The sequence below is a fragment of the Achromobacter colocynthidis genome, from assembly GCF_057334535.1.
Window position 1 is genome coordinate 1 of the sequence record NZ_JBHFIZ010000001.1, and the last position, 46870, is coordinate 46870.

A 46870-nucleotide genomic window follows, 5' to 3' on the forward strand; every position below is an offset into this window, starting at 1 on the left:
TTCTTCTTTTTGTCTTTTGATAGTTTCTTTTGGAGTTGTCTTTTGTGGTTGTAAGTCTGACAACCCCAAAGTTGTAGGTTCTACAACAGTAGAGTTGTAGGACTTACAACCCTGATCCTCATTTGCTGTTGTAGGAGTTACAACAGTAGAAAGAGATGAAACGCCTCTCCAATGCGTCCGCACCAGTTCTGCACGGCCGTTCTTCAGCCCCCACTGCGAATAGTCTTTGTTAAGCCCCAGGGTGAAGCTGTGGCGCCCTTTGGCGCGGTTCAGAATGCGCCGCTCAACCAGGCTATTGATCACCCGGCTATGGTTGCCACGGTCGCCGTCAGTCATCGTAGACAGCTGCGACAAGGCAATGTCGTCCTCCGTCTTGTTGAACCCGTATGTCTTACGGATGATGGCCATCAACACCTCCCACTGTTGCTTGGTCAAGTCAGCCAGTACCAGCGCCCCCAGCAGTTCATTGGAGATACGGGTATAGCCGTCCTCCACTTGGGGCGAGGCGGCAGGTACGTTCGGCATAGGAAGAATGACGGCTGACATGGCGGGAATCATGCGTAGGCCTCAAGGGTGCACAGGTCAGCGGTTGGCCTGGCCGCGTACTTGCGCTGCAACCAGACCTGCCCTTTCCCTGTCACAAGCGTCTTGAACGAAACATGGACGCATCCGTCCTCATCGCGCCAGGGCATCTCAACCAGGCGGAAGTAGCCCCTGTCCAAGTACCCTTGATAAGGTTTGTTGTCCGGCAGCAAGACGTGGTCTGCGCGAAGCTGGCGGAATAGGCGGTTCTGGCCTGTTCCCAGCAGCTTCGCCATGTCAGCGATGCTGATCGAATCCACTGTCTTGCGGATTGCTTCGGCAAATTCGACCTTCGGCTGCTGCTCCAGCAGTTGGCGGCGCTGGCTTTGAATCTCTTCCTGCTGGTCCGCCGCCAGACGAAGCGCTGCGGCGAAATCTTGAGGAACGTCCTGCGCCCCCGCGCTCAGTGAATCGAAAGCCCGGATGACCCGCAGTTGGAATGCAGGACTGATCCACATGGCATAGGCATAAACCAGTTCCTTGCAGACGAACGTGCCAAGCCCTTGTTTTGATTGGATAGACGGAATTCCGTCTATCTCGATCTCGGCGGCCAAGTCCTTGGTCTGTTGGTTCTGGACCCAGATACCAGGGCGGTGGCGGACTTCCTCGCCCGCAGCGCGATGCAAGTCATTCAGGCTGTAGCGGCCTTCATGGTCTTGGCGGATAGCCGTGGTGGAAATGATGAGTGCGTTCATCGTTGCTCCAGCGGTTGAGCGGTCACCCGCCAGCGGTAATGGTGGTGTTCGGTTCGGAATGCGCTGCGACGAACCAAATCAAGCTCTGTACGCATTTCGCGCATCAGGCGGTGGGCAGCATCCAGGCAGACCGTGCGGTAGCCCTCAGAGCTCATGGCGCCCTTCTGGAATTCAAAATGGCGTCCAATCACCTTCCCCAGCTTCTTGCAGTCGAAGGTCACGCCAGTGCGCATGAACTCGGTGGCTGCATCGATAGCTGCATCGGGAATGGTGTATCCGTGCACGTTCATGGCTTCGCGCCCCCGGATTGGCGAAGCGCGGCCAGACGATAGACAGCATCGGCATCCACCTCGGCGGCAGTAAGCGCAAGTTCAGGGACGTTCGGGCCGGAAGCCAGAAGGAACAGGACGCATAGGCGAAGAAGATGTTCCTGCGTTCCGTAGCGTTCTTCGAACCGGGCTTTATCAGGGTGAACGGCGGTCATCCAGCCGGCGCCTGTTCCTACCTGGTGATGGCCCGCGCAGAGAGGCAGGACGAAGTAATGCGCCAAGGGTCGAACGCGCCCCCTTTGGTGATGGACGCTCACGTGGTGAGTGACCATGTTGTGACCAAATCGGCATGCCGCGCACCCAACGACGCTGCAGAGCATGTCGTGGAACTTCTTTTCGGTGGCGGTGGGGGCGCGTCCCTTCATCACCCGGCCATCCCTTCCATACGCTGCGTGACAGTGGCAGCAGACGTCTGCAGCTCACGTTCAGCGCGCCGGATAACGTTGATCTCGCTGTGGTCGACACGTCCGTCTGCGAGCGCGGTGTGAATGGTCTGCATGAACTGGCCGTGTGCCACGCCAACTTCCACGACACCTTCCAGCACGGACATATCCGAGTCACAACCCTTGGGGGCCTTGATCAGAAGGAAGCCTGCTTGATGAGCCCAAGCGCGCAACATGCGGAAGTCGCCCGTCAGACCGGCGATGCGCTGCGCTTCTTCAAAGCTCAGGTGGTGGGTCTCGTTGTTCGGATTGACCTTGTTGCGCAGCACAGCGGCCGAAATGCCAACTCGGGGACCCAATGATTCACTTCCGCCTTCATAGTCGTGGACGGTGTGGTACGCGGCATCTTTAGTGTTCATGGGGACAGACTCCGAACATATTCTTTATGGCGGTGCACAATTAAGATTCACCGCATGGAACAACTCAACTTTCTCTACGAAGCAACAACCGAAGATTCCTGCTTGGCTTTCTTCGCCCTGGCGGATTTACGGAGCACGTCCCAGCGAAAGCTCGGAAGAAGTTCCTCGCACATCACCTGACGACTCGTCGCCTCTTCGATATCGGGGCACCGTTCAGATGGAATTGGCCGCTGTAGATGGACCCACTGGTTTACGGTCACAGGGGTGACCTCCAGAATCCTGGCCAATGCCGCTTGACCACCTACGATCTGGCAGGCGCGATAAAGCGCTTCATGACGGTTTTTCGTATCCATGCCACATTATTAGGCGTCGCCTAATGTTTGTCAATAGGAATTGCCTAATGTGGCACCACAAGGCGAAAGTTAGGCAATGCTTAATGGAACTGACCTAGGAGCTGCGATTAAGGCAGCCATTGAAAAGAAGATTGCTAGCGGGGCTGTGCCCTCGCAGGCGGCGATTGCACGCCACTTCAATGTCAAACCCCCTTCTATCCATGACTGGATAAAAAAGGGCTCCATATCAAAAGACAAATTGCCCGAGCTATGGCGCTACTTCTCGGACGTCGCGGGGCCGGAGCACTGGGGATTAAAGGCGTGGCCCGACATGGGCACGCCCACGGACGTCACAAGAAATGAGGCACGCGAAGCTTGGCCCTTTGCCTCGATCCCGGAGACCGATGTGCGAGCGTTGCCAGCTAGCCAGTTGAGCGCGTTAGAAGGCGCAATGGCGCTGGCTATTGCGCAACTGAAGCTTGGCATTACGGTTTCTCGCCCCGTTCCTTCCCCGTCTCCAGACGTCGCCGTGCGCCTTCGCGAGCACAAGCCAGGCGGTTTGGTCGACATGGACCACGCTGACGACGCTTTCCCCATGCGTATCCCCGGGTTGCCGGCTCCTTGGGAGGGCGGACGCACTACGCATCAAGCAGAGCGCGAACCCAAGCTTCGGATCAGCACGCAGGAGGGCGTGGTGGCTAATGTAGGACCGGGCGAGCCGCACGCCGCAAACGACAAGTTCGAGAAGGTTCCGGAACTATCAGATGTTCGATTGGCCGCGGGGGATGGAATTGAGAACGACGACGAGACTCAAACCGGCGTGATCCAGTTCCGTAGATCGTTCCTACGGTCTGTGGGCGCCGACGCCGGTAAGGCTCGCGTGGTGTATGCAAAAGGCGACAGTATGGAACCCGTCATAAAAGATGGCGCCGCCCTGCTCGTTGTCCCGAACGAAGACTTGACGCTGCGCGACTTGGCTGGCGGTGGCGTCTATGCCATCAACTATGACGGCAAGATGATCGTGAAGACAGTGGCCAAGGATAAGCTGACGGGGCGGTGGGTAGCTCGGTCGTTCAACCCAGCCTACCCCGATATCCCACTGGAAAATGGGCATCCTGCCCGTGTGCTTGGTCAGGTTGTATGGGCTGGGGCCCGACTTCGAGATGACGAATCTGGACAATGGGCGCGGTACTGAGTTTGAGCGCTTCAGCAGGAACAACCCTCTTTTAAATTGGATGTGACCAGATGAGAAAACTGCTTCTTTGTACTGCGTTGATCAGCCTTGGGGGCTGTGCGTTCGGCATCTCGCACGATGGAACCGATCCAACCCAGACGTTTGAAGTGGCCGGCACATACCAAGAGACATATCGTAGGGCGGACGCCTATCCTCGCCATTGCCTCCAGATACCTGACCAGATCGTCACAGGCAATCTATATCACGATACCAAGACAGGGATCGTTAGGGTTAACAGTCCCGCTTCTGGAAAGCCTCTAGAGCTCATCGACATCAAACAACTAGCAGAGGGCCGCTCGCAGGTAACTATTACCGTCTGGGGCGTTGGCATTTGGGACGACGGAGAATTGCAGGCAGCTCGGACCTCTATTGAGACGGGGCAGAACACGTGCCGCAGCCCTTCATATCGGAAGTACCAATAGTCGACCGCCTGCCGGATGCTTTTTTATTGTCATATCGAACCATAGTCTTACAATCAGCAATCATTCAACAGGAGCTGCACAGTGATACCTGCAATCGGCCTGATGATGGGCGCCTACATCCTCACCCGCATGGTCGACATGCTCGGAAAGGGTGACGTTTCGGTGATTGCCAAGCTCTTTTCGGTCGCCACCATCCTAGTAGTTCTATTCGGCTGTTTCGTCCTGATCTTCGGTGGGGCCGTCCCGGCACTGCCGCCAAGGCTCAGGTAAACCGCCGCGCCCAGCAACCCGCCGTGTGCGGGTTTTTTTATGCCCAAATTATTAGGCGTCGCCTATTGACATACGATTAGGCGTCGCCTAATATCCTCTTAACGACTCACGGGTTAGGCCGCAGGCCAGCAGCGAGTCGGATGCAGCAGTACTCAGGCAGGTTTATGGCGCCACCTGACGCCCGTTAGCCCGAATGACCGCAGTGCGGGTCGCGTGAGAAGGGAATTGCCTAGCCAGGGCTGCAACCTGGTGGACCGGATCGCCACGACGAGTACCCCCTTGGGAGACGTGGACGCTGCGAGCAAGGGAAGAGGATATGGCCTCGGTTGAGGCCACATTCACCAGCCCGTTCTATGAGCGCTGGCTGATGCATGAAAAAGGAGATTGCCGATGGAAGACGCCTTACTAATGATTCTCTGGGTGTTGGGCGGATTCGTCTGGGGTGTGACGTACGGCCGGATGAAGGTCCAGAAAGCAGAGGACGAATTGCGAATCAAGATCGCCGACCTCACGCAACAAGTCCGCATCCTCAAGAAGCGCATTGATGCTGAATGAACACTGGAGACAGCACATGGCCCTCAATTCACGCTCTACCGAACGCCGATTGTTCCGTGATCGGAAGTTCCGGCGGCGGCAGCACCGGGATCTGAAGTTCTGGCACGCCATTGCCAAACACTGCAATAGGCCGAACGAAAGCGGTAAGCGGATTGTTCGCCTACTGCGGCATTAACTAACCCTGTGCCGGGTGATGGAGCAGGGCTATCAAGAGAACCCGTTGCGCCCGCAAGGGTCGGCTAGAAGTGCGCGCACTGTGCGAGGCAGTCTTACTCCGCTGTAGCGGGTTCTTTTGATGGCAGCAGCCCATGAGGCACCTGAAACATGGAACCACTCCCCGGCGCATTGGTGTCCGCAAGGGGTGGCAGAGAAGCCGAAACTGTAAGCCGTCACGTCCGTCCCGGCGACGTTAAAGGCCGGGGCTCCCTCCAGACGGCACCACGGCAGCGTCTTAGCCGCGCTGCGCCACCGTCAACTTTCAACACGCGAAAACGGGTACGACAAACCGGTGCTTTATCCGGGGCGTGGTGCCGTCTGGCGGGAGTGAGAATGACCTTTAACACCATGGCCCTAACTGGGCGACTAGGAGATATTTCAATGAAAGAGCAATTTGTAGTCGGCCAGTACGCCGAAGGCCAGGGTGGCATTTACATCGGCCAGACGGCGCAAGGCCGCCACCTGTTTGCGGCGGCCTCCCTTCTGGAGGGTGATTTCGAGTTTGGCGGCTACGGGGATGACCTGGAAGGCTATTCCGACATCGATGGCGCTGAGAACACTCGCAAGCTTCTGGAACGCGGCCAGCACCGCGCCGCGCTGGTCGCCTCCGAACACTCGGCTGACGGTCGCAAGGATTTCTACCTGCCGTCCCATCGCGAACTCTTGCAGATCGTGGCAGTGGAAGGATTCAACGAAGACGCCGGCTATGTATGGACTTCGACGCCCTACGGCTCCTACAGCGCCTGGGCGGTGCTTTTCGAGTACGGCAACGTCTACCGCTGGGACCGCGGCGGCGAGTTCCGGGTTCGTCCCGTCCGCAGCATCATCGCTTAACCGCTTCATCCCTTTTGGGGGCGCGGCTGCGCCCCCCCGCAGTTATATCGGAGAAATTCCTATGAAATCGACCACTTTGGCCACATTGGTGGCCCTGGGTTTCTCGATAGTGATCGGAACTTCGTTCGCTCTTGGTCAGAAGTTGGGCGCAAAGGATGCACGTCTCTTCGCCGAAGACGACAGCCGGAGAACTAAGCTCATCGCCAGAAGTTGCGGCAAGACCGGTGAACTCTTGCAAGCGCCTGAAACGAAAAAGTACTCCTGCCTATGGAGAAACGCAGACGGCCAAATCCTGGTGGCAGATGTTCCCGACTCCCCTTATGCCGAGTACCTGGCCCAACGATGAGGTTGAACAAATGCGCCACATCCCGCCCCCAGCCCCGCTCCCGCAGTACCGCATTGTTGGACTCGTCGGGCGCGCCGGCGCCGGAAAAGACACTTGCGCCGCAATTTTGGCCGAAACGCGTGGCTTTGCCCGTGTGGCCTTCGCGGATGCATTGCGTGATGAAGTCATTCAGGCGTTCTCGGTAGACCCGTTCGTTCTTTCAGATCGAATGCTAAAAGAGTCCCCGTCTGACCAAATGCGGATCTCAAAGTGCAGTGACAGCGGCTTCATCTCTCGTATGAAGAGTATGGGCGAAGACATATCAAAGCGCCGGTCTCCGCGGGAGATTATGAGGCTATGGGGTACGGAGTATCGCAGAGCGCTGCACGGTGATACGTATTGGACAGACCGCACGAATGACCGTGTCAACGCCCTATTCAGGGCAGGTTTTTGCCGAATCTGCATAACCGACGTCCGTTACCCGAATGAAGGGGCTTACGTTCTGGCATCACTCGGCGGGGAGCTTTGGCGCATTCGCCGGCGGTCCTCGGATGCCCTTTTACCTACGCATAGCAGTGAGTCAGAGATCGAATCGATACCCTGCGGCGTCACCATATTCAACGATTTGACGTTGGACTACCTGGCTCGGGAAGTGCATTCCGCCCTCGCGCCCCCCATAGAGGATTAGGCATGGCATCGGTTAACAAAGTCATTCTCGTGGGCAACCTGGGCCGCGACCCGGAAGTCCGCTACAGCCCGGAAGGGGCTGCAATCTGCAACATGTCCATCGCCACCACCTCCACCTGGAAGGACAAGGCATCGGGCGAGAGCCGCGAAGAAACCGAATGGCACCGCGTCGTCATGTACAACCGCTTGGCTGAAATCGCCGGCGAGTACCTGAAGAAAGGCCGTTCGGTCTACATCGAAGGCCGTCTGAAGACGCGCAAGTGGCAAGACAAGGACACCGGCGCTGACCGTTTCAGCACCGAAGTGGTGGCTGATCAGATGCAAATGTTGGGAGGCCGGGACTCTAACGACCACGGAGGCCATGCGGCGGATGCCCCCGATGGGACCGATAGTAAGCCTCGCCGCCGTTCGTCTGCGGCCCCTTCCCCTTCCTCGTCGTCCGGTGGCGGTGCCGCCGATATGGACGATGACATCCCCTTCGCTGCTTTTGGTGGTCGCAAGGCCCACTATTTGTAAAGCAGTCCCCACGCGCCCTGTCCGGGCAATTACCAAGGAAGGCAATGAACAACATGATCCCGCTGGATCCGGGCGGTTTGCGCCTGGAAATTCCCGCCTCCACTTTGCTCGGCGCGTTGAGCAGCTACCTTGCGTCTCGCCCCGCTCAACCCGTCCTTCAGGCGAAGATCGGTGAATACCTGCCCGGTCAGGGCGGTATCTACGCCGGCGACATCCTTGGTGATGACGGCGTGGTGTACGGCCTCGTTGCTGCCGCCGAAGATCTGAGCGGCGTTTATGCCTGGGGGCCGGACGACGGCGAACGCCAGGCGAGCGACTGGGATGGCTCGGTCAACACTACGGCGCTTCTTCGCCACGACAAGTCGCATCCGGCAGCGAGAGCGGCCAAGGCATACAGCGCTGATAACCACGCCGACTTCTATCTGCCGGCCAAGCGTGAGATGCAGATCATTGCGGCCAATCTGCCGCACCTGTTCCAGCCCAAGCCTTACTGGACCTCGACGCCCTACGGCTCCTACTCCGCCTGGGCGGTGGATTTCGAGCACGGCCGCGTCAACCGCTGGCGCCGCTACTACGAGTTCCGGGTTCGTCCCGTCCGCAGATTCACCTATTGATCCATTTACCCCTTTAAGCGGGCGCAGCCCGCAGGAGACTTGCATGACCGCTACCGCAACGACCGCGCCCGCTATCGGGCAAGAATGGCCCGAACAGGGCGGCGTCTTCATCGGATCCCGCTTGATAGACGGTGTCGCACATCACATCGTAATTCCGGGCGGCATGGAATTCGATCTGGTCGACGTTGACTTCGACAAGCAGGCCTCGGCCATCGCCGAACGGGGTGAAATGAACGGCCATTCTGACTGGCGCGCCCCCGATCAGGAAGACATGATGCTGGCCTTTATCAACGTGCCGGAACTGTTCGACAAGGACGACTGGTACTGGACGGCCAAGCCCTACGGCTCCTACCGCGCCTGGGCGGTGGATTTCGAGAACGGCTACGTCTACCGCTGGGGCCGCAGCGGCGAGTTCCGGGTTCGTCCCGTCCGCAGCATCATCGCTTAATCGCTTCATCCCTTTGCGGGCGTAGCCCGCCGATGCCATGGCCCTACACACAGACACCAAGATATTCAAGGTTACCTATGACCTGAGCCTGTTGGTCACGAAGCTGGTGGCCAACATGCCCAGGAACTACAAGGCCGACTTTGGGGCCGGCCTGCGTCAGCAGTGCTTTGATCTGGTCATGCTGGTGTATCGGGCCAATTCGGCATCAGACAGGCCGCCCATCATCCGAATTCTTCGGGAAGGTGTTGAAGCGGCGAACCTGTCTTTAAGGCTGGCGGCAGATCTCCGGCTGATCTCTCGCGGGCAGTACGGCGAGGCGATCGGACTTACCGAGAGCATTGGCCGCCAAGCTACAGGATGGCTGAAACACTCCGAGAACGCGCTTGCTGCCCCGTCGTCACGGCGGCAGGGTCAACGCGCTTAATGATCTGGTCACGCCGCTGGCCCACAAGGCCACCGATATGCGCATTAGAGGAAACCAGCGGCTCAGGCCGATCAGGTCCCGCGCAGTTTCCCCGCTGATCCGGCAAGCCTTCGGCGGGGCGACGTGGATAGCGTGATGTCTCGCCCTACGGCTCCTACAACGCCTGGGCGGTGAATTTCGAGAACGGCAACGTCAACAACTGGAACCGCAACAACGAGTTCCGGGTTCGTCCCGTCCGCAAATCATGCTCGGAGTTTCTATGGATTCAAGCCATTCGTTCGCGGAGCTGGTGCAGGCTTACTTCGACTGCCGCCGGCTCAAAAGGAATACGGCCAGCGCCCTGCGCTTTGAAATGAACCTGGAGCGCAACCTGGTCGAGTTAGACGAAGAGCTCCGGAGCGGCGAGTACCGCCCCGGCCGCTCTATCTGCTTCGTGATCACCCATCCCAAGCCGCGCGAAGTCTGGGCGGCTGATTTCCGGGATCGGGTGGTTCATCACCTTCTCTATAACAAGATCGCCCCGCGCTTCATGGCGGGGTTCATCGCCGATTCATGCGCCTGCATACCTGGCCGAGGCACCCTTTACGCCGCCCAACGACTAGAGGCAAAAGTCCGCAGCGCAACACAGAACTGGTCGCGGCCCGCAATGTACCTAAAGGCGGACCTGGCTAACTTCTTCGTGAGCATCGACAAGCGCAGTCTCTGGCTTCGGGTGGGCGGAAAGATTCCAGAACATTGGTGGCGCCGGCTGGCAGCCCAGATCCTGTTCCACGATCCAAGGCCTGACGTGGAGGTGCGCGGTAACCGCTCCACCCTGGCGCTGGTACCCAAGCACAAGCGGCTCGGTGAAGCGCCGGACCATTGCGGCTTGCCAATCGGCAATCTGTCATCGCAGTTCTTCGCCAACATCCTGCTGGATGGACTGGATAAGCACGTCAAGCACGGTCTTCGCGGGCGCCATTACGTCAGATACGTGGATGACTTTGTTCTGCTGCACCCCTCGGCGCAGTGGTTGACGCAGGCCCTGGCTTCGGTCAACGCCTATCTGCCGAAGTTGGGTCTCGCACTGAACCCTCGCAAAACCATCATCCAGCCGGTTAGCCGCGGCGTCGACTTCGCCGGATACGTCATCAAGCCGTGGAGACGAGAAGTTCGCCGCCGGTCTGTGCGCACGGCGCTACAGCGGATCGAGACTCTGCCCCAAGAAAAAGTCTTCGAGACAGGAAACAGCTATCTCGGACTCTTGCGCCACGCCGACGGACGGCACGACAGCGCGCTTATAGCCAACGCATTGAGAAAGCGTGGCCACTGCGTAAGCGCCGATCTATCCAAAGCCTATCGGTAGCCCTCTCGGGCGCCCCCTATCCACCCCCTGGAGATCCAGATGGAACCCAAAGACGCGTCTGAGCCTGATGACCCTGTAGTCAATCTCGTGATGGCCCTGGGTCTACCGGGCGCCTTTATCGGGCTGCTGCTGTGTAACGCCGCCATCTTCTACATCTGCCACCGAGCGGTGGAGTTTTTCTTCCCCGGGATTTGAGAGCATGAACACGAACCAAAGTAGCCGAGGCATAGACGCCCGCTGGTACGCCGTTGACGCGCATGGCGCGGCCACGCTTTGCACCTGCGAAGAGGATGCGCGCGAGACCGCCGCAGAGTCGGCGCAACTGTTCCCGAACTGCGCACCGTACACCGCCGTGCAACTCGTCCCGGTTCCCGCCCCTACCTCGCACCCTATACCCACCGGAGCGACGGGGGAGGAACAGGACGATTCCGGCATGTCGCCCTACTGCCCGGAATGCGACGGCGGCGGTCGCATAAGCGTTCTGAGCGACAACAGCCCCGATGCCCATGACGTGGACATCGACTGCACGCATTGCGGTGGCTCCGGTAGCGCAGCAGATGCCGCCAAGAACCTCGCCAGAGCATTGCAGAGCGAGCGGATGCAGCATTTGCAGATCTACGGCGAGTACAAGAATTTCCATCGCAGCCTGTGCGCGCGCTTCGGCTATGTCCATGACCCGGTGCATTTCCGCCGCGACCTGGTGTCGCTGGAAGAGGCCATTGCCGCCAAGGTGGGCGCGCTCGATGCGGCGCGGTATCGGCTGGCGGTGTCCGACTGCATCCTGGTTCTGCGGGGCGATGCCGCGCTCGGCCGGGCCGAATGGGATAGCAAGCTGGACAAGCTGGCCAAGACCAAAGGAGCTGAGCGATGACTAAAGCGTACCCCCTGGATATCGAGAACGTGGGCGACGACAGATACATCCTCATGTCTCGAGGTCACCACGACCCGCACGAATTCATGCGGCAAGCGCGTGCAGACGGCTATGACTGGCCACTCGGCATGCCGAAGCACTACTGGACCAAGCGCATCCCAGCCCATCCGGAATCCGGATACTCGTGCCATTACGTGATGGTGCCGGAAGGTACCCGGGGGGCCTTCCCAACGACCTACGCACACGAAGCGTACGGCAAGGACCAGTACGCCGCCATTGCCCAGCAGAAGGGAGAGGCGTGATGCTGACCATCAAGGACAAGCCAGGGTGCATCACTGTAGCTGACATGCGCGACTACTTCGAACGCGCGGTCAACGACACGCCGTCGCTCAAGGCGAATACGCCGCTGGGAGTCATGGAAATCAACGAACAGTTTGCCTATTACATGGACCGCGACACCGACACGATGTGGATCGGCTTCGCAATCGGCATGCGCTGCGCGGAACGCATCACCGCCGCCCAGCCCACCACCAAGGAAAGGACATGACTGAGAACAACGCCGCCCAGCCTGGGCTGACGGATGACGACATCCTGCAAGTTTTTTCCGATGTCGTTGGGAACCAGGAAGACGATGCACGATTCATCGACGTTGACCGGGATCAGGCAATCCGCATCGCTCGTGCCCTGCTGTCCAAGCTGCGCGCGGAGGGCGTGCAGGCGGGCGAGCTTCCCGAATGGGCACAGATTTCCGCCAAGAGAGGTCGCGACGAAACACTAACCCCGCTGGAGTTGTTCATCTACGACAACGAACCGGCAGGCGATGACGGCGACACTTGGCGCGATCAATTGTCCGCTGCCCTAGCAAGCGCCCCTGTAGCCGGGGAGGCGCAAAAGCCGGTGCGGTGGCTGCATACCTTGCACGATGAACACGGTGAACCGCTGAGCGAAAAGGTCACCGCCTCGTCGAATAACCCGTTCGGCATCCCCGGCAAGGCCTACAGCATCGATTTCCAGGTAACGAGCGAGCCGCTCTATGCCGCTCCCAATCGCAACGCCACTATGGACGATAAGGAGCGGCCATGAACGGTGATCAGAAACTGAAGCCGGGCTACGCGCTGATGGAAGTCGTCAGCGGCGTCGAAGGCCCATCCCTCTACATCGGCGATAACGACAGCGGCTACCGCTTGGCAGGCCCTAAGCCTTGGGGCGGCGGCACGACCGTTCACCGCTTCGTTGTGAAAGTCGCAGAGTTGACCCGCGAAGCTTCCGGATATGCCGCGCCCCAGGCCAGCGAGGCGGTGCGCATCCTGTTCCCCACCCACCTGCGCAAGATGTGGTCAGGCGGCCAGGTGCAAGATTGGCTGGACGAGCATCAGGGCATCACCGCGCCAAAGCCCAGCGCGAAGGGAAGTTTGGAACGCTACAGGAAGTGGCAGGCCGAACAGACCGAGGCACGCAATTCCGGTATCGAACAGGCGGCCGCGTGGGTCGACAAACGCCGGCATGACTTCGATCATGCGCACGGCCACATGGAATCCGACACGGGCGCATGGAGCTTTGGCCGTGGCGATGGTGCTACCGCCAAAGAGGAATACAGCGCCGAGCTGGCCGAAATCGCGGAGGGTCTGCGCGCCCTCAAGACCCAGGCTGACAAGGACGGCGGGGATTGCGCGAAGGGTGCGGAGTACGCGGGCGTGACGGTTTGGGTCGGATCTCGGCAAGCAACGCAGGTCGTCACAAAGGCGATTTTGGATTTGTCCAATGCTGATGAGCTCCTGTGCCGTTTTGAGGCGGCCCGCGCCGCCCTGGCCGGGCAGTCATCCGGAAATTCCGGAGAACTGGCCGCGCAGAAGCAAGGGGATAGCGATGCGCACTGATCGCGAACTGTTGGAGCTGGCGGCGCAGGCCGCTGGATACGATTTCCACTGGCGCGGGCTGAATGGCGTTCTGCCTTCTATCGGAACCGGCGCGGACCAGGAATGGTGGAATCCGCTGAACGCAAACGCAGACGCGCTCCGCCTGGCAGTGCGCCTGCGCCTGGATATGTCCTTCCTGGACTCGATGATCGAGGTCTGCTGGTTCGACGAGGCGGCATCCGCTAACCGCTCCATTGAAGAGCGAATCAACGATGCCCAGGGCGAATGCGAGGCCACCCGGCGTGCCATCGTGCGGGCCGCTGCCGAGATTGCCGCCCAGCACCCCCGCACGGACGGAGGCGGACATGGCTCATAAAGCACGCACAAGTCGGAACTTTGATCGATTAATGGAGCGAAGATGACCCAAGACGAAATTGAAGCAATCGCGCAGCGGCCTACGTACTGCAAGGCGGATGGCGAAGCGGTCACCCTGTCGCGAGCCGAGCGGGATGCGCTGGTGGCGATGGCGCGGGATGGGCTGCGCGCACCAGACCTTCGCATCGCCTTGCAACGTATCGCCGCCATCGAAGACAAGGTATACGGTGCCGACTGGGCCGAAATCGATGAAGCTCGCGACATAGCGAATGATGCTCTGGCAACCGATCTAGACGCCGCCATGGCAAAGGAGCGGACATGACCATGCTGCCCGAAATCGACCCTGAAACCGACGACTGGTCCAAGCGTGACCCCGCCATCGCATTCCACCTGATCGACCGATACGCTGATAACTGGTCGCATGCGGGCGTACTGATGGAGCGCTGGGCGAGACAGTGGGTGAAGGCTAATCCGGAGAAGGAAGATGACAGATCGTGAATTGCTGGAACTGGCGGCGAAGGCTGCTGGACTCGAATACCACTGGGTCAAGGTTGACGGGGGCAGTCTGATGCAAGCGTCCGAGCCGGGCAGCAGAAGCGAGGAATCGTGGAACCCGCTCACCGACGACGGCGACGCGCTGCGGCTGTCGGTGAAGCTACAGATAGATATCCGCCAGTTCCTTCAATATCGTGGCGTCGTGGACGCTCTGGTCGACCGCCTGGGGAAAGGGTGCGGAGAAAAGATCGGCGACGATCCCTACGCTGCCACCCGCCGCGCCGTCGTCCGAGCAGCAGCAGAAATAGGAAAGACCCGCAGTGACTGACGTTATTGAGCAGATGCTCAGAACCACCCGCAAGAATTGGATGAAACAGCCCGCCTAGCGCGGGCTTCGTTTTGGAGGCGATATGAACAGCGAATTCCTGCTGCTCGCGAAGTACCAGAAGCCCCGACTAAGCCTGGCCGAGTTGGCCGACTTCATGGGGGTCAGTTTGCACCGGGCGCAGAACATGAAGTCTGCCGGTGAACTGCCGGTCCCTGTATATAAGGAGGGTCGAAACGTCTACGCCGACCTGCGGGACGTGGCCGCATACCTTGACGCTATGCGCGAGTCCGCCAAGCTGGAGTACGAGGCAACCCGTGTTTAGCAGTGCTACGGCAGTGCTACGCGGTTTGCTACAACCCAGGCTTTATGCGGCTCTCCGACCAATGAACTTACCATCAATCATCGGGGCGACGCACAGCCGCCAGTCGTTAGAAATCAAGCACTTACCTTAAAATTCAAGGACATACGTAGGTTTGTCGTTCCCATTGCTTCCCGCCCAATACCTGCTTTACACTCCGTTTCCTGCTATCAGTGCTACGAGATCGCTACGGAATGGCTTCGATAATTCAGATAGGCGGCAAGTGGCGCGCCCAGGTGCGGAAGAAGGGGCACCCCACCCAAACCAAGACCTTCACCACGAAGGCACTGGCCAATAGATGGGCCACGGCCATAGAGGCTGAGATAGAACGGGGTGACTTCAAGGATACCAAACCTCTGGGCGTCACGACCGTGGGCGACCTCCTGGACCGATACGAACGTGAAGTTCACCGGATGGGCGACGCTAAGAAGGAATCCTTCAAGGTGCTACGGGCTGAGCTTGGGGCTGTCACCCTGTCCGGGCTGACTGGCGCAAGAATAATCGAATACACCAAGAAGCGCGGAGTCGCGCCTCCCACATGGTCCATGGAGCTTTCCTACCTGAACACAGTGCTACGTGTAGCACGCAGCCTCTGGGACTTCTCGTTCCTTGGCGACCCGATAAGGGACGCCCGCGAAGCGTTCAAGATGCTGGGGGTCGTAACGACCCCACGGGAACGAACCAGGCGACCCACCGCCGAGGAACTCAAGACGCTGAAGGACCACTTCAACACGTCCGAGCGCTATAAGCTACCCATGGCGGACATTGTCGACTTCGCCATAGCTACCGCCATGCGGGCGGGCGAGATCTTCTCGATTACCTGGGAAGACGTGGACACCAAGAAGAAGACGGTGATCATCCGCGACCGCAAAGACCCCAAGCGCAAGGCCGGCAACCATCAGGTTGTCCCGCTGCTACCGGCTGCCTGGGAAATCATCCAGCGTCAGCCGAAGCCCCACAAGGGCCGAATTTTCCCTTACAAAGCAGCAACCATCTCTTCGACGTTTCCCCGCGCCTGCGCACACCTGGGAATTAAGGATCTGCGGTTCCACGACCTGCGCCACGAAGGCACTAGCCGTCTGTTCGAAATGGGCTATGGTATCCAGGAGGTCGCGATCTTTACCGGGCACCGTAGCTGGAATCAACTACGCCGCTATACCCAGATCCGGCCCGAATCTCTGCACAGATAGCAATGTCCTACTTCAAGCCCATGCCCCCAAAGCTCGGCGGGTGCTGGACCTGTACCCACTGGCACGGCGAAACCACCGACCAGGGACGCAGGCCGTACTGCCGCCTCGATCCTGCCCACCGCATCGCCCCTGTCTACCCAGACGAGGGCTGCGGCGCATGGGTGCGGGAGATAGGGGCGGACGATGAAATCAAGCTGGTGAAGGATCGAGGGCCGCAGGAGACTTAACGTTTGGCCTTGGCTACCGCACTTGCCCAGGCGTGCCCGTCCCTCAGTCCGTCGACGGTTCGGTCAGCATCTGCTGCCAGCGCTGCATATTCGTCCGTGCACGTTTTGAGAACATCCCAGGCTCGGGTAGCTGCTTGCTCAGAGAGGCCGGCGCGGGCGGCAGCTTGGGCGGCTCGGGCACGCTGGGCTGCGATGGCGTCCCGCAGGCTGCCAGCAGTGCCAGCAGCAAGATCGCGCTCAGCATTCGATAGGCGGGTGGCTTCATGGGCTTTCTCCAGGCGGCTCGTGTAGTCGGCCACCACTTCCTGTTCCTGGCGCCGGTACTGCGCCTCGATCTGGCGGGCATTGGCTGCCGCCTCCAGTTGCGTGCGCGTGACACCTTCTGCTTCCCGATGCGACCCGTACCAAGCCACACCGAGGCCCAAGGCCAGCAGCGCCCCGGCACCGATCAGATAGGGAAGCGCGGCACGCAGCAGCGGATTCATGGCGTATTCAACCAGTCAGGAACGCGGGCGGGCGGCGTGGGCGCAGTGGGCGTAAGCGCTTCCTCCACTTTTTTTACTGCGGTGCTTGCCGACTTGGCTGCTGACCTTGCATGAGTAGCGGCATTCTTCGCCGTGCTCGTGGCAGTCTTGGCTTGCTGAGACGCTTTTTCCAGCATTCCAGTGTTCTCTTTCACCTGTTCCGCAGCCTCGTCAAGCTTGCTGACAGCCGATGGAATCTTCTGCTCTACAAGCGTTATGAGCCTGTCGATCTTGACGGTCGACTGGAGCTTCTCGTACACCAGCCCCGCGCCGAAACCGAACGCGATCAAGCACAAGAACAACGTCCAAAACTTGGTCATGCTCGCGATGTACGAAAGACGCTGGCGATTTCCAGTGCACCACCCCCTAATTCCAAAGTTCATTTGCTACGCTCCTTGAGGGCCGCAACCTCTGTACGCAGAGATGCAACCTCGCTGATGAGATCCGCATTCCGTTGGTTCGAAATTTCCAGTTGGTACTTGACCAGTTCGAACTGAGCTTTCATCTCCATGAGCTGGTCGGCACGCTCCCGCTCCTGCTGGGCAATATCCTTCCAGTGGTCACGCTCCTGTTGAAGCAGTGAAATCGTGTCACGAGTTGAAGTGCTGCTGCCCAGCGCGGCTTCTAGATTGCTCTTGAGAATTGGGACGACCCAGCGACCCAAAATGGCAAGACCCCCAGCCCCCAAGACGCCATAGGCATACGTCTGCCAACTTTCCATCCTTACCCCGCGATGGTTCCGCCCGCGCGCACGTATGCGTCGCGTAGGCGCTCGATTTTCTGTTCGTGCTGTCCGTACCCGGCCCCGGGCAACGAGGCCCATATGTTGCGGACCTTGGCCACGGCCTCGTCGAACCGCCCGGCCTGAATATCTGCGATGGCGCGGCGCTCCTTGATCTGCTGAATGGCGTAGCGGTCCTGCGATAGAGGGCTGAAGTCAGGCAGCTTCAACATCGCCTTGTAGTGCGGCCAATACCGATACAGGATCTGGTAGCGCCCCGCTGCGGTGGACGAAAGCGTCGGGCTCAACTTGACCAGCACGTTGGGGTGATCGTCGTAGCCGGTGAACAGATTGCCGCCCACCAGCACGTCGTAGCCGTCATCCTTCGTCGGCTGCCGACCATCGTCGGTCCCCTCGGACACGGCTAGCATGTCAAGGAACGCCAGCACATTCCGGCCGCCTGCCTCTTTCTCGCTCACCCTTGCCATGATTCCTCCAGACGTAAAAAAGCCCGCGCGGGGCGGGCGTTAGGGATTTCCTTAGTACGGGATAGCTCCCCATATAATCGGCCATCGCTTATGCCATGGGTCACCAATGACTAACCGCAACGCAAGTGCGACTCAACTTGTTTGGGCAGCCTTTTTCTCTATGTTCATTGCGTACATGGGCGCTGCGGTGATAAGTCCACGCCTTGCTCCTGAGTTCTTTGGGGGCTCCGTCTCGTCTGTTGTCATAACCCCAACTACTAGTCGCAACCCAGCCGGGAAATCGGAGGTCTGGCTCCTAAAGGAGCGTCACCAGATAAGCGCGAATCCCACTAAATGGCTCGACAAAGGCGACCGCCTGATTTCCACTGGCGACCCTTCCGCACCGCTAACCATAACGTTCCCGCCAGGCCAACCTCGAGCTATCACAATGATTCGTAGCCCTTGGTCGGGGGGGGCTTTGGTCACGGCTGGCGATAACACTTCGTACTACGACCTCTACGCGTCCCTTGATATCCCCATCACGATAAAGGCGGACGACCTGCTGATTGGCACTACGTCCGCAAAAGCCGTATGGGGCTGGTCCCTGATGGCATCGATCTTCTTGACCTCATTCCTTGTCTTGGCTGCGTTGTTCCGCCACGGCGGCCTTATTGGGGCTGTCCAAGGGCATGCCTTTGAATCGAAGAACATTGCCTACTCTTCACGCCTTGACCATCTTCGCTTTATCGCAGCCGCTCTCGTTGTCTACTACCACATGCACACAGGAGCCTTCGGCCTGGGGCGGGCATCCTACAATCCTTTCAGAGCATTCATTGAGCAAGGGCACACTGGGGTTGCTCTATTCATGGTTTTAAGCGGCTACCTGCTTACAAGCATCGGCTGGGGCAAGCATCTGAACTATTTCGAGTTCTTGAGAAGCAGGCTTTTGCGGATCTACCCGCTTTACCTGCTCTGTGTGATCTACATGCTGTCCGGCTGGAAGAACGCCTACACCTTTGAGCAGTCGCTTTCCCTGATTTTCCCTTTCGTGAGCGGCCTGGCCAACGTTCCTATGCAGAATTTCGGCCATCTTTGGACCGTCGCCGTTGAGCTACAGTTCTATCTAATCTTCCCGTTCCTTTTGCTCTTCGCCACTAAGTACGGGGTCCGCTATCTATTTGGCGTGCTGGCGATCTTCTTGTTTTTCAAGTACGCGTATTGGGCTGGGAATGGGTCGGTGACAAATGTTGGATACCTGACCCTGCTGGGACGAATGGATCAATTCTTGGTGGGCATGATGCTGGCCATCTTAGCCAAGAAATTCATCAAACCGGGCCTTTCCCTTTCTCCACTCTATCTGATCGCCGCAATAGTGGTTGCGGCAGCCGGGATGTCATGGTTCGGTGGAAACGCCGGATTGGCCGGAAAGCTAAACACCAGCTTCATGGTTTTCTGGTTCGCCATCGAGGCGGTAGTGTGGGGCGCGGTTATCGTGGCCTACGGGCATGCGAATCTGGCAATCCCGCCATCAATCGACATGCCGCTCGCCAGGCTTGGACAGCTCAGTTTCTCCATTTACTGCCTGCACTACGTCGTCATCGAAATCACACAGAATATTTGGGCACCTACCGGGCTCACTCAAGGCTCATTGAGTGAGCTTCTCGTCCATGCGACGATGTTGACAATGCCAGCCACTGTTCTGGTGTGCATGGTCACCTACGGGGTGATAGAGGAACCTTTCCTTAAACTCCGCAAGAAGTATACGGATGCGTCGGAAAAGCCCAGCGCGGCCTAGGCTCTTCTATTGACTGCGTTCACACAAACTCGTTGGCCCGGATGAAGAGCGCGTCCAGTTGCTCGCCCGTGATGCCTAGCGCGGCTGCAGCGCTAGATACCGCATCACTGGTCCGCAGCACTGTGGGCGCCTCCTTCCATGCCAACTTCATCAAGCTGCTATCGGGCAACGCGGCGAAATGGTCTTCAACATCATTGAGTAGCCCAGCCTCGAGCAGCGCAGCACGGGCCTGATAACGAGAGGCAGACTGCGGGACATGTGGCCCGGTGGGCTCAGCGGGCTGGGGGACGCCTCCTCCCTCCAGCCATTCGAGATATCGCTGGTAATCCGTGTTATCCGTATTTACCGGGATGATTGCTTCGTCGCTCACACGGCGAATGCGCATTTCGTCAAGGACTTGGTACATGTCAAAGCTCCGCAGACCAGAAAAGAATTGGGAAAGTGACTATATGCAGGATGGTGGAGAAGCCTTGGGTAAGCGGGGAGCCAATGGTAGCGGTCACGCGGCACGAAGTAGACCCAAGAAAATCCGCCGACAAGGCCGTGCACGCGATATCTCCACCACCACTGCCGATAACAGCCAGCGAGTTAGCGTTTCCGTTCACGAAGCTAAATGTAGGGGAAGCTCGCATTTCAGTGGGGTACTTAACGGTTCCCATCGCAATGGTGTTTGCCGTGACGAACGCCACATTACATATCGCCGGTGTCGACGTCGGGATGGTGTTGGCCAGTGCAAACCCGTACCGCTGGCATAGCAACAGCTCTACCGCCACCGGCCGGGTTTCAAACCGGGTGCGATTCGATCCCTCTTCCAACTGAGGTAGGGACAATGTTCCCGTTCCGAACTCGATACTTAGGTTCGTACCACCGGTTGCCGTACCGGTTACGGGACTTGCCGCATACCCGCCCGTGGCGATGCGACCCGTAGCAGTTCCGTCCCAGCCCAACACATGAGTGCCAGATCGAAGGTTGTTCCCCTCGATGACCTGAACTAGCGTCCCTGCCGTGATAGTGAGCGTGGTGATGCCTGCCGACGTGGAAAACGTATACGTACATCCGCCACTACCGGCCTTCCAACGGTCATGTCCGTAAGCACCGGCAGCGAGCGTGACAGCCCCCGAGACATTCCGTTGGTTGACGCCAAATTTGCTGTTGATCAAGAGGTTCTTGAAACCGCCGGTGGGGATCAACCCGCTAGCCGCATCGCTTTGATAGAAGGGGCGCTCAAACACCCGGCCCACTTCAACCCAGGCAGAACCGGCAGCGTTCCGGCGGAACACCTGCCCCGTGGAAGTGTTGGCCCACGTCATGAACGGAGCAGCGAGCGCGGCAGGGTCTGACGACCCCGCGAAATCTGTCGCCACAGTTGCGATTGCAGCATTAGCTTGCTGCACCAGTTGAAGGCCGGGTAGCGGCGGTGTCTGCGAAATTGCGATAGGTTCTTGCATGTCAGTACCCTTGTGCTAGCCAATTGACTACGCGCTCGACAGGAGTCGCATTGTTGAACATCTGAATATCGAAGCCCGTTTCTGGGTCCACATCCTGCTGGATGGCAGACCGATCACCCTCCAAGGCATCGATGATCGTGACCTGAAGATTGGGCTTCATATGAAAGTGCTTGAGGAACTCGATGCGCAAGCCCCCCGACGGAACGGTGATTGCCGTCCCTGACTGCACCAAATCCGGGACATCGATGGACCATGAGAAGTGCCGGACAAACGGAACGATCAGTGGATCATCCGTTTCGAGCACTAAGCGAACGTTGAAGTACCTGGCGTTAATGGTCCCGGGTATGTAGTCTTGCCAATCCCCAAAAACCCCGTCATCACCAGCAAACTGGATCTGCGGGCTAACTTTGTAATGCTGGAGATTTGATGCGTTGAGGATGTCGGTCTCTGACAGCACGTCGACGATGGCAAGGAAGTTCTCTCCGAAGTTCAGCGCATAGGCATCGATCTCGAAATCCACCCTAACGGGCGCCACATAGCCGATGTCGACGATGTTTGACGTGGCGGTCTCGTACGTCCCTCGGCTCGCAACCCCGCCGTACCAAAGCACGTCGTCTAGGGCAAGGATGTCCGGGCTTTCAAGAAGATCCCCAAGCGGAGCAAGCGTGAGCTCGCCATCAAAAACAAATGCCCGTTGGACCTGCCTTGTTCCCGTTCCGGTCCAGGTCAGGGATGCGCCGCTTACTGGTACCTGGCCCATGGTGATCAGGCCGGTGGGCGACGCGGAGTAGTCGGTGACGGAAACTGCAACGCCATTTGTGGGAATGTACGGAGTTGCGGCGGTCCCCGCCTCCAATTGAGCGCCCCAAAACTGCACTCCCTGGCCTGGAAGTACATTATCCAAGTACCAGATCAGAGGGGGGAATGTGGAGATAGTAGTGGCGGCTGTATGGGTGACCCAAACTCTGAACCATCCACCTCCGATCGGTTCAGAACCATACGACTGAGGCGTTGAACTCCCTCCGGAAGTTGAAATAGCGCCAGAGGAAATGTCAAAATTTACCCACCGGTTAGATCCGAAAGCATTACCGCTCAGTACCACGCGGACACGTCTACTCGGCATAGCCGCATCTGGTTTGAAATACACTGACGCGGTATATGTTTGCCCTGCTACATAAGCAGAGTCCACAGATGTCGATGGGAACGTATATGACCCCCCCCCACCGGGGACTGTCGTTGTGAAAAATCCGGAAGCGCTTCCCCCATCCGGGGAAGGCAGGCCCAACGGACTAACGACCATACCAGCGACGATCGTCCATTTCGCCGCGTCATATGCGCTTGCCTTAATGGCATTCGTTCGCTCGGTCGGATAAAGCCGCTGATTCCCTTGCCAGTCCTGCCGCCAGATAGAGGGGTTTCCGATGAGATCGTCCACCGGCAATTGGAACTGTGTCTGGACACCATCCCCGATTCCGAACACTTCCGGCGTGGTGACATCAACGTCCTCAGTCACCGACTCCAGAATTCCAGTCCACTCCGGGTCTTCTTGCACGGTCACAAGCACGTTTCGAACCAATACCGCACCAGCAATCTGCACGCTATCTGCCGGCCCGTAAATCGTCACCCCTTGGGCCTGGAACCGTGCCGCAACAAAGTACGTACCATTTCCAACAGCCAACATGTCCAGGTTGCGCGTCGTTCCGACGGTTCGGGAATTTGCCCACGAACTGCCCAGCCGAACCTCATAGTCCGGCTGACGGATATCAACGACAGGGTTCCAGACGAGTGTGGTAAGCCCATCTCTGAAGACGCTTGTCAGCCCAGTCAGCGCAGGCAGCGGAGAAAGCAGACCTTGAACCGTATAAGTCGCGGTGAACGGCTGCCCCGTTCCGACGGCGTTGATAGGCCGAATAGTCGCGACAATGACATCACCGGTCTTCGCCGAAATGGTCGCCTGTCGTGCTTCAGTCGTGAACGGCTGCTGCGCAATGCCATTGATCGAATAGTTGATCTGGACCCGGCTTGAAATGGAGATGGTCCAGTCAATTTGCACATCAATGGAGTCGTTCTGTACGCTGCGAATTGCTTCGTTGAAACGTACGGAGAAGATCACTCCACCGAGCAAAGCCCCATCCCTGGGCGGCGTGTAGATGTAGGGATTGTTCTCGCTTGCGTAGTACCCAGGGTCATCGTCTATGGCCGAGAACTTCACCCCTTCCGCTGACGGCTCAACGCTGGTGATCTTGAACCGCCTTCCGGGCATCTCTAGCGGCCCGAACTGCCACACCCAATCCAGGGCAGTCACGTCCTCGTAAGGCGCGTCGCCGGGCATCTTGAAGCCGCCCAAATCGGTGACTATCTGAAACTCTGTCACCTCTCCCACGGCAGACGTCACAGACACCACTTTCATATTCCCTGCCGGATCTCGCAACAGGGCGATCCCATTGCCATCGGACGGAACCTGGCTGTCGAGCACAACCTTGGGCAGAACGGAGCCGGAGCCACTTGAGCTTCCAGGCATCATGCGGCCGGAGTAACCCCACACGGTTAGATCGTGGGTAAGACGGATGACGTCGCCTTTAGTCGCAACGAAGCCTTCGATGTCTGTCTCAAAAGTCGCACGTCTACGGTGCCAGACCTGAGAAGCGGCAATGAGATTTGCCTCTCGGCCCGCCATGTCAACGTTGGTGCACCCGTCAAGATCTAACTGCAAAGGGTTGTTGGTTGCCGCCGCACCAGGCACTGTTACCCGAACTTCATTGAGAGTCCAATTTCTCGCTTCGTCCACAAAGCTGAGGACGATTTCGTCCACAGTCGATTCGTTGGTGTATGCCAACTGGAACGAACCAGCCCTGATATTGAAGGGGCCAAACGTGGCCACTTCTGGCAAATTCTCAGCGTTCCATACCACCCCAAGCTTGCCCGTCTGCTGCGTCTTCGCTGCGCGACCCGCTCTGGCGATGGTGTCGAGAGCATCGGCCGAACTGACCTTGCGGTCCAGCACATAGTTAAACGTCAAACGGTTCGCATCACACCATGCGGCCCACGCTTTGATACCCTCGATGTCGATGTCGGAATCCGCTAGGCCAACTCCATACATGCGGCGTCCGGAAGGGTCTCGACGGCCCCTGGCAAACCATAGAAACCACCACGCCGGATTGGACGTCTCCTGATTCACCCAACTGCTGCCATTCCAAACGGGGCATATTGCGCTACCGATCGCGCTAAATTCGTCTACGGCGCCGTTCAACTGCCCGGTCGCCTTTATTCGAAGAGCGATCCGAGCTTGGCCAGTGTAGTCAGCGGGGTCTCCTTGATATGCGAGGATTTGACTCACCGCAGTCTCGTTTGACTCGCGACTATCGTTGACATCCGGAGTCACCTTCATCACTCGGACTTCGAACTGCCGTCCTTGCGCACCTGGGACATCCCAGTTTATTTGGGCGCGTGTAGGCTCTTGCCGATTCCCCCATAGGCGATAGCCAGGGCTACCAGGGATCACCATAGGATCAGGTGCGATACCCTGCCAAGGCTGACCCAGTTGGAAAGGATGAGGGACCCATTGCCATCTAGCTACGATGGTCTGCCCGGTAATAGGGTCTTCTTGCACATATAGTTCCCCCTCCGTGTGGTCTCCGAAGTTCGTCGTGCCCATGACGACCTGGGTACCCCACCCGGGGGACAGGCGCGCAGACCAGTAATGCGTGGCATACACCGCATCGATATAACCGAGTTCTAACCAATCGGTCGCGCCTACCTGGCGATACTGGATCCGGAAGTCCACGCGCCGGCTTTCCATCGAACCGTCATCCGCTACTCTGAATAGGCGAGATGCCAATTCGACGGTGATGGAGTAAACGGAAGGAGGCGTTGTGCGACTCTGCCAGCCGTCAGCAGAATTTAGAGAAAAGCCTTGAAGCGTATCCACATTCCCAGGGAACATGGACAAAACTCCATCGGGCCCGGCCCGCTGCATTTGAACCCCGTCGTACGACTCAATCGGCGTGTTTCCAATCTTGAAATCACGAAGATTCAGATCCATCCCTTGCAGGCCAAAATTGAAGACCTGATTCAGGAACTGATCATCGCCTAGCTGGTTCGTCCACGTATTCGCGCCTAGGTCGGGAACAATCCTATGGCGCCCCATGATTATTGGTAGCGGCTCCCAAGGGCGGGGTCGGTTGCGTCCTCCCTGGATCGCGTACGTCGGACTCGACTCGTATTTCTGGCCAGCGCCCAACTTGGCGGCGGTAGGCAGGGGCATCGGAAGAAGCGCATTGATCAAGACCGTTCCAGCCAACATGATCACGCTACTTCCAATCGCTCCCGCTGTAGCACCCGTAAACCCAAGCGCCCCTCCTAAAGCCGCGCCATAACCAGCGCTGACGATGACCAGAGCGACGAGCGCCACCGTGCGCAAGATCTTGCCACCACCGCCGCCGCCTTCCATCTTGGCGCGAACAATGATCTGGTCGCCCTGCCGAGGGATGAGTCGGCGCCAGAGAGCAGAGGGCACTCGCCTTCCGTTCTGCCAGACATCCATCGGAGCTTCGACCACCCTCAGCCCGATACGGTCTAAGTAAGCTCCCAAAGTCTCGCCGGGCAGAAACGCCGCGTAGCAGAGGCTCTTTCCATTGGCAGTCACCGGATGCGGAAGGTGGACAAGCGACGGGGTAGACTTTACGACTTCCACCGGTAATACCCCTCAAGCTTGAAGTGAATGCGCGTCATATCTCGTAAACGCTGACGGATGACTGAGCCGGCCGACTTGTCCGCGTGGAGAACCCACCATTCGTGAGCAATCCAACACATGACGCCGATGTGGCAGAGCCGTCCTCGACCGATAAACAATGCCGGGCATCCGTCAGTCGCGTTTTCGACGCGCTCGGCCAGATCCTCCCTGCATTCGATAATTTGCGCCGACTGATCGCGCAGAGTTTGAGCATGCGAAACCGGGAGAAGAGGTCGAATGCCGAATACTTCGGCCGACACTCTGGCAGCAAGGGCCGCACAATCTCCAGTTTCCGGAACGTAAGGCAAGCCGACGTACTTATCCGACCAGTGCATCACCACAGACCCGGCGCCGTCTTAGGGTCGTAGCGCACGGCCACAGCGCTTTGCCCCAATGTGTTCTGGTACCCCAGGACTCCGCTGACCACCAAGTTGTTCACGACCAGGCCCGTAAGGTCCATCGTCATGTCGAATTCGATAAGGTTGGGGTCACTGCGGAGTACCTGAATGATTCTGCAACGCGCACCTTTCCCGCCCCTGCTGAACTCAAGCCATTGCGTCAGTTCGCGCCCAACGTTGTCCACCTCAAGACGCGCTTGAGGTAGCTGCTGCTCTTTGTCATCCGGCAGCGCTACGCGGAATGCGGTGGCGAAATACTCGTCGCCTTGAATAGTTATGTTCTGGCTGTCGTTGACAAATCGAGCAGGGACTACCAGATCAGGGTGCAGGATCTCTACGGCAACAAGGAACGGCTCGTCCGCGCTCGTAGCAAGTAAGTTTTGCTGGGCGGCATCCGAATAGTTGACCGGCATATCAACCCACCGTCTCTATCTGGCCGGACGCGCGCCAGACCTTTCCGGGGCTCGACCACTGGAGCGTTCCGTCAACAATCCGCGCTTGCTTGGTTATGCCGTCCAAAGGATCGACCCAATCAAACCAGCCAGTACTGCCAGCAAGATCCACCCTCCGCCACTGGTCAAATGCAATCTTTTCGGCAACCGAATCGACGTGAATGGTCACCGTGCGGCGAACGATCGCCAATGACCGTGTTGGGCGTTGCTTAGCGATGCCGCTATCCATCTCGGTCCGCAGAACTCCGTAATCAGCCTCTTCAGTAAAGCCGGACAGAAGGATCTTTGCGTACGCGGGGAACACGCTCATGCTGGCATCCCCTTGATAGCCTTAGCCGTATCACCGTTGCGTTGGATATCACGCACTACGATGCGGATCACTTCGCCTTGCGCGTCGAAGGATCGGTTAGCACTGGACACTTGCTGCGGAGTTCCGTTGTTCACGATCTCAACGCGGGTGTTGGAGCCCGCCACGGACGGCATCGAACCGGCGCCCACATAGCCGCCATCCGCATATCCCTTGAGGCGGTCCAGAAACCCGACACCGAGCCTACGGGTGGCATCAGCTGGGATCACATATTCGCCAGCGTGCACGATGCCTGCTGGGTCGTACTTGCCGCCTGCGCCGGTATATCCGCCATCTGCGAATGCGAGCGGCAATCCGGCATTGACTCCTTGGGTTGAAGAGGCCAACTGGCCAGCGGTCGGAGCAGATCCGCCGCCTACGAAAAGGCCCGCAAAGGCTGTACCAAGAAGGCCGCCGATCTGACCAGACTTACCGAAGTCGCCAAACAGCGCCTGAGCCAAGTTGGCGGCAGCAGCATTCGCAGCCATCTTCACGATCATGTCGGCGAACTTCGATCCGATGTTGTCGAAGTTGCCGCTCAAGACGTCTTCCAGGGTGTCGCCCATCGCGTCTTGAATATTGCGCGCCGCCTGTACAGCAAACTCAGACATACCGTCGGTGGTCTCGCCGAACTTCTCTTCGAGCTTGTCAACGGCTTCGTAGTACTGCTCGACGGACAACGTGCCGTTGTTCAGTCCTTCGGTCAGCAGCGTCAGCTTCGACAAGTAGTCGTTGGTTGCCGCTTGATCCGGATAAAGCTCGTCCAGCACCTTGGACAACGCGGCGGCTTGCTTTTGAGATTCTTCGTAAGCCTTCGTTTGTTCGTTGATGAAGTCCAACGTTTGAGCCGATGCGAGCGCCTCGTTCTTCTGGGCCTCCGTCTTGAACGTCACCGAGCCGATGCGGACCTGCTCCAGCAACTTTTCGTACTCGGTTTCCTTCCCGATCAGGGCGATGCGCTGGTTCATCTGATCGATCAGCTTCTGACCCTGGTCAACGCTGCTCTTGCCCGACTTAGCAGCAGCGGCGGGCGAGCTTCCCGTGACTACAATGGGGTCGACCGTCGTTAACGGTGATCCTCCGGTTTCGCCCACGCTCGCATATGGATTCGGGGCGCTGCGCATATAAACCATGAGGGCCTCGCGCTTCTTCTCAGCTGCGGCGATTTGCCGATCAAGGTCCCCAACGTCTCCGTAAAGAATGTCATTCACTCGGTTCGTGAACGACGCCTCGGGATCGAGGTTCTTTCTCATGTCCCGAAGACGTCCCAGCTTCTCGTCAAGGTCAGCAATTGCCTTGTCGGCATTGTCTTGCTCCGCGCCAGAGACCTGAAGCCACCCGACAAATGACGTCGAGTTTATGACGTTGGCAGTCGTTACTACCTGCCTGGCCATCTCCGCCAGTAGACCCACAAAAGCAGCAAAAGACGCTTTTGTTTCGTCTGAAGCGAGAGTGTCCGTGAGGGCGTTTACGCTGTTGGTCAACCCATTGACGCTTCCATCGTCGCCGGTCATCAGATCATCGATCTGATTTTGAAGGGCCTGAAGGGCACCTCCCAGGGTGCCCCGTGCGGCTTCAGCGGCGCCTCCGTAGGAAGACTCCAACGCCTTCAACACTACGTCTTGAGCCTCCGCAACACGGCCGGTGGACTCCAGAGATTCGACCAACTTCTTCTGTTCTTCCGTAAACCGGAAACCCTGCTTAGAAAGAGCGTCCAAGCCCTTGCTTGGCACATCAAGGGCCTTGCCCACGGTTTCTGCCGACTGCTCAACCGTCATGCCCAAACGAACGGACATATCGATGGCGGCCTGGAGCGCCCTCGGGAATTCTTCCCCTACCACTCCCGTATAGGAAAGCAAACGGGTTTGAGCACGGTTGATGTCGCCTTCGCTAACAAAGCCGGCCATACCACTGGCCATCTTGTTCAGTTCAGATGCGGTAAAGCCGGCCGCATTGCCCGTGGATTTGAGAACAGCCGCCAACTGGGCCTGTTCATTCTGGGCGTTCTTCGTCTCCTCGATGAACTTGCGAAAGACGCTCCCAGCACTGATGCCGAGAATAGCCCCGCTCACTACGCCAGTGAAGGCGCCGCTAACAGACGACGCTGCGTCTTTCGCCTGCTTCTCAATTTCTTTAAAGCGTTTCTCGGCCGCCTTCGACGCACGTTGGGCGTCCGTCTCGAACGACCCAGTGTTCATTTTCAGGTCGACGACGATACTGCCTGCTGTTGCCATCAAGGTGTCCTTAGGGTTTCAGGCCAAATGCCTTAAGAGTGCGCAAGTCCGCGTCCGAGTAGTCTTTGATGAACGGGTTCGATAGCAAGTCGACCTTCTGGCTGAAGTCGCCGCCACCCATGCTCTGGGCGATCAGCGCCGCAGGTCGGTGATACACGTGCAGGTCGTCGAATGGATGCCGTTCATAGAAGGCCTTCCAGTACCGAAACTCGTGCTGAGTCATGGCCGACATCAACTCCTGGATCGTTCTGCCCCCAAGCCTCATTGCGAGGACAGCCCATAACCAGTCGTCGGAGCCGGCCTCTACGTGTTTCCCGGATCTGCCTGCTCTTCCTCTTCTTCAGTAGGCTTCTTGTCGACGGTGAAACCGTTGACCTCAAGCACCGCGACGAAAAGTGCCTTCATCGGCAGTGGGTTCAGCGCACACGCCTGTGAGAGCGTTAGTTCACGGTTACCCTCTTCGTCGCACAGGCAGTCCGCGATCAGAATGGCGTTGGCCTTGCCATGCACTACGGAGTCAGTCGACTGGATGGCGTGACCATAGGCGCTGAATGCCGCCCCGCTGTACTTTCGAAAGTGCAATTTCTGAAGCTTGCCGTCGCCCAGGTCAATTTCCTTCTCGAACACCGTCTCAGGCGTGAAGTACGACTTGTTGAGCATGCTTAGGCCTTCTTGGTGAAGACGACCGAGCCGGAGCGCTGGATCGACAGCGTGCCCTTCACGACGTCATTGCCGGCGAAGTCCAGCGCCCAGTCGGCGATGTAGCCAGTGAACTGGATGCTCGAGCGGCCCACGGGCGGATCGATGTCGCCGTTAGAGTCCAGCGTCGGCAACGTCGTGCCGTCAGACATACCAATGATCCATTGCAGCGTTTCGCCCGACTGCTTCAGGTCGAACATGTCTTCGTGGCTGACCTGTTGCGGGTCGAAGTTGACGGGGGCTGAGACTTGGCCCGGGTTACCCAGGCCACGGACGTACTGTTTGTCTTCCGTGTCCGAGAGGCATGTGGTTTCAACCTGGTCCGCCGCCCCGCCGAGACCCGTAATGCCGGTCGGGCAGTGCAACTTGACCAAGACCGGCGAGGAACCGGGGCGAACGTAGAAAAGCTCGGTACCTTGAGACTTGATCGGCATCTTGATGCTCCAAATAAAAATGCCCGCTCAAGGCGGGCAGTCTGACTAAAAGGGTTCTGCTTAGCGGGACGTAATGAAATCGGCCTCAAGGCCAATTCGGAAAAGCTTGGTGTCGGGGTCGCGGAGGTTCACGACAAGGCGATTGGCGATACCAGCCGCGTCTACAGCGTCACGAACGGCCTCAGCCAGTTGCTCAACCTGCATATCGGACTTCGACCAGCAATCGATCTGCACGCTGTCAAAGTCGCCGCACGGAGTTCCGCTCAGTTGGTCATAGGGCTGACCAGCGACTTCGAACCACGTGACATACGGCTTCTCGATATCTTGGGGCGCGGCACCGTGGCGGAAGATCCGAACGGGATCGCCGCCCAAAATCGCTAGGACGGCGGGCGTCTTAAGGGTCAGAAATACGGCTGGCAGCATTACTTGTTCCGGTTCTTGGCGCCGACCTCGGACACCACCTTTTCAATGCGCTTGTTCAGATCCTGTGTGATTACGTTGATCGCGGCTTCGCCGTGCTGACGTACAGCCGGGCGCAACCAAGGCGTCGCGGGCTGGTCTTCAGTCCCGTACTCCAGAAAGCTGGCAGTAGCGCGCGTCGTCACCGGCTTGCCGGTCTTCCCCGGGTACGTCTTGCGGCGCACCCGTACCAGGTAGCGTTCGCCCTTTCCGGTGCTGGGCGGCTTGCCTCGGCTGGAAATCACGTTCTTCTCAAGCAGGCCGGTCGACTCGTCACCGTTCATGGCGATAACACGTCGCAAATTCTTCTTGGCCTCGTCGCGAATCAGCCTGGCACCTTTCGCAAGCGCTAACTTCACCGGGCCGCCACGCTTCGACACGATCTCGGCAGGCAAGCTTTTGAGCGTGGCCAAAACGCCGTCAACGCCGGTAAGCTTGACCTCGACCTTCATTTGATCCTCATGAACGCGTAGCTGCGGATCCCTTCGCGGCCGAGTTCCGTCTCAGCGTCGTTGTGTTCCATGCAGACAAAGCCCTGGGCCTTCATCCAGTCGATCAAGCCGCGATGGGAGAAGTACCAAATGTGCTCGCCGGGCTTGTAGTGGCGGCTTGCCGGAACCCCATCGCCCTCTTCGAAGATCGGGATGGCAACGAACGCCCATTCGCGAACTTGGGCCAGCAGCGCGCCCGGGTCCGGGATGTGCTCCAGGCTGTCCCAGCACGTGATCGCATCCACCGGACGGCTGTACGGGTCGCAGTAGGCGTTCCGCTGGCGCAACCAATCGTTGGCCTCTGCGTTGACGTCATAGCCTTGAGCCGCCGCGTACTCCACGAATCGACCACCACCGATACCAATGTCCACGACCTGGCCAGCGTAATGCCGACGCACCAGGCACAACCGCGATTCCGTCAGCAGTTCACCCATCGGCGACGAGTCACGCTGGCGGAACTCTTCCCAATAGCTGGTCGTGTAGTCCATCGCGGGACGGGGATGGAACCCCATGCCCAACTCAGGCCACCAGATCAGGGAGTCTTCGCAGCCAGTCGGCAAAGTCACTTGCATGGTTCTTGATTCGCTTGTCGCAGTTGTGTTGTCTCTGCCGGCACCGGCAAAGGTTGTCCGGGACCGAGAACCGAATCCGGCTCAGGTCCATGTACTTCTCGTCCGCAATTAGTTCTGGGGCGTTGAATCCGCCCTGCCCGCCGCAGATGATCCAGGCAGGCACCTTCATAGCGATGGCGGCCGGCAGAATCCAGCCGATGCCGCCTATCACCGCCGCAGCACCTTGGACCAATGCCAGGAGTTGCCGGACGCTGAACTCACCGCCGTGATAAACCTCGTCGGCCGGGGGCAACTTGCCCACCGCCCATTCCTTGCCTGGCTCCAGATCCGCCACCGAAATGACCCTGTACCCTGCCGACCGCGCAGCTTCAGCGGCCTCGGCGATGTACATGGTCAGCGGGTTACGTGCTTCCGCGACCCACTCAGCCCGCACCGTCGCCGGTCGGACTACGATGTACCGCCCTGCTATTGGTGACGCGCCGAAGTCTGGTAAGTCCAACGCCCCAGGGGTTAACCCAAAGCACCGACGCATCCCGGTAACGATGCCGGCCGTTCCGTACTGGACAGAAATGGTCGTGTCCCTCGGGGCCTTAACCCAACGCGCCTCGTCCTGTCTCGCCATGTTCTTGGATTGAGTCCGCAATGGCGTTTCAGAACGAACAAACTTCACATCGGGCAGGTCTTCGTACAACTCCGGCCAAGGCGTTTCAAGATAAACCGGGCCTTGTAGCTTCTTCACGAAGGCGCGTTGGTAAATGTTGTCGCCTAACCCCTTCATGCCACGAACGATCAAGCTGCCCCCATTGGGAAGCAATCCAGCGCCGAGCCCGGCGTACAGTTCACAACCTCAATCCCGCTGTTGGCTCGTGCCCAGTCTCGAAACTGTTGCAGATGCACAGCGCGCCGGAACGGCTTCGTATTCACCAAACCGTTTGTGTATTCACCGAAGAAATGCGACCCGTGCATATCAAAGCCATACAGTCGGATCCGACTTGCGCCGAGATTCACCGCAACCTGCAACGCTAGAACACCGCTAGCCCACTGCGTATTGCCAGGCCTACAGCGTTCCACGCCATGCATCTCGCTGCTGGAGAACCGCCGTCCGGCAAAGTTCATTGCCTCGGGGTAGGCTCTCCACCAGGCGCGATCATTCGCGGCCAGGAAGTCTGCCCAAGGGGCCAGTTCAAACACGTTGCTGACCACCCCTACACGCTTACCGCGCATGGATTCGGCCAGGTCACGGCTCATGCTCGGACCCGGTGCCAGCAACACATACTCCACGTCAGCCCTCGTTTACGCCCGTTCCTACCGGCAGCGTGATGTACTCCAGACCGCTTTCCTTATCAGGAAGCACGCCCCGAATGTTGTAGACCACGCCACGATGGGCGATGCGGTCGGTCGCCAGAATGTCTCGTGTCCGGATGGTGATGCGCGCCGTCACTTCGGACTGACCTGCGGCTGACTGCACAAACTCCCGCGCCGAAAGAGGCTCAATAGCCGCCCATACCTTGGCTACCTCGGTCCACGTCTCGGTAACTGCGCCCGTGTCTTCGTCCTGCGTTCGTACAACCCGCTCGATTGACACACGATGGCGCAGTTTTCCAGAGTCGAGCATCAGACCACCGTGGGCTTACGCAGGCTGTAGATCAACGCAGTCGCCGATTTGGGCAACGCATATCCGTATCCCCACTGGTCGCCAACCGCGAACTCCTGCGATCCGTCACGTTCTCGGTACATAGACGCCACCGTAAAAATAGTGGCCTGCTGTACCCGCGCAGGCACTCCCACCGGGTCGCCGTTCGAGTCGACTTCCACCAGCCCTGAGGAATCCGTAAAGGTGGCACCGTACTCGCCCAGATAGTCCATCACGGCGTCGCTGGCGGCTTCGATCTTCATTGCCAGATCGGCATCGTCAGCATCCGTATCCGAACGGATGTTGTCCCGGCACTGCTGTAACGTGACGAGCTTCATAGCTTCACCGGGGCTGTCTTGTCGACGCCGTTCCGGCCGTCCTTCCCATCCCGGCCCTTCTTAACGGCCAAGCGCCATCCGCTTTCGGGGCTGTCAGGCTTTGCGCCGGTATCTTTCTGGGCAATCCAGTACGACCCTGCCCACGTCACTGAATCGCCAGGCGTGTAGACGTGGCCTTCCTTGAAGATTCCACAATCGACAACGACAGGCATGGTCAGATCGAATTGCTTCGTCAGATCACCACGAACGAGCTTGAAGGTAACAGTCTTCACGCCATCGAATTCGACCTCAAGGTCTTCGAATCCAAGCCCATCACGGCCATCAGTTCCATCTTTCGGCACCGGCATCTTGTCGATAGCCTTCTGTAGCGTGTCTTGGGCCCGCCGCTCGAACTCTAACGCCCACTTGGCCACCTGCATTTCCAGAACCGGCGCTACGTCTTCGGCCGTGACGGACTTGCCGTCAGCCGGGCGAGGTAGCTTCGCCACCAATTCCGAAAGATGCTCACGTAGGGCGTCCATATCCGCCGGCGCGCCATCTTTCGGCTGGGGGAGCGCACCCACTGCCTTTGCAACCAGGTCTTCGACCTGCGCCATGTCGGCGTCTCGCCCGTCCTTGGGCTTCGGGATGCTATCCACGGCTGCCCTGGCGGCGGCTGCGATTTCCTCGGAGAGGTCGGGCCGTTCGGCAAGCTTCTCCGTCAGTTCAGCGATCTGCTTCTGCAACGGCTCCACGGCTTGGCGGATAGCCTCGCCCATCGCTTGGCCGAACTTCTCGGGGTCAAACATGGGCTGGCTCCGGTTTGGCGGCTTTTCGCATGGCTTCAATTGCCTTCTGGGTCGCGATTATGGATTTGGCTTCCAAGATCAGCGACTTGTCTTCATCCGAGACTTCCGCCGGTTCCGACACGGGCGCCGGCTCCTGGGACGGCTGAACGATCTTGTTCTGCCGCACCTGATCCAGGGGGAAGTCCTGCTGTTGCATGTAGACGGTGTCGCCGCCTTCCAACGGCGGCAGGTTGACTTGCTTTCGGCCCTCGTTCGGGGCAATGATCCCGGCATCTACGCCGATCTTCAGGGCCTCCATCTGCGTCTTGGTATCCATCCGCATAAGACCTTCAAGATCCAGTTCGACGCCATTGGTCACACCGTCCAGCCCCAACCCGTCGTCCAAGCAAGCTTCCATCTCTTCGATGGGAGATTGCAGGCACCCGGAGTAATAGCCCCGATCCATCGCCTCGATGTTGTTGTAGCCAGGGGCTGAACCTACGCCGACCTTGTAGCCAGGCACATGAAACACGGAGCAGATACGCTCGTCTGACCACCGCAGCGTTTCAATGAGTTGAGAGTCCACGGCGCTATGGCTTAGCGGTTCGAACTTCATACCGTCACCAATGACAGCAACCTTCCCGGCATTGACACCGGAATAGTTCGAATGCCACTGGTCCTTAATCATCTTCGCGTTCTCGGGCGAAATATTTCCTGGCGCCACGAGAATCCCACCCGGGTTTGCGCTGTTGTTGAAGAAGCGAAGGGTGTTGTTCTGGATCTTGATCCCAACGCCTGCCGCAATGGCAGCAGCGAAAAGGGGCGAAATGCCGACCAGCGGGTGATACAGACAATTCATCCTGTCGTGGATGATTTCGCTAGCGGGAACCGTTATTCCAAGTTCTTCAACGCCGGCCAAGTTGTCCTGGCTGAGTTGGTAGTAGACCGAACCGTCGTCACCCACTAACGGAGTGACGCGCCCAGGATCTAGAACGTACAGACTACGAACAACGCCACGGGCGTCTCGTTCTTTGAGAGCGTATGTGTTGCCGTGGCGGAGCTTTGACATCACCCACCACTGTTTGAACTGGATGTGGTTTTGAAAGTGATTGGGGTGGCGAAGAACTGGCCAGAACGGCGAGTTTCCGTCGTTCTCGGACCAAATCCCGTTTGCGTCTTTCCTTACCAAGCGTGCTCGTAGCTTCCCGATGTCGTTCGAAATGAGCGTGATGCAAGCGTAGACAATAGGCGAGCTAAGGCAGTCTTCGGGCTTGACTTCGACATTGTCCTGCCAAGCGCCCGGGAAGATCTCGCTGATCCAGGGCATCAGACCGGAGAAGCGGCTACCCCAATTCCAAGCGGAAGGAACCGGCTGGAGTTGCTTCTCGGCGCGCTGGATCTGGAGACCGAACAACTTCATTCCGTGGCCTCGGGCTTGTTCTTTCGCGGACGTCCACGCTTTTTCGCGCCTTCCTCGAAGGCGACATGGTCGCCTGTTTGCCCAGCTTCCACGCTCGGGGAGCCCGGCTGCGTTGCCGTCAAGTCGCGAGTCAAGTATTGGCCGCGCCCGATGAACACCATGGCTCGCGCATGACTGGGACTAAGCGACTTGACGCTTCCGTCCTTCATCTGAATCTCGACTTTCATAGTGTGTCCTATGCTGTCTATGTGAAAGGGGCCTGCCCTAAGACAGGCCCCTTGGGCCTAGACGCTTAGGCAGCGCCCCAATTCACGCCCGTGAGGTACGCGAAAGACGACTCGCGGCGGCGCTTCCAGTTCGCGAAGCGATGCATGCGGAATGCAGTGCTGTCGGTCTGGAACATCGACACCAGGGACGTCGCCGTGGCGCTGGCGCTGTTGTTGGTGGGGTTGTCCAGCATCTGGATCGATGCCTGGTTCGACATGTCCACCGTCGCCTGGCCGTCGTCGGCGTACCAGAGGTCAGCCGCGTTGACCATGGCCACCACACCACCCGACGAGTCATAAGGCACGTAGCCCGAGGTGATAACCGGCACGCCGCCCACATCACCGCCATTACGGCTGATGTTGGGGAATTCGCGCTGGCCCAGCGGGTTGTACATGTTGCCCAGACCGGCAGCCGTCTTCGGGTGCATCAGATACACCATCGTGGTCAGGGGGTTGTTGGCGTCATCGGCTTCAGCCTGCAAGGCCATCAAGTCCGCACGGACAGCGTCGGCGTCGGTGCCGCTGGAGACGATCGGCGTCAGGCCGTACAGAATGCCAGCGGGCGAGACGTTGGCCAGACCAGCGAAGGTCGGGTCGATGAAGTCGGCGTTCATGCGCTCGGCGCCGGCTTCCACCAAGCCATCGCGAATCAGAACTTCGATGGCCGGGTCCGAGAAACGGATCATTTCGTCCGTAGCGACGGAGATGCCCGCAACCTTGAACCAGCCGAAGTACACGTCGTTGAAGTCGAACTTCGTGACTGGTTTCGGCGCGCCCTGGCCGACCCAGTAGCCAACGCCACCGGAAGTCTGGCCCTTGATGTGGACGTTGAACGGAATGCGCTTGGCGGCGGGGATGTTGCCCAGACCGAACTGACCCAGGATAGTGCGCGGGCGCAGGAACTCAACGAAGTCTTGGGAATAGTTGTTGTAGGCCAGCAGCGGGCCTGCCCAAGTCGCATCGCTGGTCGTGGCTGCGGCCACGTTGGCCTTCAGCACAGATTCGAGCGAACGACCGCCCAAGCCCTTCAACACCTGCGCGACGGGCGATTTTTCACCGTAGTGGTCGGCGGCCAGCTGAGCAGCCATGCCGACGTTGTTCTTGGCGGCATACATGCACAGCGCATGGCGGGCGAACATAAGGCCCGGCTCTTCCTTCATCTTGATAGCCTTCGACACGATGGCCGGCGCGCGAGATGCGGTCGCGTCATCGTCGTTGTCGCCCTTGACTTGGGTGAAGGTCATGTTCTTTTCCATGCCTTCCAGGCGTTCGATGTGCTTTTTGATGTCGCCAACAGCCGACTCGTGGCTGTCGAACTCTTCGGCTTCCTCGGCGTTCAGCGTCCGGCCCTCGCCGGTGGCTTTGCCCATGATTTCCTGCATGGACTTTTCGGTTTCAGCCAGCTTCGCGCGGGCGTTCACCAGTTGGTCTTTGATGTTCATTCCCTTCTCCTTGGTCGGGGCATAAAAAAACCCGCCAGTGGCGGGCTGTTTCTTGGTTCCCGAGACGCCGGGAGATACGGGCTTTCGCCCAGCTTCTTCATCGCCCTGCGCTTCATTGCCAGACGCGGCGCGCAGAGCGGTGTCGATACTTTTGATGCTGTGAATGGAGGCGGACGCATTGGCCGGGATCGTCACGAGGCTCAGCTCGAAGATCTCCGTTTCCGAGAAGCGCACGCCGCCGTTCTCGATAAAGCTGTACTCAATCGCGCGAAAGCCGATAGACACCCCGCGCACGAGCTTGGCCTTCACCGACTGCCAGGCCATGTCGACCAGATCCTTCAGGGCGCCCGGCTCGTCAATGACTGGCAGCGAGGCCGTGAACGGGATGCCAGTCTTCGTGGGCTTGCCGAACTTGGCGGTGCCGACAGGCTTGTCATGCTGGTGCTGCCACAGAAGCGGCAACTCGGCGGCAAACTTGGCGCCCAGCGGCTCCACGACGTCGCCCACGCGATCAGGCTCGGGCGTGGTAGCAATACCGGTGATCTCGCGCTTCGATTCGTCCAGCGCCTTGATTTCCAAGAGGCTGTATGCGCGGGTATTGAGCTTGTCAGGCATGCAGGCCTCCAAATGCAAAAAGCCCGCTCTGGGCGGGCTTGGTTGTATGTATCGTCGTCAGACGAAGAAAACCTTGTACTCGGCGACGGTCGGCGCCTGCTCCGGTGGCATTGCCGCCACCGCCATTGCCAGCGATACCATGCCGTCGATCCGGCCCGACGATTTGGCCTTCGTGAACTTTCGATTTCCGGCCGGGTCCTGAACCACCGCAGCGTTCATCGCGCACATGGTCAGTACCGGATGCTCGCCATGCTTCAACTTCGCCCCCAATAAACGGGCCTCAAGTTCGCGCAAGGCCGGGCTCATTGACATGAACCCCTGGCCGAACTCAACGAACTTCGCCAGTTCATCTTCGGTGAAGCCGACCCGAACCAGCCAGGGCTTCAGGAATCGCATCATGGCCCGGTCAAACGCCAGAGCTACGACGTTGCACGTGTCGAACACCTTGCGCAGTTCATGAGCGATGAACTCGTATTCAATTGCTCGGCCTGGCGTGGTCAGCAGAAGCCCCTGCTCGGCCCACAAGTCGTATGGCACCCGGTCATTTCGGGACTTCTCGGCTAACCCTTCTTCAGGAAGCCAGAATCTCGGGTGGACATCGCCCTCTTCCGACACCAGCACTAATGAGGTCAAGTCCGAAACGCTGGACAAGTCCAGACCGCCGTATACCGTCTTTCCTGCCAGCATCTCAGGCGGCGCCCCGTTTTCTTCCCAGATAGCTCTGGACACAAACGGGTTGTGTGCCTCCACACGCTGATTCAGGATCAGGTTGCGGTACGAGTTTTCTCGGCTGGGCATGCGCTTGGCGTCTGCCGCCTGGCGCCTTACCTCATCCTTATTCATGAAGTCATCAAAGTGCGGGTTCGCGGCCCTTATCGCTTCATCCGAGAACGCTTCCAACTCCATCGGCGCCGTATGCAGAACCACCTTCTGTCGCGGATCGGCCCCTGTTAGCGCGTCATCGATCAGCAGGCTTAGCAAGTCTGCGTCCGTAGGCGCTTGGGTGCTGATCACTATCGACAGCGGCGAATCCTGCGCAGCGCTGGCCGTCTCTAGGGCTTCGTAAAGCTCAAATCGCGGGCCTCGCACTTGGCCCAGCTCGTCATGAATGGTGAAGGCGGGGCTCAGACCGTAGGCGGTGCTGGCCTCTGCCGACAGCGCCCGATAAAGCGTCCCCATCTCCGTGCAAAACAATTGCTTGGCCGTATCTCGAATCAACACGTATTCGGACAGATCCGGCGACATTCGCACTACCTTTGCCGCCAGGGCGAACAGGATTGCCGCCTGCTCCCGGGACTGCGCCGCGCTGTACAACTGGCTATTCGGCTTTGCCTCTGGCCCGCACAAGTGCAGCAGCAGCAGGAATGCAGACAGCGCCGTTTTGGCGTTCTTCCGAGCCATACTCAGGATGAACAGCCGCGTCGGACTGTCGTAAATCTGCTTGATCCAGCCGCGCTGGTGCTTCGTCAGCTTTACCGGCTTACCTACCAACTTGCCTTCGGGGATTCGGCAATACTGCTCAATCCAGGCAATGTTGCGGTCGCCCCGCGTCAGCCGTCGACGAGTTCCCAAGGCTTCTTAGACTTTGCCTGCCGACCGTTCGCACGGCCCACGGTCTTCGGGTCGGCCGTGGCCTGGCGCGTGATGCGCAGCCGCGTAGCCAACGAAGACGCAGCCCGACCTTCCCGCTCTTGCATTGAAAGCAGCCGGTCATACCGCTTAAGCCCGTCATCATCAGCAAGCCACGACCTGTCGAAGTTCATGATCTCGTCAGCCAGTAATCGAGCCTGGACAACGTGACGACAGTACTGCTCTAGCAGGGGGCTATGCGTGGGTGAGAAGGCGGACGCGGGCTGGTCGTTGACAACTTCCGCCCAGACCATGCGCTCGGCATCCGTGATGTGCACCGGAGCCCGAAGTCGCGAATCGCTGGAAACGGACGCAACTTGGACCGAAGTCATCAGTTCTGCCTGAGACTTCCTTCCCCGTTGTGCCATTTCTGCCTTTAACTGCGTCCCGCTTTTTTCTGGACGTTTATGAAAAAAGAGTTGAGCGGCCGGTCTTGGTGGCGTTGCTCATTTTTTGAGCACCCCTCCCCCCCGGCCATTTGTAACATTTCAGGGTCGGAAATGAGAATTTTCTCATCTTCCGGGGCCGCACCGGACTGGTGCATACCCTCTATGGGGTAGCCATCCACCCCGATCTGTACCTTTCGGCGCCCGGACTTCTCGAGCGCTTGCTTGTCTGAGTCGTGATGCGCTTTGCATAGTGACTGGAAGGGGCCGTTCCAGAACTTCTCTGGATCTCCCTTGTGTGGCTCGATGTGATCGCACACCCTAGCCTCTGTCACCCTTCCCTCTGCCTCGCACATCACGCATAAGGGATGCGCCCTTAGGTGACGTTCGCGCAACTTCTGCCAGCGCCAGGTCTTGTACCAAGCGCTCCAGGGTTGGCTACTCATAGCGGCTGGGTATCGTCCCGCTCGCCGCCTACTGCCTCGCCATCGAGCGTGAGCTCGGGCTGTTCCATCTCTTCGCCTTCATCTGCCAGTGCATCCAGCAGCGCGTCGAGCTTGGCTTCTATGCGGTCAAGCTGTGTAGGCTCGGAAGGCTCAAGCCACTCCCGCTTTGCCCGTCGCTCTTGATCTCGCTTCAGGCTTCCTGGGTAGCCGCGACGGTCTTGCACCATGTGGACCATATCAGCCGAACTCAATCTCAACGTTGCCGTACTGGCGGTAGCGCTTCATATCGGTGCGACGAGCGTTAACTATCGCTTTACCCTCTGCGTCTTCCTGATAGGCCAGGACAAATCCACGCTTGGTGTCCGCCGTGATAACCCGCTTTACGTGCCTGCCATTCAACAAAACACGAACGGGGCGCTTGTGGCCGCCTCTCAGCTTCCAGGCCTTGTAACCCTGGTCATCCTGATCCACGGATAAACGCATGGCAGCTCCAATGCAAAAAGCCCCGGCATCTGCCGAGGCTTCGTTTCCTATGGACGAGCGCCGTCCACTTGGAAAGGATGGTACCTACGTTGATACGCAATGCAACCCCTCACGCGATCACCTTAATCATGTCTCGCCGCCGCAACATCGGCAGCAGTATTTCCTTGGCTGCCTGGTAGCGACGCTGCTGCTCTTCCAGGCTGCAACGCGGATTGCGGAATACCTGATTCGGCACATCCTTGTTCCGTAGGCTGACCCCAACAGCGGCGCGCAGGTCAAACGGCAGCGTACTGAGGCAGACATCTACCTGTTCGGCGGTGTACCGGTTCAGCTTCGCGTCGGTGTCGTCGTCATCCCCATAGGCGTCCATGTCGGATACGCCCTGGAATCCCGGCGCCACACGGCTGTGGCCCAGATGCTCGCGGTGCGCCTTGGCCCAGTGGTACCAGGTCATGAGCAGTTCTTCCAGTTGTTCGCTTTCGTCTTTCGTCATGTGATCCTCGCTGAATAGCTGCTCTAGTTCCTTTCTTGCCAGTTCCTGCCGGCTCAATCTGGGCGGCTGCCTCGGCCGATGCTCTATCCCCTGAAGGCGCTCGCAGACCAGGGCCGGGTCACCCATCGCCCACTTAGGCAGGAGCGCGCCCATTACGCGTACTCCGGGCTGTACAGCACCTTGCTGCTCATGTTCACCGGGCTCGGCATACGCATGTCCTGCAAGCGAGCCGCAGCGAACTGCAGGCCCCTGTCCTTGCTCAACTGGTACACGCGGCCGGTATCAGTAAATAGGCGCGCCGGCACGACGTCAGAAGGCCGGAGCGCGACCCATGTGCGAATGAGCAGCATCGGATCAGCGGCATCCAGACCAGGTTCAACCTGGCGGATAGCATCGGCTACACGCGCCGAGCACCGGTCGTGTTTGGTCAAATTGACGCCGAATTCCACGCGCAGGCGCTCAATGGCCGCAATACGCATCTGTTTGTTCGAATCTTCTACGCTTCTAGGGAGGGCCATATCACACCTCTTTCACAGTAATGCCATGCCGATCCAGCATGAGCTTGCGTTTAATGACGTAGTCGGGAGTGCGGACCCCCTTTGCATCCTCAACAACACGAGACTCGCCTTCGAAATACATGAAGTCGGCGATGTAAACGACTGCGCGTTCAACCTTCCCAAAAGCGTTGCGACGGCTGTCGACCAGGGTGAAGCTTGGCTGCAACGCGAGGCTATGGATCTTTCCCGCACGCTCAAGCAGCCTGAGTTGCGTGTATCGCTCCGCCTCGCGCTTGCTATCGAACTCAATGCCGTCCCGCTCGGTTTTCCTATTTCGATACTTGGCGGCGCTCGGTCGCTTGGATTTAGGCAGCCATGCGGTCATGCGGCCCGCCTTAGCGCCGCGAACTGACGCTTAACCTCGGACTCAAGAGACATGCGACCATTCGCGCCGCGGCGCCGACCGACTAGGGCCAGATATGGCTCCCGATCCGAGAAAGGGAGCGACAGGACGTGCCTCGCCTCGCACTCCATGCGCCATTGCTCTGATGTTCGGAAATCCGTCTGTTCCATCAGAACGCCTCCGAATCATCGAAGGATTTCCGCCCCCGGGGCGATGCCGACGATTTGGAAAAGGCTGGGCCTGAGTAGTCCTCGAACCTGAGGTAATCACCCCGATACGCTGCCGGTACCATCCCGATCGAGCCATTACGGTGCTTTAGGATGTAGAGCTCCGCGTAACCCTTTCGATCCGTATCAGGGTTGTCTTGTTCTTCCCGATAAGGGGCGATAACGATGTCAGCGTCCTGCTCAATAGATCCACCGTCACGCAAGTCCGAAAGCATGGGGCGTTTATTGCTTCGCTTTTCTATGTCCCGAGAGAACTGGGACAGGGCATAAACGACGATGTCCAATTGCTTGGCCAGCCTTTTGAGGCCCTTAGTGATTGCCTCAATTTGGAGGTGACGCTTTTCCTCTGAACCTTCCATCAGTTGGATGTAGTCGACGAAAAGAACATCTAATCCGTGCTTTCGATGGACCGCGCGAGCCTTCACCGCCAAAGCTTGAAGCGTTAGCCCTGCCTCGTCGTCAACAAAGAATTTCGCGTCACCAGCGATCTGTGCGGCCCTGGTGAGCCGCGCCCAGTCATCAGTACTAAGCTCGGGCTTCACGGCGCTGATCTTCTTGGCCGATACGCGCCCCCAGTTAGCAACAGCGCGGCCCGTAACCTGTCGGGTCGGCATTTCGCCAGACCAGAACATTGCGGAATAGCCGCACTCGGCGTTGTTGCAGCCAATGGTTCCGGCAAGCGCCGACTTGCCCATCCCAGGCCTCGCCCCGATGACGATCAGGTCTCCACGACATGGGCCGCCGTTCAATGCTTCGTCTAGTTCCTTAATGCCCGTCGGAATCCCAGGGTGAGCCACCGCCCCGTGAACGCGCCCATCCAGGTCGTCCAGGAACGAAGTCATAGATTCGGAAATGGCTATCGGCTCGTTCTTGACCGTCCCCATTGCCAGCTTTCCGAACTCAGCTTGGGCTGCGTCTAGCAGTTCTGCGGCAGGCATCTGCCGGTCTGCCACTAACTCGTGGACCCGATCAGCGGTACTCGCCAACTCGCGCAGCAGAGCGGTTTCTCTGACGATATCGGCGTACCTGGAGATGTTCGCCACGCTGGGAGTCGATGCGACCAGTTCGTTAAGGTAGACGATCCCGCCGACAGCTTCCGCTCGCCCTGAAGCGGACAGGAAGTCATTGACCGTCACCACGTCCGCAGGCCGGCACCGCATCACTAGCGACGAGATCGCCTCGTAAACCAGCCTGTGAGCGTGGTGGTAGAACTGCTGCGCCCCCAGGTCTCCTAGGCGGTCTACTGCCCCGTTGTCCTGCATCAGGCCGCCCAAAATGGCCTGCTCAGCGTCGAGGTTGTGCGGGGGCTGCCCGCGTACCAGGGCGTTCATCGTTGTTCCTTTGAAAATTGGCCGCCGCGGACCTTGGTGAAGCCATCGGGCGAGATCAGCCAGTCGAATCCGGCATGGGAAGGCAGCGTGCAGTTGTCCCGAATCCAGGGGAAAAAGCGCGTCCAGAACTCGGGTTTGTCAGAAAGCCTCAGGAAAGTCCGGATAGCACCTGCTCTACGCTCGGTGAAAATCGACGGATCGATCTCCCCCATCGCCGCCCCCAAGGTCTCGTTGAACGAGTTAATGACTTCCCGCTCCCTGTCGCCGTATGCGGTTTCGATCTCGTCTTCCCACGCCCCCGCATTCAGCCAGGACGACGGATGCGGGATCTTGGTGGGGTCACTCCACTGCGCGGTCAGCTTCGATCGCTCCAACCCTGCCAGCAGGGCTTCGAGCAACGTATCGTCGGGATTCAGCTTGGCAAACGCCTTCTCCGCTGCGATTCGACTGCGCTTGCGGGGGTAGGCGCCGTAGAACCTCTCGAACCGAACAAGCTGTTCGGCAGTCAGCACAGTCACGGCCCGGCCCTTACGGCCTGCTCGTGTGCTTTCGGATGCAGTCACGGCCCGATCTTCTTGATCTGCTCGTGCATCATCGAACGACTCGCCGCGATCCGCTTGCGGAGCGCAAGTGTTTTCTTCTTTTTGTCTTTTGATAGTTTCTTTTGGAGTTGTCTTTTGTGGTTGTAAGTCTGACAACCCCAAAGTTGTAGGTTCTACAACAGTAGAGTTGTAGGACTTACAACCCTGATCCTCATTTGCTGTTGTAGGAGTTACAACAGTAGAAAGAGATGAAACGCCTCTCCAATGCGTCCGCACCAGTTCTGCACGGCCGTTCTTCAGCCCCCACTGCGAATAGTCTTTGTTAAGCCCCAGGGTGAAGCTGTGGCGCCCTTTGGCGCGGTTCAGAATGCGCCGCTCAACCAGGCTATTGATCACCCGGCTATGGTTGCCACGGTCGCCGTCAGTCATCGTAGACAGCTGCGACAAGGCAATGTCGTCCTCCGTCTTGTTGAACCCGTATGTCTTACGGATGATGGCCATCAACACCTCCCACTGTTGCTTGGTCAAGTCAGCCAGTACCAGCGCCCCCAGCAGTTCATTGGAGATACGGGTATAGCCGTCCTCCACTTGGGGCGAGGCGGCAGGTACGTTCGGCATAGGAAGAATGACGGCTGACATGGCGGGAATCATGCGTAGGCCTCAAGGGTGCACAGGTCAGCGGTTGGCCTGGCCGCGTACTTGCGCTGCAACCAGACCTGCCCTTTCCCTGTCACAAGCGTCTTGAACGAAACATGGACGCATCCGTCCTCATCGCGCCAGGGCATCTCAACCAGGCGGAAGTAGCCCCTGTCCAAGTACCCTTGATAAGGTTTGTTGTCCGGCAGCAAGACGTGGTCTGCGCGAAGCTGGCGGAATAGGCGGTTCTGGCCTGTTCCCAGCAGCTTCGCCATGTCAGCGATGCTGATCGAATCCACTGTCTTGCGGATTGCTTCGGCAAATTCGACCTTCGGCTGCTGCTCCAGCAGTTGGCGGCGCTGGCTTTGAATCTCTTCCTGCTGGTCCGCCGCCAGACGAAGCGCTGCGGCGAAATCTTGAGGAACGTCCTGCGCCCCCGCGCTCAGTGAATCGAAAGCCCGGATGACCCGCAGTTGGAATGCAGGACTGATCCACATGGCATAGGCATAAACCAGTTCCTTGCAGACGAACGTGCCAAGCCCTTGTTTTGATTGGATAGACGGAATTCCGTCTATCTCGATCTCGGCGGCCAAGTCCTTGGTCTGTTGGTTCTGGACCCAGATACCAGGGCGGTGGCGGACTTCCTCGCCCGCAGCGCGATGCAAGTCATTCAGGCTGTAGCGGCCTTCATGGTCTTGGCGGATAGCCGTGGTGGAAATGATGAGTGCGTTCATCGTTGCTCCAGCGGTTGAGCGGTCACCCGCCAGCGGTAATGGTGGTGTTCGGTTCGGAATGCGCTGCGACGAACCAAATCAAGCTCTGTACGCATTTCGCGCATCAGGCGGTGGGCAGCATCCAGGCAGACCGTGCGGTAGCCCTCAGAGCTCATGGCGCCCTTCTGGAATTCAAAATGGCGTCCAATCACCTTCCCCAGCTTCTTGCAGTCGAAGGTCACGCCAGTGCGCATGAACTCGGTGGCTGCATCGATAGCTGCATCGGGAATGGTGTATCCGTGCACGTTCATGGCTTCGCGCCCCCGGATTGGCGAAGCGCGGCCAGACGATAGACAGCATCGGCATCCACCTCGGCGGCAGTAAGCGCAAGTTCAGGGACGTTCGGGCCGGAAGCCAGAAGGAACAGGACGCATAGGCGAAGAAGATGTTCCTGCGTTCCGTAGCGTTCTTCGAACCGGGCTTTATCAGGGTGAACGGCGG

67 protein-coding genes and 1 pseudogene are annotated in these 46870 nt (G+C 58.7%); 24 read left to right on the forward strand and 44 right to left on the reverse strand.

The window, feature by feature from the left end; all coding sequences use genetic code 11:
• The 6 genes from ACE04A_RS00005 to ACE04A_RS00030 all read right to left on the reverse strand — a co-directional run.
• Positions 1-546: replication protein (locus tag ACE04A_RS00005; protein WP_485819729.1), on the reverse strand; the 546-nt coding region annotated here is incomplete at its 3' end.
• 8 nt (positions 547-554) lie between these two features.
• Positions 555-1277, reverse strand: a complete 723-nt coding sequence (locus tag ACE04A_RS00010) for a phage antirepressor KilAC domain-containing protein (protein ID WP_485819730.1) — start codon at positions 1275-1277, stop codon at positions 555-557.
• Positions 1274-1567: a hypothetical protein gene (locus tag ACE04A_RS00015; protein ID WP_485819731.1), complete on the reverse strand. Its 294-nt coding sequence runs from the start codon at positions 1565-1567 to the stop codon at positions 1274-1276. Before ACE04A_RS00015 ends, ACE04A_RS00010 begins: the two co-directional genes overlap by 4 nt.
• Complete coding sequence (locus ACE04A_RS00020; protein ID WP_485819732.1) at positions 1564-1971, reverse strand: Ref family recombination enhancement nuclease; 408 nt, start codon at positions 1969-1971, stop codon at positions 1564-1566. Before ACE04A_RS00020 ends, ACE04A_RS00015 begins: the two co-directional genes overlap by 4 nt.
• Positions 1971-2408: a phage regulatory CII family protein gene (locus tag ACE04A_RS00025; protein ID WP_485819733.1), complete on the reverse strand. Its 438-nt coding sequence runs from the start codon at positions 2406-2408 to the stop codon at positions 1971-1973. Before ACE04A_RS00025 ends, ACE04A_RS00020 begins: the two co-directional genes overlap by 1 nt.
• Before the next feature lie 74 nt (positions 2409-2482).
• The gene (locus ACE04A_RS00030) at positions 2483-2761 is read right to left on the reverse strand and encodes a helix-turn-helix domain-containing protein (RefSeq protein ID WP_485819734.1); all 279 of its coding nucleotides are present in this window, start codon (positions 2759-2761) and stop codon (positions 2483-2485) included.
• Between the two features lie 76 nt (positions 2762-2837).
• Between ACE04A_RS00030 and ACE04A_RS00035 the strand changes: the two genes are divergently transcribed.
• From ACE04A_RS00035 to ACE04A_RS00145, 23 genes are all read left to right on the forward strand, one after another.
• Positions 2838-3935: a S24 family peptidase gene (locus ACE04A_RS00035; RefSeq protein ID WP_485819735.1), complete on the forward strand. Its 1098-nt coding sequence runs from the start codon at positions 2838-2840 to the stop codon at positions 3933-3935.
• A gap of 50 nt (positions 3936-3985) precedes the next feature.
• Positions 3986-4396, forward strand: a complete 411-nt coding sequence (locus ACE04A_RS00040; RefSeq protein WP_485819736.1) for a BPTD_2524 family lipoprotein — start codon at positions 3986-3988, stop codon at positions 4394-4396.
• An 81-nt stretch (positions 4397-4477) separates the two neighbouring features.
• Positions 4478-4666 carry a hypothetical protein gene (locus ACE04A_RS00045; protein WP_485819737.1) on the forward strand — a complete coding sequence of 63 codons (189 nt, stop codon included), beginning with the start codon at positions 4478-4480 and terminating at the stop codon, positions 4664-4666.
• Between the two features lie 390 nt (positions 4667-5056).
• Positions 5057-5221, forward strand: coding sequence for a hypothetical protein (locus ACE04A_RS00050; RefSeq protein WP_448717238.1), 165 nt, complete (start codon positions 5057-5059; stop codon positions 5219-5221).
• 597 nt (positions 5222-5818) lie between these two features.
• Positions 5819-6271 carry an Lcl C-terminal domain-containing protein gene (locus ACE04A_RS00055; protein ID WP_448717237.1) on the forward strand — a complete coding sequence of 151 codons (453 nt, stop codon included), beginning with the start codon at positions 5819-5821 and terminating at the stop codon, positions 6269-6271.
• Positions 6272-6332: 61 nt separating this feature from the next.
• The gene (locus tag ACE04A_RS00060; protein WP_448717236.1) at positions 6333-6617 is read left to right on the forward strand and encodes a hypothetical protein; all 285 of its coding nucleotides are present in this window, start codon (positions 6333-6335) and stop codon (positions 6615-6617) included.
• A 669-nt stretch (positions 6618-7286) separates the two neighbouring features.
• A complete protein-coding gene (gene ssb / locus ACE04A_RS00065) occupies positions 7287-7799 on the forward strand; it encodes a single-stranded DNA-binding protein (RefSeq protein ID WP_485819738.1) in 513 nt (170 codons plus the stop codon).
• A 44-nt stretch (positions 7800-7843) separates the two neighbouring features.
• Positions 7844-8413 (forward strand): Lcl C-terminal domain-containing protein, encoded by a 570-nt coding sequence (locus ACE04A_RS00070; protein WP_485819739.1) that lies wholly within the window; start codon positions 7844-7846, stop codon positions 8411-8413.
• Positions 8414-8456: 43 nt separating this feature from the next.
• The gene (locus ACE04A_RS00075) at positions 8457-8861 is read left to right on the forward strand and encodes an Lcl C-terminal domain-containing protein (protein ID WP_448717244.1); all 405 of its coding nucleotides are present in this window, start codon (positions 8457-8459) and stop codon (positions 8859-8861) included.
• A gap of 37 nt (positions 8862-8898) precedes the next feature.
• Entirely contained in the window at positions 8899-9285 is a 387-nt protein-coding gene (locus tag ACE04A_RS00080) for a four helix bundle protein (protein WP_448717245.1), read from the forward strand.
• Between the two features lie 259 nt (positions 9286-9544).
• Positions 9545-10630: an RNA-directed DNA polymerase gene (locus tag ACE04A_RS00085; protein WP_485819740.1), complete on the forward strand. Its 1086-nt coding sequence runs from the start codon at positions 9545-9547 to the stop codon at positions 10628-10630.
• A 39-nt stretch (positions 10631-10669) separates the two neighbouring features.
• The gene (locus ACE04A_RS00090) at positions 10670-10825 is read left to right on the forward strand and encodes a hypothetical protein (RefSeq protein ID WP_454695712.1); all 156 of its coding nucleotides are present in this window, start codon (positions 10670-10672) and stop codon (positions 10823-10825) included.
• 4 nt (positions 10826-10829) lie between these two features.
• Positions 10830-11501, forward strand: a complete 672-nt coding sequence (locus ACE04A_RS00095; RefSeq protein ID WP_485819741.1) for a hypothetical protein — start codon at positions 10830-10832, stop codon at positions 11499-11501.
• Complete coding sequence (locus tag ACE04A_RS00100; RefSeq protein ID WP_485819742.1) at positions 11498-11803, forward strand: hypothetical protein; 306 nt, start codon at positions 11498-11500, stop codon at positions 11801-11803. Before ACE04A_RS00095 ends, ACE04A_RS00100 begins: the two co-directional genes overlap by 4 nt.
• Positions 11803-12048: a hypothetical protein gene (locus tag ACE04A_RS00105; protein WP_485819743.1), complete on the forward strand. Its 246-nt coding sequence runs from the start codon at positions 11803-11805 to the stop codon at positions 12046-12048. Before ACE04A_RS00100 ends, ACE04A_RS00105 begins: the two co-directional genes overlap by 1 nt.
• Positions 12045-12584, forward strand: coding sequence for a hypothetical protein (locus tag ACE04A_RS00110; protein WP_485819744.1), 540 nt, complete (start codon positions 12045-12047; stop codon positions 12582-12584). The genes ACE04A_RS00105 and ACE04A_RS00110 overlap by 4 nt, the downstream gene beginning before the upstream one ends.
• On the forward strand, positions 12581-13378 hold the full coding sequence (locus ACE04A_RS00115; protein WP_485819745.1) for a hypothetical protein: 798 nt from the start codon (positions 12581-12583) through the stop codon (positions 13376-13378). Before ACE04A_RS00110 ends, ACE04A_RS00115 begins: the two co-directional genes overlap by 4 nt.
• Positions 13368-13733, forward strand: a complete 366-nt coding sequence (locus ACE04A_RS00120) for a hypothetical protein (RefSeq protein ID WP_485819746.1) — start codon at positions 13368-13370, stop codon at positions 13731-13733. Before ACE04A_RS00115 ends, ACE04A_RS00120 begins: the two co-directional genes overlap by 11 nt.
• 42 nt (positions 13734-13775) lie before the next feature.
• Positions 13776-14054: a hypothetical protein gene (locus ACE04A_RS00125; RefSeq protein WP_448717963.1), complete on the forward strand. Its 279-nt coding sequence runs from the start codon at positions 13776-13778 to the stop codon at positions 14052-14054.
• On the forward strand, positions 14051-14230 hold the full coding sequence (locus tag ACE04A_RS00130; RefSeq protein WP_448717962.1) for a hypothetical protein: 180 nt from the start codon (positions 14051-14053) through the stop codon (positions 14228-14230). Before ACE04A_RS00125 ends, ACE04A_RS00130 begins: the two co-directional genes overlap by 4 nt.
• Positions 14217-14555: a hypothetical protein gene (locus tag ACE04A_RS00135; protein ID WP_448717961.1), complete on the forward strand. Its 339-nt coding sequence runs from the start codon at positions 14217-14219 to the stop codon at positions 14553-14555. Before ACE04A_RS00130 ends, ACE04A_RS00135 begins: the two co-directional genes overlap by 14 nt.
• Before the next feature lie 82 nt (positions 14556-14637).
• Complete coding sequence (locus ACE04A_RS00140; protein ID WP_046803617.1) at positions 14638-14877, forward strand: pyocin activator PrtN family protein; 240 nt, start codon at positions 14638-14640, stop codon at positions 14875-14877.
• Between the two features lie 230 nt (positions 14878-15107).
• Positions 15108-16103 carry a site-specific integrase gene (locus ACE04A_RS00145; protein WP_485819747.1) on the forward strand — a complete coding sequence of 332 codons (996 nt, stop codon included), beginning with the start codon at positions 15108-15110 and terminating at the stop codon, positions 16101-16103.
• Between the two features lie 223 nt (positions 16104-16326).
• Here ACE04A_RS00145 and ACE04A_RS00150 read toward each other — a convergent pair whose 3' ends face one another.
• From ACE04A_RS00150 to ACE04A_RS00165, 4 genes are read right to left on the reverse strand one after another with little or no spacing between them, the layout of a single operon-like run.
• Entirely contained in the window at positions 16327-16815 is a 489-nt protein-coding gene (locus ACE04A_RS00150; RefSeq protein ID WP_485819748.1) for a hypothetical protein, read from the reverse strand.
• Positions 16812-17237, reverse strand: coding sequence for a hypothetical protein (locus tag ACE04A_RS00155; protein WP_485819749.1), 426 nt, complete (start codon positions 17235-17237; stop codon positions 16812-16814). The genes ACE04A_RS00150 and ACE04A_RS00155 overlap by 4 nt, the downstream gene beginning before the upstream one ends.
• Positions 17234-17575 (reverse strand): hypothetical protein, encoded by a 342-nt coding sequence (locus ACE04A_RS00160; RefSeq protein ID WP_485819750.1) that lies wholly within the window; start codon positions 17573-17575, stop codon positions 17234-17236. Before ACE04A_RS00160 ends, ACE04A_RS00155 begins: the two co-directional genes overlap by 4 nt.
• 2 nt (positions 17576-17577) lie before the next feature.
• Positions 17578-18063 carry a glycoside hydrolase family 24 protein gene (locus tag ACE04A_RS00165; RefSeq protein WP_485819751.1) on the reverse strand — a complete coding sequence of 162 codons (486 nt, stop codon included), beginning with the start codon at positions 18061-18063 and terminating at the stop codon, positions 17578-17580.
• A gap of 427 nt (positions 18064-18490) precedes the next feature.
• Here ACE04A_RS00165 and ACE04A_RS00170 point away from each other — a divergent pair, with 427 nt between their 5' ends.
• Positions 18491-19837 carry an acyltransferase family protein gene (locus ACE04A_RS00170; protein ID WP_485819752.1) on the forward strand — a complete coding sequence of 449 codons (1347 nt, stop codon included), beginning with the start codon at positions 18491-18493 and terminating at the stop codon, positions 19835-19837.
• Between the two features lie 19 nt (positions 19838-19856).
• Here ACE04A_RS00170 and ACE04A_RS00175 read toward each other — a convergent pair whose 3' ends face one another.
• From ACE04A_RS00175 to ACE04A_RS00340, 34 genes and pseudogenes are all read right to left on the reverse strand, one after another.
• Positions 19857-20243, reverse strand: a complete 387-nt coding sequence (locus tag ACE04A_RS00175) for a hypothetical protein (protein WP_485819753.1) — start codon at positions 20241-20243, stop codon at positions 19857-19859.
• A 1-nt stretch (position 20244) separates the two neighbouring features.
• Positions 20245-21285 (reverse strand): hypothetical protein, encoded by a 1041-nt coding sequence (locus ACE04A_RS00180; protein WP_485819754.1) that lies wholly within the window; start codon positions 21283-21285, stop codon positions 20245-20247.
• Between the two features lies 1 nt (position 21286).
• Entirely contained in the window at positions 21287-25978 is a 4692-nt protein-coding gene (locus ACE04A_RS00185; protein WP_485819755.1) for a host specificity factor TipJ family phage tail protein, read from the reverse strand.
• Entirely contained in the window at positions 25966-26352 is a 387-nt protein-coding gene (locus ACE04A_RS00190) for a hypothetical protein (protein ID WP_448717254.1), read from the reverse strand. Before ACE04A_RS00190 ends, ACE04A_RS00185 begins: the two co-directional genes overlap by 13 nt.
• Positions 26352-26828, reverse strand: coding sequence for a DUF1833 family protein (locus ACE04A_RS00195; RefSeq protein ID WP_448717267.1), 477 nt, complete (start codon positions 26826-26828; stop codon positions 26352-26354). The genes ACE04A_RS00190 and ACE04A_RS00195 overlap by 1 nt, the downstream gene beginning before the upstream one ends.
• A gap of 1 nt (position 26829) precedes the next feature.
• The gene (locus ACE04A_RS00200; protein ID WP_448717266.1) at positions 26830-27177 is read right to left on the reverse strand and encodes a hypothetical protein; all 348 of its coding nucleotides are present in this window, start codon (positions 27175-27177) and stop codon (positions 26830-26832) included.
• Positions 27174-29447 (reverse strand): phage tail length tape measure family protein, encoded by a 2274-nt coding sequence (locus ACE04A_RS00205; RefSeq protein ID WP_485819756.1) that lies wholly within the window; start codon positions 29445-29447, stop codon positions 27174-27176. Before ACE04A_RS00205 ends, ACE04A_RS00200 begins: the two co-directional genes overlap by 4 nt.
• A 10-nt stretch (positions 29448-29457) precedes the next feature.
• Positions 29458-29670: a phage tail assembly protein T gene (locus tag ACE04A_RS00210; protein ID WP_448717264.1), complete on the reverse strand. Its 213-nt coding sequence runs from the start codon at positions 29668-29670 to the stop codon at positions 29458-29460.
• 80 nt (positions 29671-29750) lie between these two features.
• The gene (locus ACE04A_RS00215) at positions 29751-30107 is read right to left on the reverse strand and encodes a hypothetical protein (RefSeq protein WP_448717262.1); all 357 of its coding nucleotides are present in this window, start codon (positions 30105-30107) and stop codon (positions 29751-29753) included.
• A gap of 2 nt (positions 30108-30109) precedes the next feature.
• Entirely contained in the window at positions 30110-30580 is a 471-nt protein-coding gene (locus tag ACE04A_RS00220; RefSeq protein ID WP_485819757.1) for a phage tail tube protein, read from the reverse strand.
• 60 nt (positions 30581-30640) lie between these two features.
• On the reverse strand, positions 30641-31003 hold the full coding sequence (locus ACE04A_RS00225; RefSeq protein WP_485819758.1) for a DUF3168 domain-containing protein: 363 nt from the start codon (positions 31001-31003) through the stop codon (positions 30641-30643).
• On the reverse strand, positions 31003-31491 hold the full coding sequence (locus ACE04A_RS00230) for an HK97-gp10 family putative phage morphogenesis protein (protein ID WP_485819759.1): 489 nt from the start codon (positions 31489-31491) through the stop codon (positions 31003-31005). The genes ACE04A_RS00225 and ACE04A_RS00230 overlap by 1 nt, the downstream gene beginning before the upstream one ends.
• A complete protein-coding gene (locus ACE04A_RS00235; protein WP_485819760.1) occupies positions 31488-32042 on the reverse strand; it encodes a class I SAM-dependent methyltransferase in 555 nt (184 codons plus the stop codon). The genes ACE04A_RS00230 and ACE04A_RS00235 overlap by 4 nt, the downstream gene beginning before the upstream one ends.
• A 7-nt stretch (positions 32043-32049) precedes the next feature.
• Entirely contained in the window at positions 32050-32895 is an 846-nt protein-coding gene (locus ACE04A_RS00240; RefSeq protein ID WP_485819761.1) for a hypothetical protein, read from the reverse strand.
• The gene (locus ACE04A_RS00245) at positions 32892-33350 is read right to left on the reverse strand and encodes a hypothetical protein (RefSeq protein WP_485819762.1); all 459 of its coding nucleotides are present in this window, start codon (positions 33348-33350) and stop codon (positions 32892-32894) included. The genes ACE04A_RS00240 and ACE04A_RS00245 overlap by 4 nt, the downstream gene beginning before the upstream one ends.
• A gap of 34 nt (positions 33351-33384) precedes the next feature.
• On the reverse strand, positions 33385-33717 hold the full coding sequence (locus ACE04A_RS00250; protein ID WP_485819763.1) for a phage head closure protein: 333 nt from the start codon (positions 33715-33717) through the stop codon (positions 33385-33387).
• Positions 33717-34073 carry a head-tail connector protein gene (locus ACE04A_RS00255; protein ID WP_485819764.1) on the reverse strand — a complete coding sequence of 119 codons (357 nt, stop codon included), beginning with the start codon at positions 34071-34073 and terminating at the stop codon, positions 33717-33719. The genes ACE04A_RS00250 and ACE04A_RS00255 overlap by 1 nt, the downstream gene beginning before the upstream one ends.
• Positions 34070-34861, reverse strand: coding sequence for a hypothetical protein (locus ACE04A_RS00260; protein WP_485819765.1), 792 nt, complete (start codon positions 34859-34861; stop codon positions 34070-34072). Before ACE04A_RS00260 ends, ACE04A_RS00255 begins: the two co-directional genes overlap by 4 nt.
• A complete protein-coding gene (locus ACE04A_RS00265; protein WP_485819766.1) occupies positions 34854-36260 on the reverse strand; it encodes a phage portal protein in 1407 nt (468 codons plus the stop codon). The genes ACE04A_RS00260 and ACE04A_RS00265 overlap by 8 nt, the downstream gene beginning before the upstream one ends.
• The gene (locus tag ACE04A_RS00270) at positions 36257-36487 is read right to left on the reverse strand and encodes a hypothetical protein (protein ID WP_448717239.1); all 231 of its coding nucleotides are present in this window, start codon (positions 36485-36487) and stop codon (positions 36257-36259) included. Before ACE04A_RS00270 ends, ACE04A_RS00265 begins: the two co-directional genes overlap by 4 nt.
• Before the next feature lie 65 nt (positions 36488-36552).
• Positions 36553-38583 (reverse strand): phage major capsid protein, encoded by a 2031-nt coding sequence (locus ACE04A_RS00275; RefSeq protein ID WP_485819767.1) that lies wholly within the window; start codon positions 38581-38583, stop codon positions 36553-36555.
• A gap of 57 nt (positions 38584-38640) precedes the next feature.
• Entirely contained in the window at positions 38641-40155 is a 1515-nt protein-coding gene (locus ACE04A_RS00280) for a terminase TerL endonuclease subunit (RefSeq protein WP_485819768.1), read from the reverse strand.
• Positions 40134-40544 carry a hypothetical protein gene (locus ACE04A_RS00285; RefSeq protein WP_485819769.1) on the reverse strand — a complete coding sequence of 137 codons (411 nt, stop codon included), beginning with the start codon at positions 40542-40544 and terminating at the stop codon, positions 40134-40136. Before ACE04A_RS00285 ends, ACE04A_RS00280 begins: the two co-directional genes overlap by 22 nt.
• Before the next feature lie 496 nt (positions 40545-41040).
• Positions 41041-41271 carry a hypothetical protein gene (locus tag ACE04A_RS00290; RefSeq protein ID WP_485132450.1) on the reverse strand — a complete coding sequence of 77 codons (231 nt, stop codon included), beginning with the start codon at positions 41269-41271 and terminating at the stop codon, positions 41041-41043.
• Positions 41272-41281: 10 nt separating this feature from the next.
• Positions 41282-41527 carry a hypothetical protein gene (locus tag ACE04A_RS00295; protein ID WP_485819770.1) on the reverse strand — a complete coding sequence of 82 codons (246 nt, stop codon included), beginning with the start codon at positions 41525-41527 and terminating at the stop codon, positions 41282-41284.
• Between the two features lie 109 nt (positions 41528-41636).
• Positions 41637-42173, reverse strand: a complete 537-nt coding sequence (locus ACE04A_RS00300; RefSeq protein WP_485819771.1) for a hypothetical protein — start codon at positions 42171-42173, stop codon at positions 41637-41639.
• Positions 42173-42499 carry a hypothetical protein gene (locus ACE04A_RS00305; protein ID WP_448717272.1) on the reverse strand — a complete coding sequence of 109 codons (327 nt, stop codon included), beginning with the start codon at positions 42497-42499 and terminating at the stop codon, positions 42173-42175. The genes ACE04A_RS00300 and ACE04A_RS00305 overlap by 1 nt, the downstream gene beginning before the upstream one ends.
• A 40-nt stretch (positions 42500-42539) precedes the next feature.
• Positions 42540-42902 carry a DUF1064 domain-containing protein gene (locus ACE04A_RS00310; protein ID WP_485819772.1) on the reverse strand — a complete coding sequence of 121 codons (363 nt, stop codon included), beginning with the start codon at positions 42900-42902 and terminating at the stop codon, positions 42540-42542.
• Complete coding sequence (locus tag ACE04A_RS00315) at positions 42899-43090, reverse strand: DUF7696 family protein (protein ID WP_485819773.1); 192 nt, start codon at positions 43088-43090, stop codon at positions 42899-42901. Before ACE04A_RS00315 ends, ACE04A_RS00310 begins: the two co-directional genes overlap by 4 nt.
• The gene (gene dnaB, locus ACE04A_RS00320) at positions 43090-44478 is read right to left on the reverse strand and encodes a replicative DNA helicase (RefSeq protein WP_485819774.1); all 1389 of its coding nucleotides are present in this window, start codon (positions 44476-44478) and stop codon (positions 43090-43092) included. Before dnaB ends, ACE04A_RS00315 begins: the two co-directional genes overlap by 1 nt.
• A complete protein-coding gene (locus ACE04A_RS00325; RefSeq protein ID WP_485819775.1) occupies positions 44475-45659 on the reverse strand; it encodes a replication protein in 1185 nt (394 codons plus the stop codon). The genes dnaB and ACE04A_RS00325 overlap by 4 nt, the downstream gene beginning before the upstream one ends.
• A gap of 8 nt (positions 45660-45667) precedes the next feature.
• Positions 45668-46390: a phage antirepressor KilAC domain-containing protein gene (locus ACE04A_RS00330; RefSeq protein ID WP_485819730.1), complete on the reverse strand. Its 723-nt coding sequence runs from the start codon at positions 46388-46390 to the stop codon at positions 45668-45670.
• A complete protein-coding gene (locus tag ACE04A_RS00335) occupies positions 46387-46680 on the reverse strand; it encodes a hypothetical protein (protein ID WP_485819731.1) in 294 nt (97 codons plus the stop codon). The genes ACE04A_RS00330 and ACE04A_RS00335 overlap by 4 nt, the downstream gene beginning before the upstream one ends.
• Positions 46677-46870: pseudogene (locus ACE04A_RS00340) on the reverse strand (hypothetical protein); the annotation flags it as partial. The pseudogene ACE04A_RS00340 and the gene ACE04A_RS00335, both read right to left, overlap by 4 nt.

Coding starts and splice junctions, on each gene's coding strand:
- ACE04A_RS00010 (WP_485819730.1), bottom strand. CDS start 1,277: ATGAACGCACTCATCATTTCCACCACGGCTATCCGCCAAGACCATGAA.
- ACE04A_RS00015 (WP_485819731.1), bottom strand. CDS start 1,567: ATGAACGTGCACGGATACACCATTCCCGATGCAGCTATCGATGCAGCC.
- ACE04A_RS00020 (WP_485819732.1), bottom strand. CDS start 1,971: ATGAAGGGACGCGCCCCCACCGCCACCGAAAAGAAGTTCCACGACATG.
- ACE04A_RS00025 (WP_485819733.1), bottom strand. CDS start 2,408: ATGAACACTAAAGATGCCGCGTACCACACCGTCCACGACTATGAAGGC.
- ACE04A_RS00030 (WP_485819734.1), bottom strand. CDS start 2,761: ATGGATACGAAAAACCGTCATGAAGCGCTTTATCGCGCCTGCCAGATC.
- ACE04A_RS00035 (WP_485819735.1), top strand. CDS start 2,838: ATGCTTAATGGAACTGACCTAGGAGCTGCGATTAAGGCAGCCATTGAA.
- ACE04A_RS00040 (WP_485819736.1), top strand. CDS start 3,986: ATGAGAAAACTGCTTCTTTGTACTGCGTTGATCAGCCTTGGGGGCTGT.
- ACE04A_RS00050 (WP_448717238.1), top strand. CDS start 5,057: ATGGAAGACGCCTTACTAATGATTCTCTGGGTGTTGGGCGGATTCGTC.
- ACE04A_RS00055 (WP_448717237.1), top strand. CDS start 5,819: ATGAAAGAGCAATTTGTAGTCGGCCAGTACGCCGAAGGCCAGGGTGGC.
- ACE04A_RS00060 (WP_448717236.1), top strand. CDS start 6,333: ATGAAATCGACCACTTTGGCCACATTGGTGGCCCTGGGTTTCTCGATA.
- ssb (WP_485819738.1), top strand. CDS start 7,287: ATGGCATCGGTTAACAAAGTCATTCTCGTGGGCAACCTGGGCCGCGAC.
- ACE04A_RS00070 (WP_485819739.1), top strand. CDS start 7,844: ATGAACAACATGATCCCGCTGGATCCGGGCGGTTTGCGCCTGGAAATT.
- ACE04A_RS00075 (WP_448717244.1), top strand. CDS start 8,457: ATGACCGCTACCGCAACGACCGCGCCCGCTATCGGGCAAGAATGGCCC.
- ACE04A_RS00080 (WP_448717245.1), top strand. CDS start 8,899: ATGGCCCTACACACAGACACCAAGATATTCAAGGTTACCTATGACCTG.
- ACE04A_RS00085 (WP_485819740.1), top strand. CDS start 9,545: ATGGATTCAAGCCATTCGTTCGCGGAGCTGGTGCAGGCTTACTTCGAC.
- ACE04A_RS00090 (WP_454695712.1), top strand. CDS start 10,670: ATGGAACCCAAAGACGCGTCTGAGCCTGATGACCCTGTAGTCAATCTC.
- ACE04A_RS00095 (WP_485819741.1), top strand. CDS start 10,830: ATGAACACGAACCAAAGTAGCCGAGGCATAGACGCCCGCTGGTACGCC.
- ACE04A_RS00100 (WP_485819742.1), top strand. CDS start 11,498: ATGACTAAAGCGTACCCCCTGGATATCGAGAACGTGGGCGACGACAGA.
- ACE04A_RS00105 (WP_485819743.1), top strand. CDS start 11,803: ATGCTGACCATCAAGGACAAGCCAGGGTGCATCACTGTAGCTGACATG.
- ACE04A_RS00110 (WP_485819744.1), top strand. CDS start 12,045: ATGACTGAGAACAACGCCGCCCAGCCTGGGCTGACGGATGACGACATC.
- ACE04A_RS00115 (WP_485819745.1), top strand. CDS start 12,581: ATGAACGGTGATCAGAAACTGAAGCCGGGCTACGCGCTGATGGAAGTC.
- ACE04A_RS00120 (WP_485819746.1), top strand. CDS start 13,368: ATGCGCACTGATCGCGAACTGTTGGAGCTGGCGGCGCAGGCCGCTGGA.
- ACE04A_RS00125 (WP_448717963.1), top strand. CDS start 13,776: ATGACCCAAGACGAAATTGAAGCAATCGCGCAGCGGCCTACGTACTGC.
- ACE04A_RS00130 (WP_448717962.1), top strand. CDS start 14,051: ATGACCATGCTGCCCGAAATCGACCCTGAAACCGACGACTGGTCCAAG.
- ACE04A_RS00135 (WP_448717961.1), top strand. CDS start 14,217: ATGACAGATCGTGAATTGCTGGAACTGGCGGCGAAGGCTGCTGGACTC.
- ACE04A_RS00140 (WP_046803617.1), top strand. CDS start 14,638: ATGAACAGCGAATTCCTGCTGCTCGCGAAGTACCAGAAGCCCCGACTA.
- ACE04A_RS00145 (WP_485819747.1), top strand. CDS start 15,108: ATGGCTTCGATAATTCAGATAGGCGGCAAGTGGCGCGCCCAGGTGCGG.
- ACE04A_RS00150 (WP_485819748.1), bottom strand. CDS start 16,815: ATGAATCCGCTGCTGCGTGCCGCGCTTCCCTATCTGATCGGTGCCGGG.
- ACE04A_RS00155 (WP_485819749.1), bottom strand. CDS start 17,237: ATGAACTTTGGAATTAGGGGGTGGTGCACTGGAAATCGCCAGCGTCTT.
- ACE04A_RS00160 (WP_485819750.1), bottom strand. CDS start 17,575: ATGGAAAGTTGGCAGACGTATGCCTATGGCGTCTTGGGGGCTGGGGGT.
- ACE04A_RS00165 (WP_485819751.1), bottom strand. CDS start 18,063: ATGGCAAGGGTGAGCGAGAAAGAGGCAGGCGGCCGGAATGTGCTGGCG.
- ACE04A_RS00170 (WP_485819752.1), top strand. CDS start 18,491: ATGATTCGTAGCCCTTGGTCGGGGGGGGCTTTGGTCACGGCTGGCGAT.
- ACE04A_RS00175 (WP_485819753.1), bottom strand. CDS start 20,243: ATGTACCAAGTCCTTGACGAAATGCGCATTCGCCGTGTGAGCGACGAA.
- ACE04A_RS00180 (WP_485819754.1), bottom strand. CDS start 21,285: ATGCAAGAACCTATCGCAATTTCGCAGACACCGCCGCTACCCGGCCTT.
- ACE04A_RS00190 (WP_448717254.1), bottom strand. CDS start 26,352: ATGCACTGGTCGGATAAGTACGTCGGCTTGCCTTACGTTCCGGAAACT.
- ACE04A_RS00195 (WP_448717267.1), bottom strand. CDS start 26,828: ATGCCGGTCAACTATTCGGATGCCGCCCAGCAAAACTTACTTGCTACG.
- ACE04A_RS00200 (WP_448717266.1), bottom strand. CDS start 27,177: ATGAGCGTGTTCCCCGCGTACGCAAAGATCCTTCTGTCCGGCTTTACT.
- ACE04A_RS00205 (WP_485819756.1), bottom strand. CDS start 29,447: ATGGCAACAGCAGGCAGTATCGTCGTCGACCTGAAAATGAACACTGGG.
- ACE04A_RS00210 (WP_448717264.1), bottom strand. CDS start 29,670: ATGACTCAGCACGAGTTTCGGTACTGGAAGGCCTTCTATGAACGGCAT.
- ACE04A_RS00215 (WP_448717262.1), bottom strand. CDS start 30,107: ATGCTCAACAAGTCGTACTTCACGCCTGAGACGGTGTTCGAGAAGGAA.
- ACE04A_RS00220 (WP_485819757.1), bottom strand. CDS start 30,580: ATGCCGATCAAGTCTCAAGGTACCGAGCTTTTCTACGTTCGCCCCGGT.
- ACE04A_RS00225 (WP_485819758.1), bottom strand. CDS start 31,003: ATGCTGCCAGCCGTATTTCTGACCCTTAAGACGCCCGCCGTCCTAGCG.
- ACE04A_RS00230 (WP_485819759.1), bottom strand. CDS start 31,491: ATGAAGGTCGAGGTCAAGCTTACCGGCGTTGACGGCGTTTTGGCCACG.
- ACE04A_RS00235 (WP_485819760.1), bottom strand. CDS start 32,042: ATGGGGTTCCATCCCCGTCCCGCGATGGACTACACGACCAGCTATTGG.
- ACE04A_RS00245 (WP_485819762.1), bottom strand. CDS start 33,350: ATGAGCCGTGACCTGGCCGAATCCATGCGCGGTAAGCGTGTAGGGGTG.
- ACE04A_RS00250 (WP_485819763.1), bottom strand. CDS start 33,717: ATGCTCGACTCTGGAAAACTGCGCCATCGTGTGTCAATCGAGCGGGTT.
- ACE04A_RS00255 (WP_485819764.1), bottom strand. CDS start 34,073: ATGAAGCTCGTCACGTTACAGCAGTGCCGGGACAACATCCGTTCGGAT.
- ACE04A_RS00260 (WP_485819765.1), bottom strand. CDS start 34,861: ATGTTTGACCCCGAGAAGTTCGGCCAAGCGATGGGCGAGGCTATCCGC.
- ACE04A_RS00265 (WP_485819766.1), bottom strand. CDS start 36,260: ATGAAGTTGTTCGGTCTCCAGATCCAGCGCGCCGAGAAGCAACTCCAG.
- ACE04A_RS00270 (WP_448717239.1), bottom strand. CDS start 36,487: ATGAAAGTCGAGATTCAGATGAAGGACGGAAGCGTCAAGTCGCTTAGT.
- ACE04A_RS00275 (WP_485819767.1), bottom strand. CDS start 38,583: ATGCCTGACAAGCTCAATACCCGCGCATACAGCCTCTTGGAAATCAAG.
- ACE04A_RS00285 (WP_485819769.1), bottom strand. CDS start 40,544: ATGACTTCGGTCCAAGTTGCGTCCGTTTCCAGCGATTCGCGACTTCGG.
- ACE04A_RS00290 (WP_485132450.1), bottom strand. CDS start 41,271: ATGGTGCAAGACCGTCGCGGCTACCCAGGAAGCCTGAAGCGAGATCAA.
- ACE04A_RS00295 (WP_485819770.1), bottom strand. CDS start 41,527: ATGCGTTTATCCGTGGATCAGGATGACCAGGGTTACAAGGCCTGGAAG.
- ACE04A_RS00300 (WP_485819771.1), bottom strand. CDS start 42,173: ATGGGCGCGCTCCTGCCTAAGTGGGCGATGGGTGACCCGGCCCTGGTC.
- ACE04A_RS00305 (WP_448717272.1), bottom strand. CDS start 42,499: ATGCGTATTGCGGCCATTGAGCGCCTGCGCGTGGAATTCGGCGTCAAT.
- ACE04A_RS00310 (WP_485819772.1), bottom strand. CDS start 42,902: ATGACCGCATGGCTGCCTAAATCCAAGCGACCGAGCGCCGCCAAGTAT.
- ACE04A_RS00315 (WP_485819773.1), bottom strand. CDS start 43,090: ATGGAACAGACGGATTTCCGAACATCAGAGCAATGGCGCATGGAGTGC.
- dnaB (WP_485819774.1), bottom strand. CDS start 44,478: ATGAACGCCCTGGTACGCGGGCAGCCCCCGCACAACCTCGACGCTGAG.
- ACE04A_RS00325 (WP_485819775.1), bottom strand. CDS start 45,659: ATGTCAGCCGTCATTCTTCCTATGCCGAACGTACCTGCCGCCTCGCCC.
- ACE04A_RS00330 (WP_485819730.1), bottom strand. CDS start 46,390: ATGAACGCACTCATCATTTCCACCACGGCTATCCGCCAAGACCATGAA.
- ACE04A_RS00335 (WP_485819731.1), bottom strand. CDS start 46,680: ATGAACGTGCACGGATACACCATTCCCGATGCAGCTATCGATGCAGCC.